Raw genomic sequence first — 54141 nt, 5'->3', positions numbered from 1 at the left:
CATCGTTCCTGCCAGCAAAGAAACCCGCATTCAAAGATCAATCTTTGAAGCTATTCAGACGGTTAATCGTAACCTGGTCTGCATGCTTGAGCTGCAAATCAATGCGCTCTGGGCCAGCCGTACAAGCCACTTTGTTATGTTGAATGCGCATACTTTGCGTGAAACACAGCTCAGGACACAACAGGCGCTACTGACGATAACCCACGCATTGTATGAAGGTAATCCACAACCGGTGCTTGCCAATACGGAAAAACTCAATGACACCGTGGTGGAGTTACGTCAGCTTATTGCTGAGCATAAGGGCGATAATGTCGCTGAAACGCCCATTCACGGCTACGTTTGGCTAAATATGGAAATGGCGCGACAGCTGGAGTTGCTCTCTCATTTGATCTGTCGCGCGCTGCGCAAATAAAGAGCAGATGAGGGGATTGGTTCTACTGCTGCTTCGATTCAGCAACGAATAGAGGTATGATACTGAAAAAGGCTAAAACCATTGGTAACTGCAATGGCTTTACCCTCGATAATTCAGGTTTCAACCATGCATGGTCGATGCAGATGCAACTTGAAGTATGGCGGGCATGAAAGTAATGTTGACCCACTTTAGCCGTTGTTTTAACGAATCCGAATCTCACATTATCAGGGGTGTAAAAATGGAAACTACCAAGCCTTCTTTCCAGGACGTGCTGGAATTTGTTCGTCTGTTCCGTCGTAAAAACAAACTGCAACGTGAAATCCAGGACGTTGAGAAAAAGATCCGTGACAACCAGAAACGTGTTCTGCTGCTGGACAACCTGAGCGACTACATCAAGCCTGGAATGAGCGTGGAAGCGATTCAGGGCATTATCGCCAGCATGAAAAGCGATTATGAAGATCGTGTTGATGATTACATCATCAAAAACGCTGAGATCTCTAAAGAGCGCCGCGACATCTCTAAAAAGCTGAAAGCGATGGGCGAAGTGAAAAACGGCGAAGCGAAAGCCGAGTAACGATTTTATGCTTGTCCGGGTCGCTGCTTAGCGGCGGCCCTTATTGCAGTTCGACCCCGCCAGTTACCATCCGCAACAAATGCTGTTCCGGCCAGTGTTCCGTCAATTTTTTCTGCTTCAGCATCCATTTAATGTAGTCCACATCATGACGCTTTCTGTCGAGCATCAGACCGACTACGCTGCCACTGTGCGCAACGTTGACACCGTATAAATCACATTCTTCTACCAGCGCTAAAAGTGAATCAAAATTTGGTTTAGGTAACAGCAACTGGCTGGCGATCGCGCTCAGCGTGGCGGCTTCACCCATCCGATAAGGATTTTGACTGATACAGGCTTCCTGTACCTTTTCCCATGCGCGTTTCAGCGCTGGAGCGCCTGCCAGTAACCCTGACTGGCGTGGAGTACGGTGATAATCAGCAGTAAGCAAGGTTTCCGGACTTTCGAGAACCAGCAGATCGAGTTGAGGCTGGGCTTCACAGGCAATTTGCGTGGAGGCGTCGTTATGATCGAACAGCGTAAGCTGGCGGAAAACGGTGCTGTCGGTAGGTTCCAGCGAAACGCAAAGCTGCGCCAGAGTGGATTCGTCTAGCTGATGACCCAGATACTGCGCCGTGGCGATTGCCGTGGCGGCGATATCCGCTGTGCTGCTGGCCATCCCTTTAGCGACAGGAATGGTTGACTGGACATCAATTCGAATATCCTGACTCATTTGTGCCGGGTATTGCCAGTGCAGCAATAACCTCTCAACCATCGCCCGCGAAAGTGGACGTTCATCTGTCAGCGGTGAACCTGAAGTGACCTCAACGGTGCTATACCATTCAACCGGGCAGGAGACCAATTTCTCACTGCCCAGAATCCAGCCCTGGATAAGTTCTCCGCACGATGCGGGACATTGCGCAACAGCCACGTCTTCACCTATGTGATCAGAAATCTTCGGCGCATAGTGTCATGGCGATCGCGCTATTACCATGATTTGCCGCAATTTGCGGTGCGGCAGTATTATGCAGGAATGCCCAATGTCACAGTTTCAGATATCGCTAAACGCATAACGTCTTGCGCAATCATCAGCTCTTCATTGGTATTAATCACCGCCACTTTGACCATCGCATTTTCCGTCTGAATGAAGGTGGCATTACGCTGATTTTTTTCCTCATCAACGGCCAGCCCCAGGAAATTCAGATTACGACAAATCGCAGCGCGCGCCCGTGCGGAGTTTTCGCCAATACCACCGGTAAACACCAGGGCATCCAGACCGCCCATCTGCATAATATAGCTACCAATGGTGGCACGAATGCGCTCAGCAAAAAGCGTCAACGCCAGCGCCGCCTGGTGATTGCCCGTATCTGCGGCATGTTCAACGTCGCGGTAGTCAGGGGAGATGCCAGAAACACCGAGCAATCCGGACTCATTGTTGAGCAATTGGTTGAGCTGCTGCGGTGTTTTGCCTTCTCGCAGGGCAATCCACGGTAAAATGGACGGATCGATATCGCCACTTCGCGTGCCCATCATCACGCCAGACTGCGGCGTAAAGCCCATTGACGTATTCACCGATTGTCCGCCTTTGATGGCGCAGATGCTGCTGCCGTTGCCCAGATGACAACAAACAACGCGCAGGGCGCTGAGTGGTACACCCAGTTTTTCAGCAAGCTGTGAGCTAACGTATTTGTGGCTGGTACCATGAAAACCATAGCGACGAATACCCAACTCTGCATAGTAACGCCAGGGCAGGGGATAGATGAAAGAAGGCTCATCAAGCGTTTGATGAAAGGCGGTGTCGAACACCGCAACGGCTGGTGTTTTGGGCAATAGCTGGCGGAATACCGCGATCCCCAACGCATTTACCGGGTTATGCAGAGGGGCCAGTTCCGCGAGTCGCTCGATTTCTGCGAGCGTTTCATCAGTTACCAGCGCAGAGTCTTTAAAGGATTCCCCGCCGTGCGCGACGCGATGGCCCACGCCGTCGATCTCTTCCAGACTGCTGATAATGTGGTGGTTGAGCAGTTTTTCCAGGAGCAACGTTACGGCTTCACGGTGATCGGCTACGGGCAAAGTCTCCTGCCATTTCTGCGCTGGTGTTTTTAGGGTGACCTGCGCATCAGACAAACCGATACGTTCAATCAACCCCTGACAGATCATTTCACCCTGCGGCATCGCAAGTAGTTGAAATTTAAGCGAGGAACTACCTGCATTAATGGCCATTATTTTGTGAGACATGAAGGTTCCTTTGCATTCAGAAAAATGAACATCTCATCGACCCCAGTATTCTCCAGCGCGCTGGTGACAAATACTTTTTGCGCACCAGCCTGAACTAACCAACTCTCCACAAGAGAAATACGCTGCGGATTGGCTAAATCGGCTTTGGTAACGAGGCCAATAACGGGTCGGTTCATTGGTCCGGTAAAACCGGGAGAAAATGGTGACCACGGCGCGTCAGCATTGAGTACCAGCGCAATAATGTCTGCTTCACAGGCGCTGACCAGCAGCGCACTGTACAGGCAGCGGTTCTCAAGATATTCACCCGGTGTGTCTATTGTCGTAGGAGACCAGACTATGGCCTGAGTTTTCTGGTAGTGAAGCGCTTCTCCCCGCATGCACTGTGTGAGCGATGTTTTACCGCACTGGCTGGGGCCAATTAGCATGATACGTTTCATGAGATTACGTCCGAGTGATGGGACACGCGGTAAAACGCATCATTTCGCCCAGCGTTCGGGTTACCTGTTTCAGCGCGTACTCAACGGCGGAAACATCACCCGTCAGAACCACCGCACCGGTAAACCTGTCGAGAAAACCAATCTCTACCGCCCCGGATTTCGTGGCGATATCGCAGGCGATAATTGAGGCTTCGCTGGGGGTTATCGTCAAAATCCCGATTGCGGATACTGAATCCTGTAATCCCAGCTTCTTGAACAAATCTTTACCTGGATTAGCAATAAGATGCGCCAGCGTGACCTGTTTGCCAGGTACATATTCCTGAATCATTCGATCCGTGGTGGGTTGTCTTTCCATTATCCCTCCACCATTTGTCGCCACATGCTTTCATGCGGGCGAGGTATGACCGAGCGGTAAACCAGCAGGCCTTTTTCACCCGCACTTTCACTGGCAACCGTCACTGCGTTATTCACATCGGATACATCGCCAGCAACGACCATGTAGCACTTGCCGCCAATACCAAATGCCATATGGACGCGTACCAGCGTGACGTTGGAGGCTTTAACCGCCCGGTCGGCGGCGCAGATGCAGGCAGCAACGCTCCATGTTTCGACAATACCAACAGCCTGACGCTTATCCACGCTGTTTAGTCCGCTGATTGCGGGGAGTACGCTGGCATGAATGTTGGGGAGTACCAGACTGTCAACGAGCATATCGCCAGCAAGAGATGTTCCAGTGGCAATCGCCTGTTGTACGGCACCTACGTCACCACCGAGCATGAGTAGAAATTTTCCCGGGCAGATGGTCTTGCTGACCAGTAAATTCACATTCGCGCTTTTTAACATGGCATCACCAGCTTCCATCCCTTTGGCAATGCTGGTGAGTTCTAAAATCCCTATAGCCTGAGACATGATTAACCTCTAATTACCGTGATAGATTGCTCAGTGATTTCGCTGACAATACCGTCAATGCTGGCGTGAACAGGCGCACCTAATGCACCGGACGGCACATCGGCAACGCATTGACCGCGAACAACGCGTTCGCCTTGTTCTACACATGGGATGGCGCTGGCACCAATATGCTGGCGTAACAACAGCGTCGTTTTATCTGTGGAATAATCATTCTCAGCCAGTGGCGCATCGTGATACCAGTCGCTAAGACCCAGTTTGGTAATAAGGCGCTTAACCGGGATCAACCGGTATTTCGCCATTTCATCCTCAGGATTTAGCGGCCCTTCATAACGATGGTTGAGCGCCCGCAGCTCGCGTTTCAGCATACGGTTGATGCGCATCGGTGAAATCCCAACCGGGCAGGCTACGCTTTCACACACATTGCATTCTGAACAGGTCAGGGCGGTGAGCAGCAGCTGTGGTGTGGCCGCCTGCTGATAATTAACCGCACGAACCAACAGGTGCGGGGATAATTCATGGCCGATCAAATGCCTTGGGCACAAATCCGTACACAAACGGCACTGCTCGCAAACGGTTTTTGCTACAGAAAGCACGGTGCGTTCATCCTGCATCCGCCGCTGAATTAACGCATGAGACTTAGGCAAAACCAGCAGGCCCCCGGTGGTCTTGCTTACGGGGGTATCCAGTGAAGTAATCAGGCCGCCCATCATCGGACCACCGTTAATAAAGCCGGGATCGTCAACGGTTGCGCCACCGGTCAGCGCCAGAACGTCACGTAAAGACATTCCGATAGGGACAGTGAGTGTGATGGGACTGGCGACTGCACCGTTAACGGTCAGGGTGCGACGCGTAACGGGGTACTGCTGCTCAACTGCTCTGGCGATGTTGAGCACGGTCTGAACGTTATTGACCACCACACCGACGCTGACCGGCAGCGCGGCAGGCGGAACTCTCCGACCTGTTGCCATCCAGATGGTCAGAACCTCGTCACCAGCCGGGTAGACATCAGGCAAAATATGTAAGCGGATCCCGGCAGGTAGAAGGGGGGTTAATGCATTGATAGCACCTTGGTATTTCTCCTTGAGCGCAATAATTCCGGCACTGGCTCCCGTCGCCGTCATGGCATATTGAACGCCGCGGATAAGTCGCTCAGCCTGGACGGCCATCAACTGCTGGTCAACTTTCAGCATTGGCTCACATTCAGCCGCATTGACCAGAAAGGTATCGACCTGCGCCTGTAATTTTACGTGAGTAGGAAAGCCTGCGCCTCCGGCTCCGACAACACCCGCTGCGCGAACGCGTTCGCGAATGGTCTGTGCATCATAAAGCGTGGACTCTGCCGTCATGGCTGTCTTCATAATAATTCCTCAAGCAGTTCCTGCATGGCACTGGCATCGGCAACACGAGGATTGGTTTGCAGCGTGACGTCAGCCAGCGCGGCCTGAACCATCGATGGGATACGTTGTGACCAGACTTGCTTTCCGTCTTTAAGCGCGTCAACGAAAGAAGGTAACGCACACTGTTTTTTGAGAAGCTCAATTTGATGAATGAGCGCATTCAGCGCAGCCGTATCGTTCGCATTATCCGGGCATAAATGGCAGGCTTTAGCAAAACGGGCATAGCGCTTCGCAGCTCGCGGATCGCGGGCATTAAAATAAATGACATGGGTCAGCAGCAGCGCATTGGCAAGTCCATGCGGCAGATGAAACTGACCACCCAATTGATGGGCAATCGCATGATTGATCCCCAGTCCAGCCTGACTAAATGCCATTCCCGCGAGCGTTGATGCATTGTGCATTTTCCCCCGCGTTGCCAGACAGTCGCCTTTGCTGACGGCGACAGGCAGGTACTGGAAGACGATTTGAGCCGCTTTTTCAGCCAGTGCGTCTGTGAAGTCGCTGGCCTTCGTGGACACGTAAGCCTCCAGTGCATGCGTTAACACGTCCATGCCGGTATTCGCGGTGATGGCAGGTGGTACGCTGACAACCAACGTTGGATCAAGGATGGCCATGTCCGGGTAAAGTGCATTATTAAACAATGGATATTTAATGCCTTTATCCGGATCGCTAATCACGCAGGCACTGGTTACCTCGGAGCCTGTGCCGCTGGTGGTGGGAATTGCGACACAGGTTTCAATTTCAATACCGAACTGTCGGCTGAACCAGGCGATGGCTTTTGCGGCGTCCAGTGCTGAGCCGCCACCAAAACCCATCACGACGTCTGGTTGTAGGGACTGCATTTGTGCAATCCCTTGAACTACCGTGCCGATGGTGGGATCGGGGGTGATATCGCTGAAAATGCTGATGCGGTTATCCGCTGGCAGAGCGTTGCGCAGCTTTTCAATCAGGGGAGAACGCGCGAGAAAACCATCGCAGATAATCCAGATATGCTTATTCGTGAAGCGCTTGAGCACATCCAGACTTCCCTGGCCGCTGTACAATCGAGTTTGCAGTGAAAAGCTTTTCATAACGGCCCCATTAGCGAATAGAAAAACCGTTTGTCAGCACGCAACGACGAGAGCGTGCGAAAGTGCGCGCAGATGTTGTTCCTTCACCGGTTGGCGTCGCAATAGTGAAGGTTGTAAAACCTTCACCACCAACGCCGATCCCGGCGTAAGAGGGGCCATTTTTCACAAAGATGGAGGTCTGAAGCGTGCGCGCGGCAAGGTTCAAACGTGACACATTTTGCGAATGCATAATGGCGGTGTGATGCAATCCCTCTTCAACTTTCAGGGCCAACGTTAATGCACTGTCAAAATCGCTCACCGTTACGACGGGGAGCATTGGCATCAATTGCTCGCTGGTAACCCACGGGTCGTCAGCCTTGACGATGCCTGTCAGTAATCGAGGTACTTTTGCCGGAACCGGTATTCCTGCTGCTTCCAGTAAGGTTGCCGGGCTTTTACCCACCAGTTTTTTATTGGCTATGCCTTCTGGTAGACAGACAGCGCGCAGTTTGTCTACCTCTTCGCTATTGAGAAGCATCGCACCAAAAGACTGCATCTGTTGAACCAGTCGTTCGGCAACGGCATCAACAACAATCAGGCTCTTCTCAGCGATGCAGGGGAGGTTGTAATCAAAGGATGCGCCATTGATGATATCCTCTGCCGCCTTAACCAGGTCGGCCGTTTCATCAACAATGCAGGGTGGATTTCCTGCGCCTGCGCCGATGACTTTTTTCCCGCTTTTCATGCCCATAGCAACAATGCCTGGGCCACCGGTAATCGCGAGAACTGCGATTTTAGGGTGCGCCATCATCTGCTGGGTAGCCTCAAAGGTGGGTTCTGTGACCGTAACGACAAGATTACGAATTCCGCAGCAACGGAAAGCAATATCTTCAATCATGGCAATCAGCTTGAGTGAAACCTTTTTGGCACCCGGATGCGGACTGAAGTAAACGCTATTCCCTGCCGCCAGCATGCTGATGCTGTTGTTAATAATGGTCTCTGTCGGGTTAGTACTGGGGGCGACAGAACCAATCACGCCAAATGGGGAATACTCGAATAACACCATGCCGCCGTCACCGGTTAACGCCGTGGTAGTGAGATCTTCGATTCCTGGAGTGTTGTCCAGCGCGGCTTTATTTTTAAGGAACTTATCCTCTTTGTTGCCCATTCCTGTTTCAGCTGCGCTCTCAGCGGCCAGTGAAGCAAGATGAGGCGTCAGTTCTTCGCGTAGGGCGTTTATGATGGCGCTGCGGGTTTTCAATGGACATTGCTGGTAACGCAGAAAAGCCTGATGCGCTGCATCGATAGCTTCGCCAACGGACGGAAAAATACCGTTACCCTGAACTTCTGCTTTTGCCGGGGCGAGTTGCTCACTCAAAATGTTACGAATAAGGGTTTCAAGTTCTGAAGTATTCATTGATGTGTTCTCACGTTAATCGCCGCAATGGCCGTTTCTGCAATGTCCATATCCTGTTCAACGCTTCCTCCGCTGATGCCAAGACCCCCGAGGAGTAAACCCTCACGCCATAATGCGTATCCGCCACCGAAGGTGACGACTTTTCCCTGCATATGGCTTTCCAGACCGTAAAGCGCAGCGCCGGGTTGCACTGCCGATGTCAGCTCATGTGTGGCGGTTTTCATCGCCACGGCAGTCCAGGCTTTTTTGGGTGCCAGTTCGCTACTCACGAGTAAAGCGTCAGGCATGCGCCAGGCCACCATTTGGGTTCCGTTGGCATCAACAATGCTAATGACGACCGGAACCTGAAGTTCTTCTGCTCTCGTCACCGCAGCGCGAGTGAGTTGGTGGAGCTCCTGAAAAGACAGAGACATAGTCGGCTCCTTTATGGCTGGTGCTTGAACGGCAGCGAGATAGCGCTCAGCCACTTTCTGAATGATGTCGTTTTGATGGGCGTCATGATCTTCTGCTCGTGCAAGCGCATATAAGCAGTCGGACAGGCGATTGATATAACGCATCAGCACGTGTCTGACGGATATATCGGTGGAGAGCTCGACCAGTCGTCTCTCTGCGCGGCGTGCCAGCGTACGGGCAAAGTGCAGTCGGCTGGCGGCTTCGCTGCGGCCAGGTAGAATAAAGCTGCGCAGGGGCGGTACTCTTCCCATTGCGGTATCGATGGCAGCTTCCAGTGCCGCAATTTCTTCTGAGCTGATGTAGCGCTGCTCTGGCGTTGGTTCTTCGCTTTCGCTTGCCAGTTCGGCGCTGAACCAAAAAAGCTGCAGCTGGATATTTTCAAGTAACTGCCGGTGCTGCGGGGTTTTCGCTGCACAAACGCACAGACTTAGCGCCGCATTCAGTTCGTCCAGCGTACCGTAGGCTTCCACGCGTGGATGCGTTTTGCTCACGCGCTGTCCGGTAAAGAGGGCTGTTGTTCCGGCATCACCAGTGCGGGTATAAATCGCCATAGTTCCTCCTAACGAGAAAGCGTGTCGACAATGCCGACGATAGCCAGATCGATGGCCTCATTAGGGCCAGAAAAAACGTGTCTGGCGCTGGATCCGCTGCTGAGTAATACCAGTTCGCCGGTCCCTGCGCCGACAGAATCAACAGCGACTTCATCTCCACTCACAGGGGATGCAGGAAGCTCTCCGTCAGCACTTACCCGACGTACCAGCAACAGTTTTTTTCCCACCAGTGATGGGGATTTTTGCGTGGAAACCACAACGCCTGTAACCCGGGCCAGATGCATAGCTCACTCCTGCTTAATTAGTTGGACATTTCGCAGACTGACAGCTTCCTGAGCCAGAGCCGTCACAACACACCGACGGCGCAACACCAGTACGCCATCCCTTAATTGGGCGACGTCGGCATAGCTGAGAAGCTTCTCAGGATGCAAAAAGATGATTCGTCCCCGTTCGTCATTGAACTCCAGCGGCAGACGTGCGAGTTTTTTCACGGGGATTGCGGGTAACAATCGGTGTTGTAGTGAAATTTTCACGCGGACTCCGCATGCCAGCGCGTCGTGAATCTTTCCCACCGACATGTTGGCTGGGCAGCCTTCGGCAATTTGTTCCAGTAATGGCAGATCCACTTGCTGGAGATGGAGCGACGAGTACTGGCAGCATACTGTCCGTGAATCGATTTCCCGTAACTGCGCGACGCTAAGAGTGAGCGTGCTTTCCGCGCGTTTTTTTAATCGGGAAACAACCTCCTCGATAATGCGTTGCAGCAGTTCGTTGTTCATCGTGAGGTCACCAGTGTGGCGAATGCCTGGGGATTATCAGCGCCTGCAGCATTGGCTTCGTCTGTATCAATATGCATTTCGAGGCGCATATCCGGCGAAACGCGTACGGCGACGTTATCGAAAATCAGTCGACGTTCATCGCCATTAATGGCGACCGAGACTTTATCACCATGGGAAACCCGCAGAATCAGAGCATCGAGCGGCGACATATGGATATGCCGTTGGGCGACGATCACCCCAGATGCTAAGTCCAGTTCAGCAAATGGGCTGACGAGACGAACACCGGGTGTGCCCTGAATATTGCCCGACATCCGCAGCGGAGCAGCAATTCCCAACGTGCGGGCGTCGGTACGAGAAATTTCGACCTGGCTGGTACTGCGCAGCGGGCCGAGTAAACGCACATTTTTTAACTGGCCTTTTGGCCCCACCAGCGTGACAGTCTGCTCTGCTGCATATTGTCCTGGCTGCAACAGCCCTTTTTTCTCACTAATGGGGTGATTGGGAAACAAGCGACCGTAATCTTCAGCGCACAGATGAATATGACGATTAGAGATCCCCAGCGGAATCGGGCGCTCGCGCATTTCATCCAGAACCTTAGCGACAGTGGTCTCCAGTTGCTGTTTATCCATTACGCTTCACCTCGTTTGCCAGAGTGAAGACAAAGCGTGCGCGGCTCGCCTTTTTGGCGAGGGCAGGCAGGATCAAGACACAAATTGCAGCTAATCAACTCTGCATCTTGCGGTGCTTCGGGTACATCATGGTCTACAAATATCTCTTCATGCGCTACGGCTGGTATGGGTTCGGGCGTTGGCTCAGGCTCCAGGACAACGCTATGCGACAGGATCCCATCCCCGGGTCTGGAAATGACTTTGTGAGCCACCAGTCCATCTCGCTGGTCAGCGAAACTGACACCGGTGGAAATGGCCGCCTGGACGGAGGCCACATCCCCGATTATCTTGATCACCGTCCAGCCTGAGCCGTTGGTTTTTTCGAGGCCCACCAGCGTGATGGAGGCGGCTTTCGCCATGACGTCCGCGCAACTGATGGCTAATGCCAGACCACTAACTTCAAGTAATCCCAGTGATTGCTTCACGCTGTGCTCCTTGGTTGCAACGACTTATGCGGATTTAGGTAAAATGGCTTCAACGTCGCTGTGCGGACGCGGGATAACGTGGCAGGATTTCACCTCACCAACGGCGCTTGCGGCTGCGCTTCCAGCATCTACGGCTGCTTTCACTGCGCCGACATCACCGCGAACCATAACGGTGATAAGGCCAGAGCCGATTTTTTCGTAACCAACCAACTGCACGTTTGCGGATTTCACCATGGCATCAGCGGCTTCAATAGCGCCGACAAGCCCTTTTGTTTCAACCAGTCCCAGTGCGTTATTCATACTGCTTTTCTCCTGTGGGTTATGAGTGGCATTCCCGGAACGGAATGCCTTTAACCAGCCGCGCAGCGTTGTTACCAATGCTGCGGCGATCGTGGCTATTTTGTTGATACGTCAGCGTAAAAAGTGGTGCTGATGTGGGTAAGTTTTTGTAGTGCACGACCAGTTTTTCGCGGCTACAGCCAATACCGACCAGCAATGGAGACTGGCAGGCGGCCAACCATGCGTTGTGGATAACGTCAGTTGAGCTACTCTCCTGAATTACAAAGGGGATCCCTTCTTCTTCAATACCCAGCAGTACGTCATTCCAGACGTCAGCACAGTCAGCACTGGTAAAGATAACGATGGCTGGGGTGGTGAGATTACTTTCCATGAGCGAATGCCTTATGCCAGGAGAGAATCAGTCCTGTCGCAACCGCATTGCGCGGACCTTCGGTACCACGAATGTTGCCGCGCCCGGCAACCAGTCGATAATGCGCCAGAGCATCGGTGACCAGCTGTGGAACTTCAAAATCCAGAGATGAGCCGCCAACCAGCACCACAAAGGGAATATCCCGAATGTTCCCGGTCGGACTGACCTGACGTAGCGCTCTGAGTGCGTTAGTAACGAAAACGCGCTCCTTGGCGCTTCGACGAATGGCCCGTACTTTCTCCAGCGCCAGTTCACCAGGCAGTGGCACCAGTTCATCGGGTTTCACTACGCACACGCGCGCAAAAACCGTTGGTGGGAGTGGCGTAGGGAAGAACTGAACGCTGCCGTCTTCGTGGCGAAGGTGGAACAAGCTCTCAACTTTCGCCAACGGATACTTTTTAATCTCTTCAGCGAGGTAACGGTCATCCAGACCCAGTTCACGGGCAATGATCATCGTGACCATATCGCCTGCGCCTGCCAGGTGCGTGGCAATAATTTCGCCCTTAGGATTGATGATAGAAGCGTCGGTTGAACCCGCGCCGAGATCCAGAATAGCCAGTGGTCGTGTTGTGCCCGGAGTTGTTAAGGCTCCCAGAATGGCAGCTTCGGCTTCGGCCCCGCCAACCTGGACGTCAATGTTGAACTTTTGCTTGATCTCCTGGGCAATCATCGCCATTTGCAGGCGGTCTGATTTCACCATGGAGGCTATGCCGACAGCCTGCTCCAGCGAGAACTCACCGGCAAGTCCACCCGTCACACTGACGGGAACCGAGGTATCGACCGCCAGCAGGTCCTGAATAAAAATTTCATGACTGGGTTTGTTGGTTAATTCAGCCATCGTCTGGCGCACATGCTCCAGCATGCCGCCAATATTGGTGCCAGCTTCTCCGGTAACGTTATCCAGTTTCGGGCATTCACCAACCGCTTTCATAATCGCTTCGGCGCCCGCGGCAACGTCGACCCGTACGGTACGACCCTGAGACTGTAGCTCCAGATTTCCGGCAGGAATCGCTCGCGCTTTCACATCACCTGACGGCGTTTTCACCACCACGGCTGAACGGTTGCCGATCAGCGCCCGTGCCATCGGAACAATGTTTTTAGTCTCATCGGCATTGAGGCCAAAGACAGTTGCAATGCCGTAGGGGTTAGAAAGGGTTTCAATGACCTTTCCTGGTACAGCGACCTCAATGGCAGCCAGCATCCCCAACGGGATACGGTCGATATGAAGGACTTCATCGACGATGGGCAGGGGATGAGTCAGACGATTACTGACCAACACTCCGTCGTCCTGCTGCAAAATAACGCCAGTCAACTGGTATCCAGCACGGACGGAGGCATTAATCATCGTAGCGACATCGGCGAAATCAAATGCCGATGACACCACCAGAATATAGGGCGTATCCGCCGGGCGACTGAGAAGGTCTTCCGGCGTAATAGTGACGCCCACGCCTAACCCGACGCCGCCCGGTGTTTTAGGGTTATGGCCGATCATGGTGGATTCAGTGATGATGGTTTCGGTTATTGTTTCCATCGCCACGTCGCCAATGACCGGGGTGGCTTCGTTAATACGGATGAGCGAAATATCGCTGACATTGATACTGGCGTTTTTTGCCGCCAGCGTAAGGGCCTCCTGAATGCCAAACACATTACGTAATGTGCCCTTAATTCCGGTGGTTTCTGCCAGCGCGCTGCCGGTGATGCTCAGTACGCCAGACTCATCCAGAGTAGCCAGAGCGACCTCCGTTGATGAGTTGCCTATGTCAATGCCAGCTATATATCGCATGATCCTTTCCCTGAGTTAGTCGTCGCCTTTGAGTTTTTTACGCTCAACGTACAGCGCTGCCGCTTCACGAACGAAAGCTGCACAGATTTTTGCCTGATAACGATTTTCGAGATCGTCGGCGATAGCCATCAGCTCATCTTTTGTTGAGCGGTACGGGCGCAGCGCGTTGTAGATCTCAAGAATGCGATCGTCAGGAACAGCGGTTAGCTCGGCTGCACGCTCGAAGTTCATCGCCAGCCTGTCACGTCCGGCATCTTTGGCGATTTCCGCCTGCAGGCGCAGTGTTTCAGGGGTGATGCGCATGTCCTGCGCGGTCACTTTGTTGCTCAGAACATTTTCAAGCGTGAAGTCGTCCAGCGTTTTGTTGGTCGCAGTTTTTACCCACTCAGGATGTTTATTCGCGAGAGGGTAATCCGTGACTTTCGCGGTATGTGCTGATGAACTCGCCGCGGGCGGAGTCGCAGACTCGCCTTGCAGGCTGTTCATCCGGCTCAACACATCCCGAACCATCGATTCAATTGCGTCGGTATTCATGGAGGTATCCTTTATCAAAGCGCCACGCGCAGTTCCTGCGGGTTTTTGCCTGTCACAACGTATTTGGTCTCTTTAATGTGCAGAATGGCTGATTTCGCCTGGTACTTAGGACGGGCCATCTGGTCATTCAGAGTAGGGACCGGTTGCGGAGATTCACGCTTGGCATAACGCGCGGCGTTTTTACCGATCTGACGATAGGTTTCCAGCGTCAGAAGCGGTGCCTGAGGGAACAGCTCCAGGTTTGAAAGCGGCGGTAACCCCTGCTGGTGGATAACCGTGGTACCTTTTGACTGGATGCCGATAGAGATCCCGGAACCGCTCAGACGGTTCCCCTCAACGGCGACAAACGCCACATCGGAGGATTTAAAGCAGCGGATAACGCGCGCTTTAATGCCTTCTTCTTCAATACCGGCAATCACTTCGCGCAAGATATTCTTATGCGGGATACCTACGATATTGACGGTTTGCGAGAGCCCGAACGCCGGCCCTACGGCAATAATCACTTCGTCCTGTTGCTGGCCTTGTTTGGCTTCACCAATCTCGGTCAGAAAGCTGTCTCCCTGTGTCGCCGCAGCCTGAGGTGCGCTTGCCGCTGTAGATGCGCGGAAAGAGACGGGTTTGTCGCTGGTCTGCATTTCAGACAACACATCTTCAATTATCTGGCGCAGTAGTTTTTCATTAATTTCCATTTTTCACCCCTTAGCCAAGCTCGTTGGGATCAAGTGCGCCAGGGATGTTTTTGATTTCTTCCCAGCGTTCGCCCTGCAGGCGATAACCTGTTGCCGGACCGGCGTAGTCGTTAACATCATTGACAGCGGATAGCACCTGTCCGTCGCCAACGATAATGGCGGAGGTATGCAGGTAATCCCCGGTTAACTTGGCTTTCTGGATGTTGAGCATGTCCTGAGCGACATCGGTAAATCCGCCCTGAGCAAGGGCTTTCACCACTTCCAGACCGTTACGGTTTTTATTGATGATCTCTTGTGCAAACTTGATGTCTTCAACGATGTTACGTTCCGGCATATCTTTCGAACCGTGGGCGTAGGTCGCAGCTTCCACTTCTTCATCAGTGATTGGTGGTAATCCCATCCCGGCAAAGACGGCCTGCAGCGCACGTGCCGCTTTGTTACGAATGGCGATAACATCTTCTTCGCGAACCGGGCGCAGACCACCGTCTACTTTCAGGTCACGCTGGAGAACGTTGTAGTCGTCAAAATCTTCAGCATCTTCGTTCGAACCCGCAAACATGTTGTCGTAGTTCGGCACCGCGGAATAACCAGAAGAAATGAAGTCAGTACCCGGCAGGAACTGCATCAGCAGGCGCGCAGTACGACGCATATCCGAGTGGGTAAAGGTTTGGTCGTTGCTGGAGGCGCATTCCAGATCCAGAGAGGAACAAATCAGGTTTTCAGCCAACACTGCACGAATGCCTGACGGCACGGCGGAAGGGACACCGATGCAGCTTACTGAACCGTTTTGCAGGCCCTGTACACCCGCAGCTTTGGTGATGTAAATGCAGCGGGCTTCCAGATAAAGCATTGATTTGCCTTCGGCGTAACCCATTTGAACTTCTGAGCCAGAGCCGGAGGTAAAGCGCATTTTCAGACCACGGGAAGCATAGGACGAGGCGAGGAAGCCTTTCGACCATGGCGTGTCATCGCCGTCGGTAAAGACGGGTTCAGTACCATAGACGGAGATGGTTTCCGCGTAGCAGGTGTGGCCTAGCATGCCGAGTTTAAGTTCGGTAGCTTCTTCCAGCGAGCACTGGGTTAATACGCCCGGGCGTCCAACCTGTGAGCCGACTAACAGCGCAATGGCGTTAAATGGCGCATAACGTGCAACGGCAACGGTTGTTTCCTGTTCGTCAAACCCGCGCCATGCGCCTTCAGCGGCATCAGCGGCAATCTGCACCGGGTTATCTTTGACGTTAGTGACGTGCGCTTGTTGAGAGGGTGTACGACGAGCACGCATTTTCTGCATCGCCATCATCATCTCAACGACGTTCATATGGGACACCACTTCGACAATTTTTGCCGGCGTCATTGCGGTGGTCAGCGGCACAATGTCTTTGCGCTTCACGTTAGGGTCGCAAAGCATATTGGCCAGTTTGACCGAGTCCATCGCCATGACCTCTTCAGCGCGCGCCAGGTTAATGCCATAGCGGGCAATGAAATGGTCGATTAAGTCAAATTCACTGGCGGATTTACCGTCCAGTTCAGTGACTGTACCGTTGACGATTTTAATCGACGGTTTGGGGTCGTTCGGGCTTTCCATCGCAATGAAGCCTTCTTCGATCCACTCCTTAACGAAACCATCCTGATTCACAGGGCGCTTCGCCAGTGCTTCAAATCTTTTCGATCTCATGAATCAGCCTCACTGATATCAGATGTAGGACGGACGATCGTTTTTCGGCTCTGAGCCGAGGGTCCCGAGTACGGTTTTACCGATTTCACGGGCGGAGATAACGGCCTGACGAACAGCGCCAGAGTCACCCGAAATAACCAGAATGGCTTCGTTACTGAAGCTGGTGCCATGGGCAGGGGAGCTGTAGGCCACAACTTCCACGTTGGCGGATTTCAGGGCCGTATCGGCCATCAGGACACCAACGGATGCTGGCGCGCCGACGATAACGCCACAGGCACGGCCAATCGGTGCGCCAAAGGCTTTTTCCAGCGCGTAGCTGGCGCGTGCGGTGTACTGCATTTCGATGTGCCCGGCTTCGTTGGCATAAACATCGCCAAAGGTGCGATCCAGTTCTTTCAGTGCGACTTCAATGCCGCGTTTCACGTCGGAAACATCGTTGCCGCCAAGAATAATCAGCGAACCATGACCTGCGCCGCCTTTGGTATCACGTGGTAACTCAATACTGACGACTTCAGTATTGGTGGCTTTTACCGCTTCATCGGCGGCCATGATGTGCGGGCCTGCGCCAGTACGGGCGCCAAGGATGCCAATGGAGCGATACCGTTTTTCAAGTTTCATCGCGTCCAGTAGGGCGCTGTCTACGTTGGCGATTACCAGACCGACGGTGTCGCCAATCGCGGTACCGACAAACTCCGTTAAACTGCAGCTTTTCTCTGCCATAGCCGTTTCTCGTGTTGGAGGATTATTTTCAGGGATAGCCTGCTGTTCCGGCGTTGCCACGCGAGCAATCACCTGCGCCATGATCTGTTCAACCAGCTCATTGCTGCTCATTAGCTAATTCCCTTCGGTAAGATTTTTTCTACATCGGTATGCGGGCGTGGGATGACGTGTACGGCTTTCACTTCTCCCACATTACGGGCTGCGGCGGCACCTGCATCTGTTGCTGCTTTGACTGCGCCGACATCGCCACGGACAATGACTGTTACCAGCCCCGAACCAATTTTTTCGTAGCCGACCAGCATTACATTGGCTGACTTCACCATTGCATCTGCGGCCTCTATGGCTGCAGTTAAGCCTTTGGTTTCTACCATTCCTAACGCTTCTTGTTGCATAAAGACCTCGCCTGGGTTGTCCCGATTTTCATGACTATAAAAAGAAGCGAGGAAAAAGAATGGCTGAGTTGAAAGTAAGAGTGAAAAAATAGTGGGGTTATGGTGAGATAAAATTGCTATATGTCATCATAACAATTTGTTTTTGTTGGTTATTTTTAGTTTTGGTAATGTGACTATTTGGTTATGTTAATTCCATATTTACACTTTTCCGAGTGACAGTTTAAATATCATTTGCTATGCGAGAAAAATGAAATTGTGATGATCGTTTGAAAATAGAATTCTGCTTTTCGCAATATTTTATTATTTTGAAAATGTACTTTTAATAGGGTAAATCCTCGTTTTACCGCCTGCTTTAATAAAGGTGATAGCAAGAATTTGCTATCACAACACGATTTTTAAGGGCATGTCGCTTGCAGATTGCCAACAATTTGCCGATACAGATTTTTATAGTAAGCCTTGAAGTAATCTTCCTGCCAGCAAGGAGTCCGCTGGTAAAGACACGAACTCTGCTTAGAAGGTGTCACAATGAACGATTCACTAAGAGCGCAATGTATTGCTGAGTTTTTGGGGACCGGGCTATTTTTGTTTTTTGGTATTGGGTGCCTGAGCGCCCTGAAGGTCGCGGGTGCCAGTTTGGGATTGTGGGAGATCTGCATCATATGGGGCTTGGGGATCTCGCTTGCAGTTTACCTGACAGCCGGGATTTCTGGGGCCCATCTCAATCCCGCTATTACCATCGCACTTTGGTTGTTTGCCTGTTTTCCGGGTCGTAAGGTACTACCTTATTCTGTCGCTCAGATAGCGGGGGCCTTTGGTGGCGCTATGCTGGCCTATTTGTTGTACGGCAGCTTATTTATTGAGTATGAATCAGCCCATCAAATGGTACGCGGTAGTCTGGAAAGCCTGCAACTTGCCAGCATTTTTAGTACGTATCCTGCCGCCGCACTGAGTGTCTGGCAGGCCGCACTGGTCGAAGTGGTGATTACCTCCATTCTGATGGGGATGATTATGGCGCTAACGGACGACGGTAACGGTGTTCCCAAAGGCCCGTTAGCACCACTGCTGATTGGTATTCTGGTTGCTGTTATCGGCGCATCAACCGGTCCACTTACCGGCTTTGCGATGAACCCGGCACGTGACTTTGGTCCTAAATTGTTTGCCTGGATGGCCGGGTGGGGAGATGTTGCGATGACCGGGGGGCGCGATATCCCTTATTTCATCGTGCCGATTGTGGCACCCATCATCGGCGCCTGTGCGGGCGCAGCAATTTATCGTTATTTTATTGGCAAAAATTTACCGTGTAATTCGTGTAAGTTGGAGGAAAACGAGAGCTAGCTTCACGAAAGATGTTTATTATTGAAAGGTAAAAACTGTTTTCGTGATCCGGTTTCCTGAACGGCTTAAAAAGTCTCCCAACAATGGGAGACTTTTGTTATGTTCAATGCTGACTTTCATCAGAGCGCTGGATCGCGAGATGAAAATGAATGTGTGAATAATATGTTTTATTTATAACAATAAATTAACTGAGAGGTTTTATCATGATTTCTGCGAGTGCCCTGAACTCAGAACTCATTAATAAAATCGCACAGGATTTTGCACAGGCCACCAGTCTGGCTGTTGTGGTTGTCAATATTCACGGTGATGAAATTTCTGAGCTTTTTAATTTCACTCCTTTTTGCCAGTTGATGCGCCAGCATCCTCAGCATAGTACGCGTTGTCGTATGAGCGACCGCTGTGGAGGGTTGGAAGCCTCTAAATCCGATCAACCCTGCATTTATCGCTGCCATGCCGGGCTTACCGATTTCTCAATTCCGCTGGTCATCGCGGGACACCTGGTAGGGTTCGTGCTTTGTGGACAAGTACGCTTAAGTAACGATGTAGGCCTCGTTGATATTCTGAACGTCGATGACCGCTGGCAAGCCGATCCAGAGCTGGTCAACGAGTTCCGTAATGTACCTGAAATGGACTATTCTCGCGTCATTGCTTCAGCGGATTTACTCAAGCTCATCGTCGAAAATTGCCTTAAGAAACAACTTAATTTTGTTGTTATCAAAGATAACCCGCAGCAGTCAGAGCCGGTACGCGCTAACCGTAGTACCAACCCTCATGACAGTAAAATGAAAAAAGCCCTGCGCTATATTGATGCACATTTATCAGACGATCTACGTCTGGAAGATGTTGCCTCTCATGTTTTCCTTAGCCCGTACTATTTCAGCAAATTGTTCAAAAAATATCAGGGTATTGGTTTTAACGCATGGGTAAACCAGCAAAGAATGGCCAGTGCCAAAGAGCTGCTTTGTCACAGTGACTGGAGCATAGCCAGCATTGCGCGTAATTTAGGCTTTTCGCAAACAAGTTATTTTTGCAAAGTTTTCCGCCAGACCTATCAGGTTACGCCGCAGGCATTTCGCCAGCAAATAAATGTCATTTCACGTGGTGAATCCGCTTAAATAGCAATATTTTGCTATTGCCGATTTTTGATATCGGGCGCTATGTTAGTCATTATAAAATGAAATGTGACAACAGCAGTCAATAAATTGTCATAGCGCAACAAAATAATGGTATTAGAGGGATAAACTGCACCAGTTTTTATTTTTGTGATGAGATACAGTGTCTGTGTGAATGACTTTCTTTATTCTTAGCTGATACTTTCATTCAAAAAGTGAACGTATGAATAAGTGGGTTAAGGCCAGAAAATTGGCTGAATGAACTCGGAAAGATATTAAATTGAATTATTGTCATGAGGTCGTGAATTTACCTCATAACAGAGAGCTTAATTAACCAGGCTCTTGAACTGACAGGTTTGCCACATTTGTGGTAGGGAAGGGGGTGAGAATCCCCCGCAGCCCCCGCTGCTGTGATGCTGACGACCCCGTATGGACCACTGATCGCAAGATTGGGAAGGACGGGTGAGGATGACGCTAAGCCAGAAGACCTGCCTGTCAGTGACTACCAACAACTTCGGTGGGAAGTGGGTGGTTCAGATGCATACAGTCGAGAGACTGGGTATCTCTACACCCCTACCACCCTGAACAGGATCAGGGTATGGCGGCCAATTTTCACGCATTTGTTCTTGCAGGTACCGGAAGCGGCTGTGGTAAAACCACGGTGACGCTGGGCTTGTTGAGCTTGTTGAAAAAACGCGGTTTGCGCGTCCAGCCTTGCAAAGTGGGTCCTGATTACCTTGATACCGGCTGGCATACAGCGGTATGCGGTACCGCTTCCCGCAATCTTGATAGCTTCATGCTTCCCGTCCCCACGCTGAACGCTCTATTCAACGAGCAGATGCAACATGCGGATATCGCCGTTATTGAAGGTGTGATGGGGCTGTATGACGGCTATGGTACTGACCCAAACTACTGCAGTACCGCCGCGATGGCTAAACAGTTAGGCTGTTCGGTCATCTTACTGGTTGATGGCAAAGCCGTTTCCACTTCAATCGCCGCAACGGTAATGGGTTTTCAGCATTTTGATCCCACCCTGAACATCGCCGGGGTTATTGTTAATCGGGTTAACAGCGAAACGCATTACCAGTTACTGAAAGTCGCAATCGAACGTTACTGCGATGTACCCGTCTTGGGCTACGTACCCCGTATGGAGGGCGTTGCCCTTCCCGAACGTCATCTGGGTTTAGTAACCGCACGTGAGTCGGTTATCAATCAGCAACCGTGGCAGGCTTTTGCCGCGACACTGGAGCAAACCCTTGATATCGACGCGCTTCTGACATTAAGCCAGTCAACCAATCTTCCTGCTGGCGAATGGCCCGCGCTTCCTGCCGCAGACGCCGGAGCAGGGCTAACGGTTGCCATTGCCGATGACGAAGCCTTCAACTTCTACTACCCGGACAACATTACGCTGCTGGAACGTACGGGGCTTAAAGTTGTCCGTTTTAGCCCGTTGCACGACACCTGTTTACCGGACTGTCAGATGATCTGGTTAGGTGGCGGATATCCTGAGCTACACGCTGCGGCGCTGGCTCGCAATGTCTCGATGCTGAATCAACTGCGAGAGGCACATCAACGTGGCGTCGCGATTTATGCAGAGTGCGGCGGGCTGATGTATCTCGGCAGTTCGCTTGAGGACAGCAACGGCGATACCTGGCTGATGGCGGATATCATTCCCGGCCACAGCAAAATGGGGAAACGTCTGACCCGATTTGGCTATTGCGAAGCGCAGGCCGCGCAGCAAACATTGTTAGCTGCAGAAGGCGAAGTGCTGCGCGGACATGAATTCCACTACTCCGATTTTACCCCTGAAACGCCAGCGGTAATGAACTGTCGCAAAGTGCGCGATGGTAAAACGCTGCAAGCCTGGTCCGGCGGCTGGCAGGTCGGAAACACCTTCGCCAGCTATCTACACGTTCATTTTGCTCAACGTCCGCAGATGCTTAACCATTGGCTGGCAGCTGCGAGGAGTGCGCTATGACGATCCTTGCGTGGTGTGTTGCCTGGCTGCTTGATTTTATCATCGGCGATCCGCAGAACTGGCCGCATCCGGTGCGCTGGATTGGCAATCTGATTTCTGCCGTGCAGCGAGTTATTCGGCGTTATTGCCATAGCGACCGTGCGCTGCGCATCGGCGGCGCGGTGATGTGGATTGTGGTGGTTGGTCTGACCTGGGCGGTGTCCTGGGGCGTGCTGGCACTGGCAGAATCTATTCATCCCTGGTTGGGTTGGGTGGTAGAGGTATGGATGATCTTTACCGTGCTGGCCGGGCGCTGCCTGGCAAAGGCCGCGCAGGATGTCGAACGTCCTCTACGTGCCGGTGACCTTGCTCAGAGTCGGGAGAAATTGTCATGGATTGTGGGGCGTGATACCTCACAGCTGCAACCGCAGCAGATCAATCGCGCGGTGGTGGAAACCGTGGCTGAAAACACCGTAGACGGCATTATCGCGCCGTTGTTCTTTCTCCTCCTCGGCGGTGCGCCCCTGGCGATGGCCTACAAAGCGGTAAACACCCTTGACTCCATGGTGGGCTACAAACATGAAAAATACCGCGCTATTGGTATGGTCAGCGCGCGTCTGGACGATGTCGCGAACTTTATTCCTGCAAGACTGAGCTGGCTGTTGCTGGGCGTGGCGGCATTTTTATGTCGTAAAGACGGCTCGCGAGCTTTACAGATTGGCTGGCGCGATCGCTACAACCACAGCAGCCCAAACTGTGCATGGTCAGAGGCATCCGTAGCCGGGGCATTAGGCATTCGGCTGGGTGGTCCTAATGACTACTTTGGCGAGCGCGTTGAGAAACCGTGGATCGGTGATGCTCAACGTGACATTTCGGTAGACGACATTTCCCATACGATTCGACTGATGTGGGTGGCATCGACGCTGGCACTGGCGCTGTTTATTGCGCTGCGGTGGCTGTGGGTCGGTGTAGCCTGAGGACAACATAATGCAATACATCCAGCAACCCCAGGCGATTGAAGCCAAAAGTTTCGACATTATTGGCGAGATCATCCGTGAAACCCGTCCGGACTATCAGTTTGCCAGTCCGTTACATGAAGCCATTATCAAGCGGGTTATTCACACGACGGCAGATTTCGACTGGCTGGACATTCTGTGGTTTTCCAGTGATGTGCTGGAGCAGTTTTGTGCGGCGCTTAGCCGTTCGAGCGTGATTTATACCGATACCACGATGGCGCTTTCCGGGATCAATAAAACGCTGCTGGCAAAATTCGGCGGTGAATGCCGCTGCTACATCAGCGACCCGCGGGTTGTGCGTACGGCAAAAGAGCAGGGTATTACCCGGTCCATGGCGGCAGTCGACATTGCGGTGAAGGAAGAGGGGGAAAAGCTGTTTGTCTTTGGCAACGCGCCGACTGCGCTGTTCCGCCTGCTTGAGCATGATGTTGCCGTCAGCGGTGTGGTAGGTGTACCGGTCGGGTTCGTTGGTGCTGAAGAGTCGAAAGATGCCCTGACCCAAAGCAATTTGCCCGCCATTGCAGCGTTAGGCCGCAAAGGGGGAAGCAATGTCGCCGCCGCTATCGTCAACGCCATGCTTTATCACATGCAGGGGGCGCGATGAGCGAGGCCTTCGATACGCCGGTGTGGCACAACGGTAAAGCGCTGCGTAAAGGGTATACCACGGGATCGTGCGCCACGGCGGCGGCAAAAGTTGCCGCGTTGATGGTATTGCGCCAACACCTCATCCATCAGGTTTCCATCGTGACGCCTTCCGGGGTGACGCTGTGCCTGAACGTGGAGTCACCGCATATCGAAGGGCAGCAGGCAATAGCGGCCATCCGCAAAGACGGTGGAGATGATGTGGACGCCACCCACGGCATGCTGATTTTTGCCCGCGTGACGTTAGACGATAGTGGCGTGATTGCCTTACAGGGCGGTGAAGGGGTCGGTACGGTAACCCGCAAAGGGATTGGCCTGCCGGTGGGCAGTTCGGCGATTAACCGTACACCTCGCCAGACCATTGAATCAGCTGTCCGCGAAGCGATTGGCCCAAATCGTGGGGCGCAGATTGAAATCTTCGCGCCAGAAGGCGAAGAACGGGCGCAAAAAACCTACAACTCCCGCCTTGGCATTTTGGGCGGCATTTCGATTATTGGCACCACGGGTATTGTCACGCCGATGTCGGAAGAGAGCTGGAAGCGTTCGCTGTCGCTGGAGCTGGAAATTAAGCGGGCGGCGGGGCTGGAGCGTGTCGTACTGGTGCCGGGAAACCACGGCGAGCGTTTTGTGCGCGAGCAGATGGGTATCGACACCCAGGTTGTGGTCACCATGAGCAACTTTGTCGGTTACATGATTGAAGAAGCCGTACGTCTGGGGTTCCGACAAATCGTACTGGTGGGGCACCCCGGTAAGCTCGTCAAAATCGCGGCGGGGATCTTCCACACTCATAGCCATATTGCCGATGCCCGCATGGAAACGCTGGTGGCTCACCTCGCGCTACTTGGCGCACCGCTGGAACTGCTGACGTTGGTCAGCGAGTGCGATACCACCGAAGCGGCGATGGAACATATCGACGCGTACGGTTTCCAGCACATTTATGACCATCTGGCTCAGCGCATTTGTATGCGTGTTCTGCAAACGCTGCGCTTTACCAAAAATCCCCCGACCTGCGATGCCATCATGTTTTCTTTTGATAATCAGGTTCTTGGAAGTAATCGTCCGGTCGCAGAGATTGCTGAGGAGATGCAATGTTAACCGTTGTAGGGATGGGCCCCGCCGGTTTGCATTTGATGACGCCTGCGGCACGAGAAGCGGTCGCGACGGCGGATGTTCTGGTCGGTGGAAAGCGGCATTTGCAGCAATTCCCGGATTTTGCCGGTGAACAGTTTGCTCTTGGCGCCAATATCCCGGAACTCCTGAGCTGGATTAGCGCGCACCAGGAGAAGCATGTTGTGGTACTGGCGTCTGGCGATCCCCTGTTTTACGGCATCGGGACGCGCATGGTGGCGCATTTTGGTATTGAGAATGTGCGGATTATTCCCGGCATTAGTGCGGTGCAGTACCTGTGCGCGCAGTCCGGTATTGATATGAACGATATGTGGCTGACCAGTAGCCATGGCCGCAGCGTCTGTTTTGATGAGCTGGCGCGACATAACAAGGTGGCGATGGTGACTGATGCGCTGTGTGGCCCGCGTGAAATCGCGCAGCAGCTCATTGCCCGAGGCAAGGGGCATCGCTGGATGGTGATTGGCGAAAACCTGGCGATGGAAAACGAACAGATCCATTTCCTGCCTGTGCGTGAAGTTAACGCTGACTATGACATGAATGCAGTGGTGATCCTTGATGAAAGATGAGCTGTTTCTGCGTGGAGAGAAAGTGCCGATGACCAAAGAAGCGGTACGCGCACTTGCCCTCTCAAAACTTGAATTACACCGCGCCAGTCACCTGATTGATATTGGTGCCGGAACCGGCAGCGTGTCGATAGAAGCCGCGTTGCAATATCCCGGATTACGTGTAACGGCCATCGAACGTAACCCGACGGCGCTCAGGTTGCTGGATGAAAACCGCCAGCATTTTGCCTGCGCAAATATCGATATTTTTCCCGGCGTTGCTCCCATGACCATCGCTGAAAAAGCCGATGCCATTTTTATGGGCGGCAGCGGAGGCCATCTGACCGAACTGATTGACTGGTCGATGCGCCAATTGCATCCCGCAGGGCGTTTGGTGATGACGTTTATCCTCCAGGAAAACCTCAACACCGCGCTGGTACATCTGGATCATCTTGGCGTACAGGGAGTGGATTGCCTGCAGCTACAGGTTTCCTCGCTTACCTCGCTTGGCAATGGTCACTATTTTAAACCGAATAACCCCGTATTTGTTATCGCCTGTCAGAAGGAAGGAAACCATGTCTGAGATTTTTGATCCCCGTAGCGTGTGGTTTGTTGGCGCAGGTCCTGGCGATCGCGAGCTGATTACCCTCAAAGGTTACCGGTTGCTGCAGCAGGCGCAGGTTGTTATCTACGCCGGATCGCTGATTAACACTGAATTGCTGGAGTATTGCCCTGCCGGTGCTGAATGTCACGACAGTGCCGAACTGCATCTGGAGCAGATCCTTGATCTGATGGAGGCCGGAGTGAAAGCGGGCAAGACCGTTGTGCGCCTGCAAACCGGTGATGTCTCGTTGTACGGTTCCGTACGCGAGCAGGGTGAGGAGCTGACCAAACGCGGGATTGACTGGCAGGTGGTGCCCGGCGTCAGCGCGTTCCTCGGCGCGGCGGCGGAGCTGGGCGTGGAGTACACCGTACCTGAAGTTTCACAGAGCCTGATCATTACGCGCCTGGAAGGCCGCACCCCGGTACCAGAGCGTGAACAGCTGGAGTCTTTTGCCAGCCACCAGACATCAATGGCTATTTATCTTTCCGTCCAGCGCATTCATCGGGTGGCTGAGCGTCTGATTGAAGGCGGCTATCCGGCGACCACGCCCGTGGCGGTGATCTATAAAGCGACCTGGCCGGAAAGCCAGACCGTGCGCGGGACCCTGGCGGATATTGGCGACAAGGTTCGCGATGCGGGCATCCGTAAAACGGCCCTTATTCTGGTCGGTAATTTCCTGGGCTCGGAGTATCACTACTCCAAACTCTATGCGGCGGACTTTAGCCATGAATACCGTAAAGCCTGAGTCAATTGCGCTTTTTTGCCTGACTCCTGGCGGCGTTGTGCTGGCGAAACGTCTGGCAGCCATGCTGCCGGTTACCTGTTTTACCAGTGAAAAGCTGCTGGAGGAGGGGTTTATTCCCTTTGAAAACGGCTTTGCGAATACCGCCCGCGAAGCGTTTACGAATTACTCGGCGCTGATTTTTATCGGTGCGACCGGTATTGCGGTGCGCGTACTGGCCCCGCTGGTCAACGACAAGTTTTGCGATCCGGCGGTGGTGGTCATTGATGAACGTGCCCAGCATGTCATCAGCCTGCTCTCCGGCCACGCGGGCGGTGCCAATGCGTTGGCGCGTTATCTGGCGGGCATGTTGGGCGCTGACCCGGTTATCACTACCGCGACGGATGTGAACGATATGGCGGCACTGGATACGCTGGCATTTCAACTGAATGCCCGGATGAGTGATTTCCGTTCGGCGGTGAAGATCGTGAACCAGATGCTGGTCAGCAATAAGCGGGTTGGTTTGTGGTGGGATGACGAACTGACGCAGGATGTCAGCCATTGCGACCGGCGCGGGTTTATCACGGTTACCGATCTCAACCAGCTCCCTGAACTGGATGCGTTGGTGTGCATCACCTTACGCACCAATTTACCTGACCTGCCTGTTCCGCACTGGAAGTTGGTGCCACAGCGGGTTGTGGCCGGAATTGGCTGTCGCCGTGATACGCCGTTCCCTCTGCTGGCTGCGCTGCTTGCCCGGCAACTTGAAGCTCAACAGCTCGATCCGTTGGCGCTAAAAGCGATTGGCAGCATCACGCTGAAAAAAGATGAACAGGGACTTATCCAACTGGCTTCGTGCTGCCGCGTTCCTTTCGAAACCTTTACTGCTGACGCGCTGCGTGAGCATGAGCACCGTTTTCCAGCTTCATCGTTTGTTCGCAAAACGGTGGGTACAGGAAGCGTTTCCGGTCCTGCAGCCTGGCTGTTGAGCCACGGAAAACTGTTAGGCGAGACCCTGCGAGAACAGGGCGTCACTATCACTTTGGGAGTTTCACACTGATGTTAAGCGTAATTGGAATTGGCCCTGGCTCGCAGGCAATGATGACCATGGAAGCCGTTGAAGCACTGCAGGCAGCGGAAATCATCGTTGGCTATAAAACCTACACCCATCTGGTAAAAGCGTTCACGGGTGACAAGCAGGTGATCAAAACCGGAATGTGCAAAGAGATTGAACGCTGCCAGGCAGCGATCGAACTGGCACAGGCGGGTCACAACGTGGCGCTGATCAGTAGCGGTGACGCGGGGATTTACGGTATGGCCGGGTTGGTGCTCGAACTGGTTAGCAAGCAAAAGCTGGATGTTGAGGTCAGGCTAATACCTGGCATGACCGCTAGTATTGCCGCGGCCTCTTTGCTGGGTGCGCCGCTGATGCACGACTTCTGCCACATCAGCTTAAGCGATCTGTTAACGCCATGGCCGGTTATCGAAAAACGCATCGTTGCCGCCGGTGAGGCAGACTTTGTTATCTGTTTCTACAACCCGCGCAGTCGGGGTCGCGAAGGTCATCTGGCGCGCGCATTTGAGCTGCTTTCCGCCAGCAAAAGCGCACAAACGCCGGTGGGTATTGTGAAGTCTGCCGGACGTAAAAAGCAGGAAAAATGGTTAACCACGCTCGGTGAAATGGATTTCGAACCGGTTGATATGACCAGCCTTGTGATCGTGGGTAACAAAACAACCTATGTTCAGGACGGCCTGATGATCACGCCACGAGGTTATGTGCTGTGAATTACGGTGATGTGCTGGTCATGGGCGGTACGAGCGATGCGCGCATGCTGTGCCAGCAACTGGATGCGGCAAACGTGGCCTACACCCTGTCAGTTGCAACCCCAACAGGGAAACAACTGGCGGGAGACATCAAAGGCCAGGTGCGCTGCGGGCGTCTGGAGCGCGAACAAATGATTGCCTGGCTACAGGAAAATCGGACGCGCTGGGTGATCGATGCCTCGCATCCGTACGCCGAGGTGGTGAGCCGCAACATCATGAGCGCCTGCGAAGCGGCGGGCGTACTGCTGAGCCGCTACCAGCGCCCTGAGCAGTTGAGTGGTTTAACTCACCCGCACCTGTATACCGTACAAAGCATTCAGCAAGCCTGTGAGTTGGCGCGACGCTTCGGCGATCGTGTGCTGCTGACGACCGGCAGTAAAGATCTGGCTATCTGGCGCGAAGGGTTGCCTGAAAAAACGCTGCTGGCGCGCGTTCTGCCTGTTCCTGAGGTCATTCAGCAATGCGCGGATCTGGGATTTGGCGTCGGTGAAATCTTCGCACTGTGCGGACCGTTTAGCGCCGAGTTCAACGCCGCGTTTTATCGCCAGTGCCAGGCTGATGTGGTGATCACCAAAGCATCTGGCGCTGAAGGTGGCTATCAGGAAAAGGTTCAACCCTGTCTGGATGCCGGAATCCCCTGCATCGTGATTACACGTCCGGCACCGTTGGTGACGGGAGAAGAGTTACTGGAAAGTCAGGCCGCCTTTGGGGCGCGTTTAACGCGCTGGCTGGCCACTGCTTAAGGAGTTTGAGATGAAAAAGGCGCTTCTGGTGGTCAGTTTTGGCACCAGCTATCACGACACCTGCGAGAAAAATATTGTGGCCTGTGAGCGCGATCTTGCAGCTAGCTGCCCTGACCGCGACCTGTTCCGGGCGTTTACCTCCGGGATGATAATCCGCAAGCTCAAGCAGCGAGACGGTATTGAAATCGACACGCCGCTGCAGGCGCTGCAAAAACTGGCGGAGCAGGGGTATCAGGATGTGGCTATTCAGTCGCTGCACATTATTAATGGTGACGAATACGAAAAAATTGTCCGCGAAGTGCAAAGTATGCGTCCGCTGTTTTCACGCCTGACGCTGGGTGTACCGCTGCTGAGCAGCCATGAAGATTACGCACAGTTGATGCTGGCGCTGCAACAGCAGATGCCGGCGCTTGGCGAAAGTGAAAAAGTGGTCTTTATGGGACACGGCGCCAGCCACCATGCTTTTGCCGCCTATGCCTGTCTCGACCACATGATGACGGCGCAGCGCTTTCCGGCGCGGGTTGGGGCGGTGGAAAGCTATCCGGAAGTGGATGTGCTGATTGAAAGTTTATCTCAGGAAGGGGTGACGGCGGTGCATCTGATGCCGCTGATGTTAGTCGCTGGCGACCATGCCATCAACGATATGGCCTCCGACGAAGATGATTCCTGGAAAACGTTGTTCAATGCAGCAGGGATACCGGCTACGCCGTGGCTTAGTGGTCTGGGTGAGAACCCAGCGGTTCGCGCTATGTTCGTGGCACATTTACAGCAGGCGCTTAATGTGGCGCTGGAGGAAGCAGCATGAGCGGAAAACTGTATGCACTGAGCACCGGGCCAGGTGCTTCCGACTTGATTACCGTGCGTGCCGCACGCACGCTGGGCGCGCTGGATATTCTCTATGCGCCTGCCGGGCGTAAAGGCGGTGACAGTCTGGCATTGTCGATTGTACGTGAGTATATCGGTGAACAGACCGAAGTCCGCTGCTGCCATTTTCCTATGAGTGCCGATAGCGCTGAAAAAGAGGCCGTCTGGGATGAAGTTGCTGCCGCGCTGGTTCAGGAAGTCGAGGCCGGTAAGCAGGTGGGGTTTATCACTCTCGGCGATGCGATGCTGTTCAGCACCTGGGTCTTTTTACTTCAGCGTATTGGTTGTCCTGACTGGCTGGAAATCGTTCCTGGCGTCACGTCTTTCGCCGCGATTGCCGCGCGTTCCAAAACGCCGCTCGCTATGGAGCAGCAGTCACTGGCGGTGGTCTCCTGTACCGCGCCGGAAGTGGAAATCCAGCAAGCGTTAAAACAGCATGACAGTCTGGTGTTGATGAAAGTGTACGGTCGTTTTGCACGTATCAAAGCGCTGCTACAACAAGAGGGTTTGTTGGACTGTGCATTAATGATGTCTGAAGCCACGCTGCCAGGTGAACAGTGCTGGCGTCATCTCGATGAGGTGAGCGACGATCAGCCGCTGCCTTATTTCTCGACCATTCTGGTCAATAAACAGTGGGAGTATGCACAATGAAGCTTGAACAACAGCTAAAACAGCTGTCTTTCAGCGGGTTGGCTGCGGCGCTATTACTGATGATTGTTCCTGAACAAGCGTTCGCCATGCACATTATGGAAGGTTTCTTGCCGCCGATGTGGGCGCTGGCCTGGTGGCTGCTGTTTTTACCCTGCCTGTGGTACGGACTGGTATGTCTGCGCCAAATTGTGCAGGAGGATAACCACCAGAAGGTTTTGCTGGCCCTGTGTGGCGCTTTTATTTTTGTGCTGTCGGCGCTGAAAATTCCTTCCGTTACCGGAAGCTGCTCACATCCTACCGGTGTAGGCCTGGCGGTTATCCTGTTTGGACCGGGCGTGGTAGCCATCCTTGGGGCGATTGTCCTGCTGTTCCAGGCTCTGCTGCTGGCACACGGTGGTTTAACAACGCTCGGCGCGAACGGTATGTCGATGGCGGTAATTGGCCCGGTAGTGGGTTACATGGTGTGGAAAATGGCCTGCCGCGCAGGGCTGCGTCGTGATGTCTGCGTCTTCCTGTGTGCGATGCTGGCGGATCTCGTCACCTATTTCGTGACTTCTGTACAGCTGGGCGTTGCGTTCCCGGATCCCTCTGCTGGCGCTACCGGCTCAATCATTAAGTTCATGGGGATTTTCTGCCTGACGCAGATCCCAATTGCGATTGCGGAAGGGTTACTTACCGTGCTGATTTACGATCAGCTAACCAAACGCCAGTTGATAACCGCACAAGGGCATTAACGATGAAAAAGACGCTGATTATATTGGGCATGGTAGTGGCACTGGTGATCCTGCCGTTCTTTATCAACCACGGTGGGGAGTACGGCGGGTCAGATGGTGAGGCGGAAAGCCAGATTCAGGCTATTGCTCCGCATTATGAGCCCTGGTTCCAGCCGTTGTATGAACCCGCAAGCGGTGAAATTGAAAGTCTGCTGTTTACACTCCAGGGATCGCTGGGCGCAGCTGTGATTTTCTATATCCTGGGTTACACCAAGGGCAGGCAACGCCGTGATGACCGGGCTTGACAGGCTTAGCTATCAAAGCCGTTGGGTTCATGTCTCGCCGGTGCGGAAATTTCTGCTCTGGCTGGTGATGATGATTCTGGCGTTTACTCTGCCCCCATTGGGGCAGGGTATTGAGCTTTTACTTATTGCCGCGCTGAGCTGCTGGCTGCTGCGTATTTCCTTCTGGCGCTGGTGCCGTTGGATGGCATTGCCGTTTGGTTTTCTCACGGTTGGCGTGGTGACAATTTTGTTTAGCATCAGCCGCGATCCACAGACGCTGTTGGCCAGCATACCTGTGGGAAGTTACTGGTTGGGGATCAGCGCACCAGGTCTGGTAACTGCCAATGAAACCTTCTGGCGCAGCCTTGCCGCGCTGGCGGCAACTTTCTGGCTGGTGCTGAATCTGCCGTTTCCGCAATTAATTATCTTACTCAAACGCGCGCATGTTCCTCGCCTGCTAACTGAGCAGATCCTGCTGACCTGGCGGTTTATTTTTATCCTGTTAGACGAGGCGCTGGCTATTCATCGCGCACAAACGCTGCGTTTTGGTTATCGTAGCTTACCGTTGGGCTACCGCTCTCTGGCAATGCTGGTGGGATTGCTGTTTACCCGCGTGTTGATCCGCTACCAGCAAATGACCACCACACTAGATATCAAACTGTATCAGGGTGATTTTCACCTGTAAGGAAAAGTATGCTTGCCACCTCAGCGCTTTGGTTTCGCTATCAGGATGACCCGATCCTCAAAGGGCTAACTCTGGATTTTTCGACGCATGCCGTCACCGGACTGGTAGGCGCTAATGGCTGCGGGAAATCCACGCTGTTTATGAACCTGAGTGGCTTATTGCGCCCACAGCAAGGCGCGGTGATGTGGCAGGGCAAACCGCTGGATTACAGCAAGCGCGGCCTGCTGGCGCTGCGTCAACAGGTGGCAACGGTATTTCAGGACCCCGATCAGCAAATCTTTTATACCGATATTGACAGCGATATCGCCTTTAGCCTGCGCAATCTTGGGGTGGATGAAGCTGAAATCGCTCGGCGCGTGGAAGATGCGCTTACGCTGGTCGACGCCCAGCATTTTCGCCATCAGCCCATTCAGTGTTTAAGCCATGGGCAAAAAAAACGTGTAGCAATTGCCGGGGCGTTGGTGTTGCAGGCGCAGTATCTGCTGCTGGATGAACCTACTGCGGGCCTCGACCCGTCAGGCCGCACGCAGATGATTGAGATAATCAAACGCATCGTTGCGCAAGGAAACCACGTCGTAATTTCCAGCCATGATATCGATCTTATCTATGAAGTCAGCGATGCGGTGTACGTTTTACGCCGGGGCGAAGTGCTCACGCACGGTACGCCAGGCGACGTTTTCGCCCGTACGGATCTTATTGAACAAGCGGGATTAACTCAGCCCTGGCTGGTGAAGCTGCATACAGAGTTGGGCTTCCCGCTGTGTAAAACAGAGGCTGAATTTTTTAGCTGTATGCGAGAGAACGCACTGAAGGAGGCGTCATGACGCAGGCAATAATGTTGCAGGGAACGGCATCTGATGTGGGTAAAAGCGTATTGGTCGCCGGGCTGTGTCGTATTTTTTATCAGGATGGACTGCATACCGCGCCGTTCAAATCGCAGAACATGGCGCTGAACTCTGGCATTACGCCAGAGGGAAAAGAAATGGGCCGCGCGCAAATTTTTCAGGCCGAAGCCGCAGGCATTACGCCAGATGTGCGTATGAACCCGGTGTTGCTTAAACCGACCAGCGATCGAAAAGCACAGGTAGTGCTGATGGGTAAAGTGGCAACCGATATGGACGCGGTGAGTTACCACGAGTACAAGCCACGTCTGCGGGAACAGATCCTGTCAGTTTATAACAGCCTGGCGCAGGAGTTCGATGTGCTGGTGCTGGAAGGAGCGGGGAGCCCGGCAGAGATTAACCTGCGCGATCGCGATATCGTCAATATGGGTATGGCCGAGATGGCGCAGTGCCCTGTCGTTTTGGTGGCGGATATCGATCGTGGCGGGGTGTTCGCCTCCATTTACGGCACGCTGGCGCTGTTGCACGATCACGAGCGCGCGCGGGTAAAAGGGGTGATCATCAACAAGTTTCGCGGTGATGTGACGCTGCTGCACTCCGGTATCGAGCAAATTGAAGCGCTGACCGGCGTTCCTGTACTGGGCGTGATGCCATGGCTGGATGTTGATCTGGAAGATGAAGACGGCGTTGCGCTGCAAAAGGGCAAGTATTTGCGCACTGACAAACGCGACATCGACATCGCCGTTGTTCAAATACCGCACATTTCTAACTTTACTGATTTCAATGCGCTTGCTGCGCAGCCGGATGTGCGCGTGCGCTATGTTCGCCAGCCTGAAGAGCTGGCGGGGGCCGATCTGGTGATTTTGCCGGGCAGCAAAAATACCCTTGGCGATCTGGTATGGCTGCGTGAAAGCGGGATGGCGCATGGCGTCGTGCAATTACATCGTAATAACGTACCGGTGGTTGGGATTTGTGGCGGCTATCAAATGCTCGGCGACACCATCATTGATGAAGTAGAGTCGGGCCTCGGTACGCTGCCGGGTCTGGGCTTACTCAATACAGTCACCCATTTTGCCCAGCACAAAACCACGACCCTGGTTGAGGGACAAATGTCTTCATCGCTGCCTGACTGGCTGGCCGGCACGGCGGGGTTATCCGTTCGCGGTTATGAAATTCATATGGGCGAAACAGCATTAACCGATGAATGCCAGTCGGTGATGACGTTGCACAAAGACGGCGGCAGCGTTGTTGACGGCGCGGTCACTCCGGATGGCCTGGCGTTCGGCACCTATCTTCACGGTCTTTTCGACAGCGATGATTTCACCCGAGCCTTGGTCAATGGCTTGCGAGAACGTAAAGGGTTAGCTCCGCTGGATTCCACCTTCCATTACGCGCAATATAAATCGCAGCAGTTTGATCTGCTGGCGGATGCGATGCGGCAACACATCGATATTGAAAAAATTTATACCATCATGCAGCAACACCGGGAGCCAGTATGATGATTCTGGTTACTGGCGGCGCGCGAAGCGGCAAGAGTCGGCATGCGGAAGCGCTGATCGCTGATTCCCCAAACGTTTTGTATATTGCGACTTCGCAGATTTTTGATGAGGAGATGGCTGCGCGAATTCAGCATCATCGCGATGGACGTCCTGCGCACTGGCGTACAGCCGAACGTTGGCAACATCTTGATGAACTGATCACGGCCGCGAACGATCCTCATGAAGCCATTCTGCTGGAATGCATCACCACGATGGTGACCAACTTGCTGTTTGCGCTGGGCGGTGAAAGCGATCCGGACAGCTGGGATTACGCGGCGATGGAGCAGTCTATCGAAGGTGAAATCCGTTCGCTGATCGCAGCCTGTCAGCGCTGCCCGGCAAAGATCGTGTTGGTCACTAACGAAGTGGGAATGGGGATTGTGCCGGAGAACCGTCTGGCGCGGCATTTTCGTGATATTGCAGGACGCGTGAACCAGCGACTGGCGGCGGCAGCGGATGAGGTCTGGCTGGTGGTATCAGGAATTGGAGTCAAAATTAAATGAGTAAGTTGTTCTGGGCAATGCTCTCTTTTATCAGTCGCTTGCCCGTTCCTGCTCGCTGGTCGCAAGGACTGGATTTCGAGCACTATTCCCGCGGTATTGTAATGTTTCCCCTGATTGGCGTCGTGTTGGGAGGGCTGACGGGGCTGGTCTTTATGGCGCTCCAGCCCTGGTGCGGTATTCCGTTGGCGGCCCTTTTTGCGGTGTTGACACTGGCATTGCTGACCGGGGGATTTCATCTGGATGGTCTGGCGGATACCTGTGACGGCATTTTTTCGGCGCGCCGACGCGAGCGGATGCTGGAAATCATGCGCGACAGTCGTCTGGGCACCCACGGTGGACTGGCGTTAATTTTCGTTTTACTGGCGAAGGTGCTGGTGGTGAGTGAACTGGCTTTGCGTGGCACGCCAATGCTGGCCGCGCTGGCAGCTGCATGTGTCGCCGGGCGAGGAACGGCGGTGTTGCTGATGTATCGGCATCGCTATGCCCGCGAAGAAGGGCTGGGCAACGTTTTTATTGGCAAAGTCACCGGGCGTCAAACCTGCGTTACGTTGGGATTAGCGGCGATCCTTGCCGCCGTGCTACTTCCCGGCATGCGCGGCGTGGTAGCGCTGGTTGTCACAATAGTGGCGATTTTTATTCTTGGGCAGTTATTAAAACGCACGTTGGGTGGGCAAACCGGCGATACGCTGGGCGCTGCCATTGAACTTGGCGAGTTGATTTTCTTGCTGGCTCTGCTCTGAGTCAGCCCACATACTGGAACCCTTATGCAGACTTTAACCTCTTTACTCCGCACGATCCCATCACCCGACAGTGCCGCGATGCTGCGTGCACAGCAGCATATTGACGGCTTGCTTAAGCCGCCGGGAAGTTTAGGGCGACTCGAATCTCTCGCCGTACAATTGGCCGGGATGCCTGGCCTGAAGGGTGTGCCGCATGTGAACGGCAAAGCGATGCTGGTGATGTGCGCCGATCACGGCGTGTGGGATGAAGGGGTTGCCGTTTCGCCTAAAATTGTCACGGCTATACAGGCTGCCAATATGACGCGTGGAACGACCGGCGTCTGCGTCCTGGCCGCTCAGGCTGGGGCGAAGGTTCATGTGATAGATGTTGGGATTGATGCTGAACCTATTCCCGGTGTGGTGAATATGCGTGTGGCACGCGGCTGCGGCAATATAGCCGAAGGTCCGGCAATGAGCCGTTCGCAGGCCGAGGAGCTGTTGCTGGAAGTCATCCGCTATACCCATGAACTGGCAAAAGACGGTGTAACGCTGTTTGGCGTCGGGGAGCTTGGTATGGCAAATACCACACCTGCGGCGGCCATTGTCAGCGTGCTGACCGGCAGTGATGCTGAGGAAGTCGTGGGTATTGGCGCTAACCTTCCTCTTTCTCGGGTGGGGAATAAGGTAGACGTTGTGCGCCGGGCAATTGCCGTCAATCAACCGGATCGCCATGACGGTGTCGATGTGCTGGCTAAGGTTGGCGGGTTTGATCTTGTCGGTATGGCGGGGGTGATGCTGGGGGCGGCCTCCTGTGGCCTGCCGGTCGTGCTGGATGGTTTTCTTTCGTATTCTGCTGCTCTGGCGGCCAGCCAGATTGCGCCGCAGATTAAACCCTACCTAATCCCGTCACACTTCTCCGCTGAGAAGGGCGCCCGCACCGCGCTGGCGCATCTTGAATTGGATCCTTATCTGAATATGGGGATGCGTTTGGGTGAAGGCAGTGGGGCCGCGTTGGCGATGCCGATTATTGAAGCTGCCTGTGCGATGTACAAAAATATGGGGCAGCTCGCCGCCAGTAACATCGTGCTTCCAGATGGTAAGGAAGCGTAGTTACTGCTCAACCTGAACCTCGCCTGATGGCGAGGTTTTTTTATGCGCAAATATGTCGTAACCCACTAAAACAGATAATAAAAGCTATACTTAACGGATATCTGTTGCGACGAAGGAAAGGAAAAAGATGCGTCGTGTAAAACTGCTTTGTTCACTCATTATGCTGCTTGCGAGTCAGGGAGCGCAGGCGGTGAGTTATCCGCTGCCGCCAGAGGGGAGTCGCCTGGTGGGTAGCACTTTGACTATTACGGTTCCACAAGGAAACACCAAGCCGCTGGAGGCATTTGCCGCTCAGTACGGGCAGGGGTTGAGCAATATGCTTGAAGCCAATCCGGGCGTCGATGTTTTTCTGCCTAAATCGGGTTCAACGCTGGTTGTGCCGCAGCAACTGATACTTCCGGATACCGTGCGTGAGGGGATTGTCATCAACGTCGCCGAGATGCGGCTTTACTATTATCCTGCTGGCAGCAATACGGTTGAGGTTTTACCCATTGGCATTGGTCAGGCGGGTAGAGAAACGCCGCGTAACTGGGTGACAGCGGTAGAACGTAAGCAGGAAGCACCAAGCTGGACGCCGACGCCAAATACCCGACGTGAATACGCCGCTCGCGGGGAAAGCTTGCCGGCATTTGTTCCTGCCGGACCAGAAAATCCGATGGGCCTGTATGCAATTTATATTGGCAGACTTTATGCCATTCACGGGACAAATGCCAATTTCGGTATTGGTCTGCGGGTAAGCCAGGGGTGCATCCGTTTGCGGAATGATGACATCAAGTACCTGTTTGATACGGTGCCTGTAGGGACGCGTGTACAATTAATTGACCGACCGGTGAAATACAGCGAAGAGCCGGACGGTAGTCGCTGGGTGGAAGTACATGAGCCGCTGTCACGAAACCGTTCGGAATACGAGTCTGACAGAAAGGTACCTTTGCCAGTCACTCCCGCTTTGCGCACCTTTATCAGCGGGAATGACGTGGATGTGAGCCGCGGGAGCCAGGCGTTGGAAAGACGTTCCGGTATGCCAGTGAACATTAGCCTGGTACAGAAGCATTATTAATTTTCAGGGCGACCCTGTTGACCTTCAGGTCGGATGGGTCGCTTTTTTAATTTGATACTGCCCCATTTTTACCACGCCAATATGGTCAGCCATTAGCTGGGCTTCGTGTTCACTGTGGGTAACCAACAGCGCCGTTTGCCCGGCGGCGCGCAAAATATCCCGTACCTCGTTGCCAAGACGCTCACGCGTGCGCTTATCCAGGCTGGAGAAGGGTTCATCGAGCAACAGGATTTCCGGATGTGGCGCCAACGCGCGCGCAAGGGCGATACGCTGTTGTTGCCCGCCGGAAAGCTCATGCGGATAGCGGTTGGCATGGCTGTGTAACTCCACCATTTTCAACAACTCAGTCACTCTGGCCTGTTGTTCCTCACGCGGCATGCGACGCAATCCAAAGGCCACATTTTGCTGCGCGGTCAGATGGGGGAATAATGCATATTCCTGGAAGACCATGCCGACATGACGTTTTTCCGGTGGCAGATGAACGCCGGGACCGGCAACACGTCGCTGTGACACATAGATCTCTCCGTTTTGCAGGCGTTCAAATCCGGCAACTGCGCGTAGCACCGTGGTTTTTCCGCAGCCTGAAGCGCCCAGCAGACAGGCAATTTCACCTTTACGTACCGACATTGAAAATCCGCTCAGTACCGATTGCTGGCTGTTGCCATAAGCAACGTGTACATCCTGGAGTCGTAATGCAATTTCTGACATTGTTGCTCTCTTAACCACGGCGAGTCATTTGGTGACGCACCAACAAAATAACCGGTAGCGTGCCAGCTAAAACAATCATTAGCGCGGCGATAGCACCTTCTTCATAGGTTCCACGGGCGGCTTCCGCATACAGCAACGTTGCCAGCGTTTCAAAATTGACCGGGCGCAAAAGCAACGTTGTTGGCAGCTCTTTCATGGCATCAGCAAAAACCAGCAGGGCACTGCTGACTAACGCCGGGCGCAGCAGGGGAAAATGGACTCGTGCAAACGTCCCCGCACCATTCTCACCCAACAGACGAGACGCCTGTTCCAGCGAAGGTGGAATGCGGCCCAGACCAGAATCCAGTGCGCCAATGGCAATCGCCTGGAATCGCATGGCACAACAAATTACCAGCAGGATCCCGGCGGACATCAGCGGCAGGCCGCGAACATCCAGTAAATCTGCCAGCCAGCGGTCGACAGCCATGGCGGGGGGTAAAAAGCCAATCGCCAGAATTGTGCCGGGAACCGCATAGCCTAAAGAGGCCAGACGCATCACGCCGCGACGAAATCCCGGCATGGCGTTGTCTGCGGCGCTATGACGCGCGCTCCAGGCCACCAGCATACTGACGCAAACCACCACTAGCGTAGTTCCCGCTGCCAGCGATAGCGTATTTTGCAATGCTGACAGTAACGAAGAGGAAAGGGGGTTCTCATCACCTATACGTTTGGCGCTTTCCCACATTAAAAACAGTACCGGAGCCAGAAAACCCAGCACAACCGGCAGTGAAATAACGCCACCGAGCAGCCAACCACGCCAGCCCTGCACGCGCGTTGGTTGAATTTCCCGCAGGCTGCGGCTGCTGAATCCTTGTTTTCTGCGACCATAAAATTCCAGCGTCAGAATAAGGAATATAAACATCAGCATCATGCAGGCAATTTGTGCCGCGGCAGATAAATCAGAACGCGAGATCCAGGTGGTGTATACGGTAACGGTTAACGTCTGTACCCCGAGAAACTCCGATGCGCCAATATCGTTGAGCGTTTCCAGCAGTGCCAGGCTGATCCCAACGGCCAGTGCCGGACGTGCCATGGGCAAAGCAACTCGAAAAAAGGTTCCGGTCGCGCTGCATCCCAGCGTGCGTGCGGCTTCCAGTAAATGAGCCGGTTGGCTAATAAACATGGCGCGGGTTGTCAGATACACGTATGGGTACAGCACTAATCCGAGCAGGATGATTGCGCCGGAAAGTGAGCGTAAATCAGGCAGTCGGAACTGTCTTGGGCTGTCAAAACCCAATAAAAAACGGATAAACGTTTGCAGAGGGCCAATCGGATGCAGCAGATCGAGCCACGCAAAGGCCACAATGTAGGTCGGCATCGCCAGCGGCAACAGTAACGCCCAGCTAAGAATTTTACGTCCAGGAAAATCCCATGCCGTTACCGCCCATGCGCTGCCTACGCCAATCACGCCGACCATCACCGCGACACCGGCTAATAACAGCACGGTATTTTTTAGTGCGGCAGGCAGTACATACGTCAGGAGATTATCCCAGTGAGATAAATCGGCCTGGGTAGCCTGCCAAATCAGCGCAATGATCGGTGTCAGAACGCCAAGCGCTACGCACAGCGCGCCAAGATGTAGCGGCGTTAATAATGACTGCGGCCCGGAAACCAGGCCGCGTAACGTCGGATACTGCAGAGGTTTATTGATCGAATCCAACTTTATCTACCAGCAGACTAGCTTGTTTACGATATTTAACGATTTCGGTTAACGGCGTTTTATCGACGTCGATTTCACCAATAGTTGCACTGATAACCGGATCAAGCGTCACGCCTTTCAGTACCGGGTATTCGAAGTTCGCTTTCGCATACTGCTGCTGGGCAGGTGCGGAAACCAGATATTCCATCAGCTTAACGGCATCGGCTTTATTTGGTGCATAGCGGGCTACAGCTGCGCCACTGATATTGACGTGTGTACCGCCATTTTCAAAGGTGGGTTTAACGACTTTAATCGCATCGCCCCACTGACGTGCATCACTGCCTTCTTTGGCGTTTTTCATATGGCCGACGTAATAGGAGTTGGCGAGACCAATATCGCAAATGCCACCGAGAATATCGCGAGCTACATCGCGGTCGCCACCGGTAGCTTTACGCGCCAGGTTAGCTTTCACACCGCGCAGCCATTCTTCGGTCTTTGCTTCACCGTGATGAGCAATCATTGCGGCGATCAGCGCCGTGTTATACGGGTGCTGTCCGGAACGAATACAGACTTTACCTTTGTACTCAGGGCTGGCGAGCTGTTCGTAATGCCAGTTATCGATTGGCAGTGACTTCTCGGCATACAGCACGCGGGCACGCATCGACAGCGCAAACCACTGATTATCTGCGCCGCGTAGATTAGCCGGAATAGCGGTTTTCAGTGCTTCTGACTCTACTGGCTGAGTTACACCCGCTTCCACTAAATCAATGAGATTACCGGCATCGACGGTCATCAGCAGGTCGGCAGGTGAATTTTTACCTTCAGCTTTAACGCGCTCAAGCATACCGTCCTTGATATAGACCGTACTGACTTTGATGCCGCTGGTTTTGGTCCAGCTATCAAGCAAAGGCTGGATCAGACCCGGTTCACGGGTGGTATAGAGCGTTAACGTTTCCTGAGCGAAAGCCGGTAGGCTAACTGAGAAGACCAGGGCAGAGGCAAGGGTGATACGGCGCAGTCCGGCGCGAGGCAGAGAATTCATCGTTTATATCCCAGAGTAATTGGAACGTACAGTGAACCGAGCGGGGGGCTCGTTCCTTTGGCTCGCGTACAATAAATGATAATCAGTAGCACTTACAATAATTGCAAAGTTTAAACGATTTACATTTACATAACTTTAATCAACGTTGTGATGCGGCATGTAACAGCGGTGCAGAGCAGGCAGGGGGCTTATGAGAGGGGATTTTATAGCGACCTGAAAAGCAAAAAGCCTGCTTAGTTTCCTAAGCAGGCTTCTTAAATATGGCTCCTCTGACTGGACTCGAACCAGTGACATACGGATTAACAGTCCGCCGTTCTACCGACTGAACTACAGAGGAATCGTGTGAACGAGGCGCATATTACTGACCTGACCATGAGGTGTCAACAGTAAAATTAGCGCGTCATTTCAATTGGTTAATTAATCTTCAAATTCAGCGTTAATGCACATTTGGTGAGCGACAATGGCCACCTTAGCGGGTATCGCGTAACCGCTCCATGGGGTTCTGGCGGTAAAACTGAATGAAACGTTGCCATAAGGCCGGAAAACGTGGTGCAAATAATTCAGGGGCACTGAAGAAATATTCCGATAGAACGGCAAAGCATTCGGCAGGATCGGTCGCTGCGTAGGCATCTATACTGCACGCGGTTTCACCGACCAGATCAATTTCATCCTGAATGTTATTCATTGCGGCATGCAGGTCGTGCTCCCAACTGGCAATATCTCGCAGAGGGATCGCCGGAATACCGCTGGCGCGGTCGCCATTACGCATATCAAGCTTATGTGCCACTTCATGGATGATCAGATTGAAGCCGGAGGCATCAAAAGAATCCTGAATGTCGAGCCAGTTGAGGATTATTGGACCTTGCTGCCAGCTTTGCCCGGACTGTACAACACGTTGGTTATGTACCAGCCCAATATCGTCTTCCCATTCATCGTCCACGACAAACGGGGCAGGGTAGATGAGAACTTCATGAAACCCGTCGAGCCACTCGATCCCCAATTCCAGAACAGGCAAACAGAAAAGCAGCGCAATGCGCGCACTTTTTAGTGGATCCAGTTCAAACCCCTGAAGCGCTACCAATCTTTTTTGCTGTAAAAAGCGCTCGGCCAGGGCGATAAGCCTGGCTTGTTCTTGCTCGGTGAGATTCACCAGAAGAGGAATAGCCAGGGCGTCGTCCCACGGCCAGTCGTCACTCCGGGTTGTTTCTTGCTCTTTCCAGGGCCACTTAATCATCGTTTTGCTCGCAAACTCGTCACTTGAACGAAATTGACGGAACGGGGTCTGTTAAAATGCCAAATTACCTGGCATCATGGCAACCGCCAAAACGGAGAGATGCCAGAGCGGCTGAATGGACCGGTCTCGAAAACCGGAGTAGGGGCAACTCTACCGGGGGTTCAAATCCCCCTCTCTCCGCCACTATTCAAACACTTAGCTCAATTCCTTTCAACGACTCATGTCACACTTGGTATAGTGTTGGTATACTTTCTTGGTATATTCCTTTAGCTTTTTGAATTCAATACACATCTTTCATACCCACATTTCCCGCAAGAGTAAATTTCTTGATACAATGTTCTTCGTTTAGAATATCCCAATGATCTAAACGCAACTAGCTTAAGCCTGTATCCGTTCTGATGCTTATGCTGTGGTGTGAAGGGACAACTTAACCATCTTGATTCTAAAACCTGCGTTGTGTTTGTTGCATTTGGTGATCGCATTTATTCAATACATAAAATGTGATGACTCATAAGGGGATTTTCCTATACAATCACTTGCAACTGAATTTTAGTTGCAAACATGCTCTTGATGGATATACTTGATGAGTAAAAGCAAGAAACTAAGGGAGCGGCTTGGAGCGCTGCCAAAGGATTTTACCTGGGAAGAGCTTGTTACACTTCTTGGTCAGTATGGTTTTAAAGTTTTAAACGGTTCTGGTTCAAAGAGAAAGTTTGCTAATGATCACGGTAGGTTAGTGTCATTTCATTGCCCACACCCCGGCAATATAGTGAAAGGGTACATACTCAAGGAAGTAAAAACTCTTTTAGATGAGCTAGATAATTATGAGTAATATGCTGAAATATAAAGGTTATTTTGGAAGTGTTGAGTTTTCTTTAGAAGATAGAGTTCTTCATGGAAAAATTCAATGCGTCAATGACCTTGTTACTTACGAAGCTGAGAATCTAGATGGCCTACAACTTGCTTTTGAAGAAGCTGTTGATGATTATTTGGATACATGCAAGGCCTTGAACAAAGAGCCAGAAAAACCAATGAGCGGTACTTTTAATGTCCGTATCGGCTCAGAACTCCATAAAAAGGTCTATTTAGCAGCTTGTGCTGAAGGTAAGAGCCTTAATGATTATGTAAAAACGGCGATCGAAGAGAAAGTCGCTGGTAAAAAAGAATTCCATTTCCACTTCGAAAAACGCGAAAGAACAGAAGTTTTCACTCATGAATACGTCTCAAGGTCAGAGCGTGAAACCAAGTGGAGAGGAGATATTGAAAAAGGGACTCGCCACTGATGTTGGAAAAAATCAAATACCAGGGTTTTACAATCTCTGCGTCTCAATTTATTGAGCACAAGGATAGTGAAGGTGGGCGCTTTAAACTGCTTGTCAGCGACAGTGAGTTTGCTTCTGGATATGACGAGGAACAAAAAAAATGCTGGGCACAACTGGCAATAGAAGCCTCGATCAAGGGATATGACGACGATGCATTAATCGATCCGGACGAACCTGACGAAGAAGGTTTGGCTTTCGAAGTTAATCTGAAAATTGACGTTTTCTATGATATTGACGGAGATAAGCCAATTGAGGAAGAATTTTATGAGTCAAACTTATGGTTCTTCGAAAATTTCACGTCCATCACACTGAAGCTGGCATTTGAGTCAATATTAGAACGTACTCCAATGCGAACCATCAAGCTTCCATGGTCAGTTCCATTGGTTGCTGTAGAAGAATAAAGATTAAGCCCTGCTGAGAACAGGGCTTAGGGGGCGGAAAGTCTGAGAAACTTTCCGGTGTGTATGGAGGTAACCCAGCCGCTACACTTATGTTGACAAACGGAGTTTAGCTGCTCTCCTGACAATACGCAACCTGTATGGGTTTACAGGTCTGCAGGGAAAGATAGCTAATGGCTACTACGACCTGTACTAAATGCGGGAATACTTGCGAAGTCATCTTCCGCTACACCGTATGTGTAGATGGAGTTGTTAGGCACGCAAAAAAAGGAAAACCTTTTCCTATTCCTCTATGCAACTGTTCTGAAAAGAAAGCTGCGTGATCTTTAGTCCAATTTAACCCGCTCAGGCGGGTTTTTTATTGCAGGTAAATCAAGAGTTGGTGTGACTTTCACTTTTCTGTCATAAACCACAACTTGGCTTTCAGTTTTGTGACCTGAGAATAGTTGTTTGTCCTTACTCGAGCCTTCGTAATCAGATATTCCCTTGGCTTTGAGATCATGAAATGTACACGGCAGTTTTCTATCTAGTTTTTTTCCTGCTGCTTCCCTTGCGGTTTCCCACAGATCGTTAAATCCACTTTTCGAATATTTAGTTTTTTTGCTGCTACATATAACCGTTTCCCGCCCACCCAGGGTTTTTGCAAGTTCGATGGCGTTATGAAGCCGTTCAGTCCAGACTTTTATTTGTTTAGTGCCGGTCTTTCCCTGCTGGATAAAAATGCCTTCCTCGCTTACTTGCGACCATTTGAGAGAAAGAACATCCGAAACGCGAGCCGCACATAAGTAAGATATCTCCATGCCAACCCGGAGAGCTGGTGCCGCCTCTTCATAAATTGCCTGATATTCTTCGTCTGTCACGTACACGTCACGGGCTTTTAAAGAGAACTTGCGCACTCCTTTGCATGGATTTCCTTTCACGTACCCTCGTTCATATCCCCATGAGAAAACACGCGACATCCCGCCGAGTTCCTGGTTTGCCTGGTTAATACTGCGTTGGCCACGTTTATCCATATAGATTCTGACCATCTCAATTTTTATGTCATCTGCTCGCATATTCCCGAACACTGGGACCAGGTTTTTTTCATATGACCTGTAATCAGTCTGTGTTCGCGGAGCCAGTTCAGCAAAAGCTGGGCTGCTGGTGAATAACTTCCATAATTTAGAAAATGTCATTACGTCTGAACGCTTGGCTTTTTCTTCCTCATAGCGCGCCCATAACCGGGACATACTTGTCCCGATAATAGGTGCAAGAGTTACGCTTTGTTTTGTTCCTTTTGGCTTCCACACATAGCTATAACGGTTTTTAGTTACGCGTGGTGGGAGGTGCTTGTCTTTAGGATCTTTTCTTGGTCTGCCCATTGATTGCGTCGTAATTTGGCTCAAGTGCAACATATTCATCGACCTTAGGTAATTCAGAAACTCCGGGATCAATACTTCTGCGCAATACAATTGGGCGGTTCCGCCCATCAGTGGTGAACGGTATGCCGTGACACCGCAGCTGTCGCTGCTGGTGGGTGTAGCGCTGATAGCCAGTAATTTCTGCAATTTCCTGAGGAGACAGTGTAAGTTCGTGCATAGCTCATCTCTCTGATGGCCTGCCTGTAAAAACATACCAGGCAGGATCCATAAATTGTGAAATTAGAAAATCAGTTTGTGGTCAAGCGTTGCCAGATTGCAGAGACGTATTTGACCTGATGTCGGGCGTCAGAAAGCGCATTGTGCATGTCACCTTCAAACGGGATGTCGAAGCGTGGATTGATACCGACAGATTTACCCAGTTCGACCATGGTCCTTACGTCCCTGTCATTCCAGAACGGAACAGCGAAGGGGGTATCTGTTAACGTGTATGCGCGGCGAAGAATGACGTTATCAAACGAGCATCCATTACCCCACACCTGAACGGTGTGACTACCGTTAGCAGCATTTTCAGCAATAAAGTCAGCCAGAAGTTCGAGAGTCTCAAGCAGCCCCATGGCTTCATCAACAAGAATGGCTGAGCGTGCTTCAGATGATTGTTTCAGCCACCACTGAATTGTAGAGGCATCCGGTTTCATGCCAAACGACATCGATGACTCCAGACTGACAACCTGGTAAAACTCGGCACCAGTGTTACCAGTTGAAGGATCAAAAAATACAGCGCCAATAGAGACTATTGGGGCATCAGGACTGTTGCCCATAGTTTCCATATCAACCATCAGGTGAGTATAGAAAGCGTTCAGGGGATCCGTTTCAATATGGTGAACGGGTTTCCGCGTAGCAGCCGAACGCGGCGAACTCATTCGTTACGGTCGTCTAGGTTTGTTCAGGGACCCAAAGGCTGTAATTGATTTCGATCTCCAACGATTCTCATACGGTTCGAGTAAGCCTCTGATTGAGTTACCAGCAGATTTTCGGGGAAGTGCGGTTATGCGTCGGGTTATAGATATCGTGGGGAGGATGCCAGCATGACAACCGAAAAACTGGCGTTGAATTATGACCCAGCCGATCCCGACAAGATGCGATTACCGGCTGGCATAACATGTGGTAATTGCCACCATATCCATCGTTGTAAAGCAATTTTTGGACACACGGAGTCGAACACATATTGCGATTGGTCACCGTCGCGATTTACTGCTGGCATTGGCGTGAAGGGGGTGTGAGTCAGTGGAAAAATGTAATCGCTGTATTGTCGGCCTGATTGGGTCGCAGCCAGTTCTTTCCAGTGACTGGGCTAATGCGGTCGTAAATTTTGAAATCGTAATTGCTGACTGGAACGAGAAAACCAAACGCTTTGCCGTTCCGCATCCTGGATTCGCCCATAAGTTCAATTACTGCCCGCATTGCGGAAACAAGGTAGAGGACTAACCCATGACAACTAACAACCACCCGGCGCACGGTCCTGTATCACTCGATCGCTTGCACCAGATACGCGAAATACTCAGCAAAGCAGCAGCACAAAGCGACGGCGGTAATCTCGGCTAAGCAATGGCTGATGCAGTGAAGGTGATTGATGGGGTTCTGGAGTCGATAGCCCGTGAGCAGGTACGCTGTGAACATGCAGCATGGTCAGATGAAACATTCGGCGATGTCGGTCCAGTTGGTCCGCTGAAGCACCTTTCCAAAGAAGCTATCGAGGCTGCTGCGGAACCAGACGAGATGAGCGAATGGGCTGACATGCAATTCCTGTTATGGGATGCGCAACGTCGTGCTGGTATCAGTGATAAGCAGATTACCCTGGCGATGGTAGAAAAGCTGGCGGTTAACAAAAACCGCCAGTGGTCAGAGCCGAAAGACGGTGAACCGCGACTGTATATCAAAGCGCAGTCAGAATCGGTGCTTCCTGGAATTGAATGCGATATCTGCGGACATGTATCTACTGACCCAGAGGGACGGCACTACTACTGCGAGGATAACAGTAATGATTGATAAATACCGTTTGGAGAATATGCGACGCGAAAGCGGCGAAAAGGGAGAACTCGGGACATGCCGTTTGAAGGTGACATGCATAATGCCCTAGTCGATGCGAAACATCAGGCTATGTATGTCTCAGCCATCTGGAAGCTGCTAATCATCACCCCAGATAACAGCGAGGCATAACATGACTGAGCAACCTGATGATCTCCTCACTCCGGGCGAGGTATGCCAGAAGCTGGGAATTACGCAAAAAACATTATGTAAATGGAATACAGAACACCGACACCGGTCTACATTGGCCCCGTGTAAAGTTCAGCGCTAAGGTTGTTCGCTATGAGCGCCGTAGCATAGAAGCTTTTATCCAGAAATGCCGGAGCCAATATTGATCTAAAGTGGGGCTATTGTTTTTTAACAAATGCCCCTCATTTAACTTTTTTGTGTGTTAAGTCCAATTCTGACCCCACACATAAAATCACCAATACCTGCGCCAACACTGTTCCCATCAGCAACATAATCACCTTTGAAAGCTAATTTCCCATCCATATAGAAGAATCTTATCTCCCCATATCCACTATCACAGTCGGCATCTTTAATACTAACTTTGTAGTACTCTACTTTTTTATTTTTTGTTTGATACATGAACAAGGCAGATGAATCACCTTTTACATTTCTAAATGTGCCTTTTTTTGCTGAAAAAATGCCATCATCAGCTGTAGTAACCTCAACCCAGTTACTTGTCGTTTCAGCAAAAGCAACACTTGCAACAAAAAGAGCAGAAAAGCCCAGTAATGCGATTTTCTTAGCCATAAACAATATTCCATTTATTTAGGATTTTTCTTGATTCTATCTGTGTTTTAAATAACGTTCAACTACACACCGCATGCCTTCTTAAATGGGCATGGAGAGCCATTCAACCCCGTAGCCTTAGCAACGCAACTTGCGCGAGAATGTTCCGCTTTTAAGTCGCAGCGAGACAAGACTCATGAGTAACATAAAGTTAACCCGCTACGTCGGTTTTTCACTCTCTATTGTATATGCTATTTTTTATGCAATAAGAGCGATTCGTAGGACTCTTCTGGGGAAGGTATGGATTCAACAATCGACGAAGAAAAACGCATAGAATTTGAAAAATTCATCATTGAAAGGTTTGGTGATGCAGTTAATCTCCGCAGAGCGAAAAATGGCGGTAATGGATATATATCATGGGAGGCGGCTGTAGCATGGATTGTCTGGAGGGAGCGCTCATCCCATCATGAAGCAACGCCTACCTCTGACGGGAACTGAATTAGTATGGTGCTGCCCGGAGCATCATGTCATTCACTATGTACTCCCGCTTAGCCACGTCATTTTAGATTTGATTTTGGTCCACCATGAGCGAGAAGCGGACCTGGAGAGGCGTTGGTACCGCGAACATGGTCACAGCAAAGCCAGAGCTATTTGGTTGCTCCGAACAGAATATTTTAGTTAGGGCTCGAAACGAGACTGTCGTGAAAACCTTATGTCTCTTCTATCCTGCATCTTCTTCGACATTGTATTTTCGTTGCTCAATATCCCATGGAAGCGCAGGTTGTTTGCGAACTAGTTTTCTTTTGCCGTTTGAGAAAAAATAAGTTCTGAGTTCTAAAAAATGGCGGCGTTTTTTCGTTTGAGGCTCATAGGTGATAAGAAAAAAAATCAAAGGCCTGCTTGCTTCACTCCATATTCTACTTGCTTTTTCAATAACAATATTGATGTTTTCATGCTGACAATATGAGATGAATGTGGAGAAATAGCACTTGTCGTTTTTTTCAAGCAGTTTGTCTAACTCGTTAACGCTATCTCTGTCTGCCTGATTATACTCCCACTCAACATAGGTTAAAATTTGATTGTCTGGATATTGTAGGACCGCATCGGTACGCCCGCCTTGTTCAAAAAATGTTCTTGCGCCCATTAACTTTGCACACTCGCGCATGACCAGGCCAACATGAATGGTCCAGTTGGAACGGTTGATATATTCACCTTTGAACACAGGGAAATCTTGATACCACACACAATTAAACAGACAGATAAAATCGCGCTCTACTCGCTTCAACGCCTCCCCCCCATTTTTTCAATAGATGATTTTTAAACTGATAAGCAATATCTCATATCGGCTATTTGTTACTAGACTTTAGGATTTTAATATCTGTGTTCCGATTCATGTGCTTCAGGTTGTTAATTCGGATTGATTTCACCTCTTATCACTTATCCATAGCTGATTTATCTACCATGAAGTGAACAAAGCCCACTCACAGCACTAACCACTCCTTTGCTGATTGAAAAAGATGAATGCAAGTTGGATAACGCTTTGCCTCATGGTCATACAGGTGCTCATTGATGATGCGATACAGAGGGCGAATCCCTCGGGATTGTGCCGGCAGAAAGAAATTGCCGCTTAATATAACACTGCTAATTCAACCCACTACGTCGGGTTTTCTTTTTTTACTACTGACAGGAAATTAACAATTTGTGCTCTTAAATCGTTGATCATTTCCGCGCATAGGTATACTGTATAAAAACACAGTATATGCAATGGGGGCCATTATGAAAGTTGAATTAACCATTGATCGCATGAAAGAACTTCCTAAAGGCGCGGTACCAGCACTGGAGAAAGAATTGCTTAAGCGTCTGAATGATCACTATGACAATTGCAGGCTCACAATCCGCCGTGCCGGTTCAGATGGGTTAAGTGTTTTTGGCGGTGACAAGGACGACAAAAAGAAAATTGAATCAATCCTCCAGGATACCTGGGAAAGCGCTGACGACTGGTTTTATTAATTATTTTGGGTGTTACTTTGATCCCGTTTGCATGGGGGAGTTTAAGTGAAAGAAAAAGTAGAATTGCCCAAAAAAGGCTACGCAGTCATCAGATGTCACGATGGAGTCATCGTTGCCAGACTGCAATCATTTCCTGAGTGTGAGCGCGCACTGATGTACCGTCGCGGTAGCATGGTGTCTTTCATGCCTCTTCAGGATAATGAAATTATTGGTACACCTACGTTATTTACTCAGATGCTGGAAAGGGCTGGTTATCGCGTTACCCAGAATTCTGTTACACTCCCGTCATAGGCCTGAACAACCTATACCTGCTGCGCCACAGGAGAAAAGCCCCATGGCGCAAGAACAATTCAAGCAATCCCACATACTGACGTTAACCAACGCCAGCGATTTTCTTTTTGCCGCATCCAGAGGTGCGTTATGAAGAAAGGCTGGTTTCAACATACCCAACTCACCACTGAGCAGGCTGACGAACTGGAAGCCCGCTATCACGCAAAGCAGATTAAGACCGAGCGTAGTCTGGATAATGACTTCGTTCATTGGACGATCAGCGCGTTCTTGCCAGAAGTATCTAAGCCTCCGCGTCAGGACAGAACCTGGCAACAACGGATCTGGAGGTGAATGTGAAAATCTACGATATCACCCCAATGGGCAAGCCCAGAATGACGCGCGCTGACAAATGGAAAAAGCGCCCCGAGGTTCTGCGTTACCGGGCTTTCTGTGATGAAGTTCGTCTGCAGGGTGTTGAGCTGCCGGAAAGCGGTTCACATGTCACCTTCATTATTCCGATGCCAGCGAGCTGGGGCAAAAAGAAACGAGCAGAGTTCAACGGTAAACCACACCAGGCTAAACCCGATTTCGACAACATGATGAAAGCCCTGATGGATGCCATTTACGAAGATGACGCTCATATCTGGGATTCACGCGTAACTAAATTATGGGGAGAGAAGGGACAAATAATTATCGGGGAGATAGCAGAATGAGGGCGCTGCTGAAGCCGGTTGTTGCGCGTGAGCTTGGAATTGTGCTGCTCAAACCGGGCAGCGAGCTGATGTCATTATTCAGTTGTGAACGTGTGCTTGTGGAAAGCCAGCCGGCAGGCATGGACCGGTTGCCTGCTGGCCGTGTTCCTGATGTTCGTCAGCCGCTTGCCAGTGACGACTCCCTGAGGCCGTTCTTCCTGGATGAAAAAGTTATTAAGGCTGCTGGCGGTTTGAGTGGCCTTGATTACTGGCTTATGCGTTATGGCGGTCATTGCTGTCAGTGGCCACACAGCGATTACCATTATCACGAGTTAACTCTTCTGCGCCATGACCCCGGATCGGTTCTTCTGTGCGGACATTGTGATAACCATTTGCGCGACCACTACAGCGTACAACTTGCAGAGCTGGCGAGACGTAATGTTATTAACTGGATTATCAACAGCATCATGGTGGCGCTGAATCAGGATCCGTCCAGAGAACTGTCGCTGGCGGAGCTTTGCTGGTGGGGGGTACGTATGGGGGTTACCGACGCAATTCCCGAATCAGTAGCCAGCCGGGCGCTTCGTATTCCTTCAGAAGAGCATCTGTCAGTCATGCGTGAATGCGATATCGAACCGGGGGTAACCGCCACCAGCATCATTACAGCCAAAGCCAGCACGTTAACCGTATACATGCCATCAGCGCAGGTTCCTGCGCTCAAGCCTGTAGTTGGTGTTCTGGTCGATCCAGAGTCCCCGCAAACCTATATAAAACGTCCAAAGCGGATCCGATGGACGGCCCCCGGGTATCTGGAATGGATTAAAACACAGCCCTGCGAATGCTGCGGCAAACCATCAGATGACCCACACCATTTAATCGGCTGGGGGCAGGGAGGGATGGCAACGAAGGCGCATGATATTTTCGCGATCCCCTTGTGTCGTCAGTGCCATACAGAACTACATAACGACCCGGTGAAGTTTGAGCGAAAGCATGTGCCTCAGCCGGTAATGATTATCAGAGTGCTGGACCGGGCTTATGGGCTCGGCGTTCTGGCGTAAGGAGAAGAACAGGATGACACCACGTCAACGCCGCAATCATCTGGAAGCGCTGGGTAAAGCGGCTTCTGCTCCACGCAAAAGCTGGCTGGGTAAATGTATTCTCCTTACAGGGATCCAGTCCGGATGGATTAAATCCCTGCTCACTATATGGGGCGAGGGTGTGGGAGGAAAAACTGCACCCCGTTTGCTGCGAAGTCATGCATGCTGGAATGTTATTAAAGGACGGATTTGGTCAGATAAGGCGTTAGAGCGATTCACTGTTGCGTTAAATCAGGCGAGAGAAGAGGGATTCCGTGGACAGCAGGCAATGAACAGGGCACATAGCATTCTCTGGCCGCAGTCATCCGCTAGTGTGATTGATGAAGCCCTGCATAATGATGATGTCGATTTTGTTGAGCAATGCGTACTGCAGGCGCTGGATATTAATGATCCGGTTTATGTGGTCGGTCTTCAGTATTACACCACCCGAAAAAAAATCTCAGACATAACCCGGGAGTTGCAGGCGATTGCGCCATGGTTAACTGATGGGGAGGCAAGAAAGCGCGTGCGCTGGTGCCTGGAAATATTCAGAGCAAAGGTCTTTTTGGAAGCACGCAAACTGTTATCTGAATAGACTCACTGAAATCATTTTTTAGCTATTGATGCTATTTTTTGATAATGGTGTTGAAAACGGGCCAGAAAATCAGATAATTTATTCATGCTTGGCAGAGCTGCTGCCACTATGGCAGCGACAAAAAGCGAACAATTTGAACATAACGAGAACCCCGCCACAGCGGGGTTTTTGGTTTCCGGCGATACGACAGGGGTATTCGCGAGGTGCATAGCACCAGTACCCCTGTCATATCGCCGATCTGAAATCGTTAACTCGAAAACAAGTTCTCACAATCCTTTTTCGTTTCTAACTCAGAGGAAAAATGATAGGGGGTCACTGCTAAACGTAGACATCAATATTTTTAGTATTATTCCCTGCAACGTTCGAACTTGATTTGTCACTTACCGTAGGTAATGCACCCGATGCCATTTGGTTTTTTTCTGCTTCTTGTTTTTGTAATTGAGCAATTTTTGCGTACATAGACTCGATTTGCCTTTGAATCATCTCCATCTGCTGTTTAAGCAGTTTTGCCTCATCTTCGGAGGTTACTTCATTTATTTTTGAACCCATGGCGCTGAG

Annotated in this window: 67 protein-coding genes, 2 tRNA genes, 2 pseudogenes and 1 riboswitch (1 of these 72 only partly in view); of the genes and pseudogenes, 39 read left to right on the top strand and 32 right to left on the bottom strand. The window is 51.7% G+C overall.

What is annotated here, in order from left to right:
- Window positions 1–412 carry the 3' end of an FUSC family protein gene (locus OGX97_RS20530; protein ID WP_204192300.1) on the top strand. It extends 647 nt beyond the left edge of the window, so the window shows 412 of its 1059 coding nt (coding positions 648–1059); its start codon lies off the left edge, out of view; the stop codon is at window positions 410–412.
- 238 nt (window positions 413–650) lie between these two features.
- The gene (locus OGX97_RS20525) at window positions 651–986 is read left to right on the top strand and encodes a DUF496 family protein (protein WP_003834176.1); all 336 of its coding nucleotides are present in this window, start codon (window positions 651–653) and stop codon (window positions 984–986) included.
- Window positions 987–1026: 40 nt separating this feature from the next.
- Here the strand turns inward: OGX97_RS20525 and OGX97_RS20520 are convergent, their stop codons facing one another.
- The 21 genes from OGX97_RS20520 to pduA all read right to left on the bottom strand — a co-directional run bounded on the left by OGX97_RS20520 (window position 1027) and on the right by pduA (window position 17787).
- Window positions 1027–1893 carry a GHMP family kinase ATP-binding protein gene (locus OGX97_RS20520; RefSeq protein WP_032943903.1) on the bottom strand — a complete coding sequence of 289 codons (867 nt, stop codon included), beginning with the start codon at window positions 1891–1893 and terminating at the stop codon, window positions 1027–1029.
- 92 nt (window positions 1894–1985) lie between these two features.
- Entirely contained in the window at window positions 1986–3200 is a 1215-nt protein-coding gene (locus OGX97_RS20515) for an acetate/propionate family kinase (protein ID WP_192465669.1), read from the bottom strand.
- A complete protein-coding gene (gene pduV / locus OGX97_RS20510; protein WP_125363437.1) occupies window positions 3185–3637 on the bottom strand; it encodes a propanediol utilization protein PduV in 453 nt (150 codons plus the stop codon). The genes OGX97_RS20515 and pduV overlap by 16 nt, the downstream gene beginning before the upstream one ends.
- 4 nt (window positions 3638–3641) lie before the next feature.
- Complete coding sequence (pduU, locus tag OGX97_RS20505; protein ID WP_032939586.1) at window positions 3642–3992, bottom strand: propanediol utilization microcompartment protein PduU; 351 nt, start codon at window positions 3990–3992, stop codon at window positions 3642–3644.
- Entirely contained in the window at window positions 3992–4546 is a 555-nt protein-coding gene (pduT, locus tag OGX97_RS20500) for a propanediol utilization microcompartment protein PduT (protein ID WP_003030201.1), read from the bottom strand. Before pduT ends, pduU begins: the two co-directional genes overlap by 1 nt.
- A gap of 2 nt (window positions 4547–4548) precedes the next feature.
- Entirely contained in the window at window positions 4549–5904 is a 1356-nt protein-coding gene (gene pduS, locus OGX97_RS20495) for a cobalamin reductase PduS (protein WP_279850761.1), read from the bottom strand.
- Window positions 5901–7013 (bottom strand): 1-propanol dehydrogenase PduQ, encoded by a 1113-nt coding sequence (locus OGX97_RS20490; RefSeq protein ID WP_279850762.1) that lies wholly within the window; start codon window positions 7011–7013, stop codon window positions 5901–5903. The genes pduS and OGX97_RS20490 overlap by 4 nt, the downstream gene beginning before the upstream one ends.
- A gap of 10 nt (window positions 7014–7023) precedes the next feature.
- Window positions 7024–8409, bottom strand: a complete 1386-nt coding sequence (pduP, locus tag OGX97_RS20485; RefSeq protein WP_008785148.1) for a CoA-acylating propionaldehyde dehydrogenase PduP — start codon at window positions 8407–8409, stop codon at window positions 7024–7026.
- Window positions 8406–9413 carry a two-domain cob(I)yrinic acid a,c-diamide adenosyltransferase PduO gene (pduO, locus tag OGX97_RS20480; RefSeq protein WP_057067510.1) on the bottom strand — a complete coding sequence of 336 codons (1008 nt, stop codon included), beginning with the start codon at window positions 9411–9413 and terminating at the stop codon, window positions 8406–8408. Before pduO ends, pduP begins: the two co-directional genes overlap by 4 nt.
- 8 nt (window positions 9414–9421) lie before the next feature.
- Window positions 9422–9697, bottom strand: a complete 276-nt coding sequence (locus tag OGX97_RS20475) for a EutN/CcmL family microcompartment protein (protein WP_003030211.1) — start codon at window positions 9695–9697, stop codon at window positions 9422–9424.
- Window positions 9698–9700: 3 nt separating this feature from the next.
- Window positions 9701–10192: a microcompartment protein PduM gene (gene pduM / locus OGX97_RS20470; protein ID WP_008785146.1), complete on the bottom strand. Its 492-nt coding sequence runs from the start codon at window positions 10190–10192 to the stop codon at window positions 9701–9703.
- The gene (locus OGX97_RS20465) at window positions 10189–10821 is read right to left on the bottom strand and encodes a phosphate propanoyltransferase (protein WP_008785145.1); all 633 of its coding nucleotides are present in this window, start codon (window positions 10819–10821) and stop codon (window positions 10189–10191) included. The genes pduM and OGX97_RS20465 overlap by 4 nt, the downstream gene beginning before the upstream one ends.
- Window positions 10821–11285 carry a BMC domain-containing protein gene (locus tag OGX97_RS20460; RefSeq protein ID WP_048235096.1) on the bottom strand — a complete coding sequence of 155 codons (465 nt, stop codon included), beginning with the start codon at window positions 11283–11285 and terminating at the stop codon, window positions 10821–10823. The genes OGX97_RS20465 and OGX97_RS20460 overlap by 1 nt, the downstream gene beginning before the upstream one ends.
- Window positions 11286–11309: 24 nt before the next feature.
- Window positions 11310–11585, bottom strand: coding sequence for a propanediol utilization microcompartment protein PduJ (pduJ, locus tag OGX97_RS20455; protein ID WP_001057752.1), 276 nt, complete (start codon window positions 11583–11585; stop codon window positions 11310–11312).
- Between the two features lie 19 nt (window positions 11586–11604).
- The gene (locus OGX97_RS20450) at window positions 11605–11955 is read right to left on the bottom strand and encodes a glycerol dehydratase reactivase beta/small subunit family protein (RefSeq protein WP_003834139.1); all 351 of its coding nucleotides are present in this window, start codon (window positions 11953–11955) and stop codon (window positions 11605–11607) included.
- Entirely contained in the window at window positions 11945–13777 is a 1833-nt protein-coding gene (locus tag OGX97_RS20445) for a diol dehydratase reactivase subunit alpha (protein WP_057067511.1), read from the bottom strand. Before OGX97_RS20445 ends, OGX97_RS20450 begins: the two co-directional genes overlap by 11 nt.
- Window positions 13778–13792: 15 nt before the next feature.
- Window positions 13793–14311, bottom strand: coding sequence for a propanediol dehydratase small subunit PduE (pduE, locus tag OGX97_RS20440; RefSeq protein ID WP_003030243.1), 519 nt, complete (start codon window positions 14309–14311; stop codon window positions 13793–13795).
- A gap of 14 nt (window positions 14312–14325) precedes the next feature.
- On the bottom strand, window positions 14326–15000 hold the full coding sequence (pduD, locus tag OGX97_RS20435) for a propanediol dehydratase medium subunit PduD (protein WP_003834131.1): 675 nt from the start codon (window positions 14998–15000) through the stop codon (window positions 14326–14328).
- A 10-nt stretch (window positions 15001–15010) separates the two neighbouring features.
- Window positions 15011–16675 (bottom strand): propanediol dehydratase large subunit PduC, encoded by a 1665-nt coding sequence (pduC, locus tag OGX97_RS20430; protein WP_003030249.1) that lies wholly within the window; start codon window positions 16673–16675, stop codon window positions 15011–15013.
- A gap of 18 nt (window positions 16676–16693) precedes the next feature.
- Entirely contained in the window at window positions 16694–17506 is an 813-nt protein-coding gene (pduB, locus tag OGX97_RS20425; RefSeq protein WP_003834129.1) for a propanediol utilization microcompartment protein PduB, read from the bottom strand.
- A complete protein-coding gene (pduA, locus tag OGX97_RS20420) occupies window positions 17506–17787 on the bottom strand; it encodes a propanediol utilization microcompartment protein PduA (RefSeq protein WP_003030255.1) in 282 nt (93 codons plus the stop codon). Before pduA ends, pduB begins: the two co-directional genes overlap by 1 nt.
- 525 nt (window positions 17788–18312) lie before the next feature.
- On the opposite strand from pduA, the gene pduF reads away from it, so the two are divergent.
- The 23 genes from pduF (at window position 18313) to ldtA (ending at window position 38377) form a co-directional block, all read left to right on the top strand.
- Window positions 18313–19122, top strand: a complete 810-nt coding sequence (pduF, locus tag OGX97_RS20415; RefSeq protein ID WP_003030258.1) for a propanediol diffusion facilitator PduF — start codon at window positions 18313–18315, stop codon at window positions 19120–19122.
- A 203-nt stretch (window positions 19123–19325) separates the two neighbouring features.
- Window positions 19326–20237 carry a transcriptional regulator PocR gene (gene pocR, locus OGX97_RS20410; protein WP_003834122.1) on the top strand — a complete coding sequence of 304 codons (912 nt, stop codon included), beginning with the start codon at window positions 19326–19328 and terminating at the stop codon, window positions 20235–20237.
- A gap of 332 nt (window positions 20238–20569) precedes the next feature.
- Window positions 20570–20744: riboswitch (cobalamin riboswitch) on the top strand.
- Between the two features lie 88 nt (window positions 20745–20832).
- Window positions 20833–22212: a cobyrinate a,c-diamide synthase gene (locus OGX97_RS20405; protein WP_279850763.1), complete on the top strand. Its 1380-nt coding sequence runs from the start codon at window positions 20833–20835 to the stop codon at window positions 22210–22212.
- Window positions 22209–23168, top strand: coding sequence for an adenosylcobinamide-phosphate synthase CbiB (gene cbiB / locus OGX97_RS20400; protein ID WP_048216004.1), 960 nt, complete (start codon window positions 22209–22211; stop codon window positions 23166–23168). Before OGX97_RS20405 ends, cbiB begins: the two co-directional genes overlap by 4 nt.
- Window positions 23169–23178: 10 nt before the next feature.
- The gene (locus OGX97_RS20395; protein WP_008785140.1) at window positions 23179–23811 is read left to right on the top strand and encodes a cobalt-precorrin-8 methylmutase; all 633 of its coding nucleotides are present in this window, start codon (window positions 23179–23181) and stop codon (window positions 23809–23811) included.
- The gene (gene cbiD / locus OGX97_RS20390) at window positions 23808–24944 is read left to right on the top strand and encodes a cobalt-precorrin-5B (C(1))-methyltransferase CbiD (protein WP_003030269.1); all 1137 of its coding nucleotides are present in this window, start codon (window positions 23808–23810) and stop codon (window positions 24942–24944) included. The genes OGX97_RS20395 and cbiD overlap by 4 nt, the downstream gene beginning before the upstream one ends.
- On the top strand, window positions 24938–25543 hold the full coding sequence (locus tag OGX97_RS20385; RefSeq protein ID WP_003834111.1) for a cobalt-precorrin-7 (C(5))-methyltransferase: 606 nt from the start codon (window positions 24938–24940) through the stop codon (window positions 25541–25543). Before cbiD ends, OGX97_RS20385 begins: the two co-directional genes overlap by 7 nt.
- On the top strand, window positions 25533–26102 hold the full coding sequence (locus OGX97_RS20380; protein WP_279850764.1) for a decarboxylating cobalt-precorrin-6B (C(15))-methyltransferase: 570 nt from the start codon (window positions 25533–25535) through the stop codon (window positions 26100–26102). Before OGX97_RS20385 ends, OGX97_RS20380 begins: the two co-directional genes overlap by 11 nt.
- Window positions 26095–26868: a cobalt-precorrin-4 methyltransferase gene (locus tag OGX97_RS20375; RefSeq protein ID WP_003030275.1), complete on the top strand. Its 774-nt coding sequence runs from the start codon at window positions 26095–26097 to the stop codon at window positions 26866–26868. Before OGX97_RS20380 ends, OGX97_RS20375 begins: the two co-directional genes overlap by 8 nt.
- Window positions 26849–27904 carry a cobalt-precorrin 5A hydrolase gene (gene cbiG / locus OGX97_RS20370; protein WP_003834107.1) on the top strand — a complete coding sequence of 352 codons (1056 nt, stop codon included), beginning with the start codon at window positions 26849–26851 and terminating at the stop codon, window positions 27902–27904. The genes OGX97_RS20375 and cbiG overlap by 20 nt, the downstream gene beginning before the upstream one ends.
- Window positions 27904–28629 carry a precorrin-3B C(17)-methyltransferase gene (locus OGX97_RS20365; protein WP_003030278.1) on the top strand — a complete coding sequence of 242 codons (726 nt, stop codon included), beginning with the start codon at window positions 27904–27906 and terminating at the stop codon, window positions 28627–28629. The genes cbiG and OGX97_RS20365 overlap by 1 nt, the downstream gene beginning before the upstream one ends.
- Window positions 28626–29411, top strand: coding sequence for a cobalt-precorrin-6A reductase (locus OGX97_RS20360; RefSeq protein WP_008785136.1), 786 nt, complete (start codon window positions 28626–28628; stop codon window positions 29409–29411). Before OGX97_RS20365 ends, OGX97_RS20360 begins: the two co-directional genes overlap by 4 nt.
- Before the next feature lie 10 nt (window positions 29412–29421).
- On the top strand, window positions 29422–30216 hold the full coding sequence (gene cbiK, locus OGX97_RS20355) for a sirohydrochlorin cobaltochelatase (RefSeq protein WP_008785135.1): 795 nt from the start codon (window positions 29422–29424) through the stop codon (window positions 30214–30216).
- Window positions 30213–30926, top strand: a complete 714-nt coding sequence (locus tag OGX97_RS20350; RefSeq protein WP_111465413.1) for a cobalt-factor II C(20)-methyltransferase — start codon at window positions 30213–30215, stop codon at window positions 30924–30926. Before cbiK ends, OGX97_RS20350 begins: the two co-directional genes overlap by 4 nt.
- Window positions 30923–31660: a cobalt ECF transporter S component CbiM gene (gene cbiM, locus OGX97_RS20345; protein WP_286592720.1), complete on the top strand. Its 738-nt coding sequence runs from the start codon at window positions 30923–30925 to the stop codon at window positions 31658–31660. The genes OGX97_RS20350 and cbiM overlap by 4 nt, the downstream gene beginning before the upstream one ends.
- A gap of 2 nt (window positions 31661–31662) precedes the next feature.
- A complete protein-coding gene (locus OGX97_RS20340; RefSeq protein WP_003030289.1) occupies window positions 31663–31944 on the top strand; it encodes an energy-coupling factor ABC transporter substrate-binding protein in 282 nt (93 codons plus the stop codon).
- Window positions 31931–32608 (top strand): energy-coupling factor ABC transporter transmembrane protein, encoded by a 678-nt coding sequence (locus OGX97_RS20335; protein ID WP_003834087.1) that lies wholly within the window; start codon window positions 31931–31933, stop codon window positions 32606–32608. Before OGX97_RS20340 ends, OGX97_RS20335 begins: the two co-directional genes overlap by 14 nt.
- Window positions 32609–32616: 8 nt before the next feature.
- A complete protein-coding gene (locus tag OGX97_RS20330) occupies window positions 32617–33432 on the top strand; it encodes an energy-coupling factor ABC transporter ATP-binding protein (protein WP_003839037.1) in 816 nt (271 codons plus the stop codon).
- Complete coding sequence (locus OGX97_RS20325) at window positions 33429–34949, top strand: cobyric acid synthase (RefSeq protein WP_279850765.1); 1521 nt, start codon at window positions 33429–33431, stop codon at window positions 34947–34949. Before OGX97_RS20330 ends, OGX97_RS20325 begins: the two co-directional genes overlap by 4 nt.
- Window positions 34946–35491 carry a bifunctional adenosylcobinamide kinase/adenosylcobinamide-phosphate guanylyltransferase gene (gene cobU, locus OGX97_RS20320; protein WP_111465414.1) on the top strand — a complete coding sequence of 182 codons (546 nt, stop codon included), beginning with the start codon at window positions 34946–34948 and terminating at the stop codon, window positions 35489–35491. The genes OGX97_RS20325 and cobU overlap by 4 nt, the downstream gene beginning before the upstream one ends.
- Window positions 35488–36231: an adenosylcobinamide-GDP ribazoletransferase gene (gene cobS, locus OGX97_RS20315; RefSeq protein ID WP_279850766.1), complete on the top strand. Its 744-nt coding sequence runs from the start codon at window positions 35488–35490 to the stop codon at window positions 36229–36231. Before cobU ends, cobS begins: the two co-directional genes overlap by 4 nt.
- 24 nt (window positions 36232–36255) lie before the next feature.
- Window positions 36256–37320 (top strand): nicotinate-nucleotide--dimethylbenzimidazole phosphoribosyltransferase, encoded by a 1065-nt coding sequence (cobT, locus tag OGX97_RS20310; protein ID WP_153752744.1) that lies wholly within the window; start codon window positions 36256–36258, stop codon window positions 37318–37320.
- Window positions 37321–37447: 127 nt separating this feature from the next.
- Entirely contained in the window at window positions 37448–38377 is a 930-nt protein-coding gene (gene ldtA, locus OGX97_RS20305; protein ID WP_008785129.1) for a L,D-transpeptidase, read from the top strand.
- A 24-nt stretch (window positions 38378–38401) separates the two neighbouring features.
- On the opposite strand, the gene OGX97_RS20300 is transcribed toward ldtA, so the two are convergent.
- From OGX97_RS20300 to mtfA, 5 genes are all read right to left on the bottom strand, one after another.
- Window positions 38402–39085, bottom strand: coding sequence for an ABC transporter ATP-binding protein (locus OGX97_RS20300; protein ID WP_032669186.1), 684 nt, complete (start codon window positions 39083–39085; stop codon window positions 38402–38404).
- Window positions 39086–39095: 10 nt separating this feature from the next.
- Entirely contained in the window at window positions 39096–40784 is a 1689-nt protein-coding gene (locus tag OGX97_RS20295) for an ABC transporter permease (protein WP_204558155.1), read from the bottom strand.
- Window positions 40768–41805, bottom strand: a complete 1038-nt coding sequence (locus OGX97_RS20290; protein WP_003834073.1) for an extracellular solute-binding protein — start codon at window positions 41803–41805, stop codon at window positions 40768–40770. Before OGX97_RS20290 ends, OGX97_RS20295 begins: the two co-directional genes overlap by 17 nt.
- Before the next feature lie 261 nt (window positions 41806–42066).
- A tRNA-Asn gene (locus OGX97_RS20285) sits at window positions 42067–42142 on the bottom strand.
- 132 nt (window positions 42143–42274) lie between these two features.
- On the bottom strand, window positions 42275–43039 hold the full coding sequence (gene mtfA, locus OGX97_RS20280) for a DgsA anti-repressor MtfA (protein ID WP_032943883.1): 765 nt from the start codon (window positions 43037–43039) through the stop codon (window positions 42275–42277).
- Between the two features lie 93 nt (window positions 43040–43132).
- Between mtfA and OGX97_RS20275 the strand changes: the two genes are divergently transcribed.
- From OGX97_RS20275 to OGX97_RS20260, 4 genes are all read left to right on the top strand, one after another.
- Window positions 43133–43222, top strand: a tRNA-Ser gene (locus OGX97_RS20275).
- A gap of 400 nt (window positions 43223–43622) precedes the next feature.
- The gene (locus OGX97_RS20270) at window positions 43623–43871 is read left to right on the top strand and encodes a type II toxin-antitoxin system HicA family toxin (RefSeq protein ID WP_032943882.1); all 249 of its coding nucleotides are present in this window, start codon (window positions 43623–43625) and stop codon (window positions 43869–43871) included.
- On the top strand, window positions 43864–44322 hold the full coding sequence (locus tag OGX97_RS20265; protein WP_032943881.1) for a type II toxin-antitoxin system HicB family antitoxin: 459 nt from the start codon (window positions 43864–43866) through the stop codon (window positions 44320–44322). Before OGX97_RS20270 ends, OGX97_RS20265 begins: the two co-directional genes overlap by 8 nt.
- Window positions 44322–44762 (top strand): hypothetical protein, encoded by a 441-nt coding sequence (locus OGX97_RS20260; protein WP_032943880.1) that lies wholly within the window; start codon window positions 44322–44324, stop codon window positions 44760–44762. The genes OGX97_RS20265 and OGX97_RS20260 overlap by 1 nt, the downstream gene beginning before the upstream one ends.
- 323 nt (window positions 44763–45085) lie before the next feature.
- On the opposite strand, the gene OGX97_RS20255 is transcribed toward OGX97_RS20260, so the two are convergent.
- The 3 genes from OGX97_RS20255 to OGX97_RS20245 all read right to left on the bottom strand — a co-directional run bounded on the left by OGX97_RS20255 (window position 45086) and on the right by OGX97_RS20245 (window position 46956).
- Window positions 45086–46120, bottom strand: coding sequence for a tyrosine-type recombinase/integrase (locus OGX97_RS20255; RefSeq protein WP_279850767.1), 1035 nt, complete (start codon window positions 46118–46120; stop codon window positions 45086–45088).
- Window positions 46095–46337, bottom strand: a complete 243-nt coding sequence (locus OGX97_RS20250; protein ID WP_071667664.1) for a DUF4224 domain-containing protein — start codon at window positions 46335–46337, stop codon at window positions 46095–46097. Before OGX97_RS20250 ends, OGX97_RS20255 begins: the two co-directional genes overlap by 26 nt.
- Before the next feature lie 70 nt (window positions 46338–46407).
- Window positions 46408–46956, bottom strand: a complete 549-nt coding sequence (locus OGX97_RS20245; protein ID WP_341769224.1) for a 3'-5' exonuclease — start codon at window positions 46954–46956, stop codon at window positions 46408–46410.
- 249 nt (window positions 46957–47205) lie between these two features.
- Between OGX97_RS20245 and OGX97_RS20235 the strand changes: the two genes are divergently transcribed.
- The 3 genes and pseudogenes from OGX97_RS20235 to OGX97_RS20225 all read left to right on the top strand — a co-directional run.
- Complete coding sequence (locus OGX97_RS20235) at window positions 47206–47400, top strand: hypothetical protein (RefSeq protein ID WP_072144090.1); 195 nt, start codon at window positions 47206–47208, stop codon at window positions 47398–47400.
- 208 nt (window positions 47401–47608) lie between these two features.
- A pseudogene (locus OGX97_RS20230) lies at window positions 47609–48082 on the top strand (dATP/dGTP pyrophosphohydrolase domain-containing protein); the annotation flags it as partial.
- A 135-nt stretch (window positions 48083–48217) separates the two neighbouring features.
- Window positions 48218–48337: pseudogene (locus OGX97_RS20225) on the top strand (3'-5' exoribonuclease domain-containing protein); the annotation flags it as partial.
- Between the two features lie 243 nt (window positions 48338–48580).
- Here the strand turns inward: OGX97_RS20225 and OGX97_RS20220 are convergent.
- Window positions 48581–48961 carry a hypothetical protein gene (locus tag OGX97_RS20220; RefSeq protein ID WP_053271636.1) on the bottom strand — a complete coding sequence of 127 codons (381 nt, stop codon included), beginning with the start codon at window positions 48959–48961 and terminating at the stop codon, window positions 48581–48583.
- 279 nt (window positions 48962–49240) lie between these two features.
- On the opposite strand from OGX97_RS20220, the gene OGX97_RS20215 reads away from it, so the two are divergent.
- A complete protein-coding gene (locus OGX97_RS20215; protein ID WP_053271635.1) occupies window positions 49241–49438 on the top strand; it encodes a hypothetical protein in 198 nt (65 codons plus the stop codon).
- A gap of 223 nt (window positions 49439–49661) precedes the next feature.
- On the opposite strand, the gene OGX97_RS20210 is transcribed toward OGX97_RS20215, so the two are convergent.
- Window positions 49662–50162: a hypothetical protein gene (locus OGX97_RS20210; protein ID WP_196491838.1), complete on the bottom strand. Its 501-nt coding sequence runs from the start codon at window positions 50160–50162 to the stop codon at window positions 49662–49664.
- Between the two features lie 554 nt (window positions 50163–50716).
- Here OGX97_RS20210 and OGX97_RS20205 point away from each other — a divergent pair.
- The 6 genes from OGX97_RS20205 (at window position 50717) to OGX97_RS20180 (ending at window position 53583) form a co-directional block, all read left to right on the top strand.
- The gene (locus OGX97_RS20205; RefSeq protein ID WP_016236996.1) at window positions 50717–50950 is read left to right on the top strand and encodes a DinI family protein; all 234 of its coding nucleotides are present in this window, start codon (window positions 50717–50719) and stop codon (window positions 50948–50950) included.
- A gap of 45 nt (window positions 50951–50995) precedes the next feature.
- Window positions 50996–51241 (top strand): hypothetical protein, encoded by a 246-nt coding sequence (locus OGX97_RS20200; RefSeq protein ID WP_048221170.1) that lies wholly within the window; start codon window positions 50996–50998, stop codon window positions 51239–51241.
- 129 nt (window positions 51242–51370) lie between these two features.
- Entirely contained in the window at window positions 51371–51571 is a 201-nt protein-coding gene (locus OGX97_RS20195) for a hypothetical protein (protein WP_279850769.1), read from the top strand.
- Window positions 51572–51573: 2 nt separating this feature from the next.
- On the top strand, window positions 51574–51933 hold the full coding sequence (locus tag OGX97_RS20190) for a RusA family crossover junction endodeoxyribonuclease (protein ID WP_048235607.1): 360 nt from the start codon (window positions 51574–51576) through the stop codon (window positions 51931–51933).
- Window positions 51930–52970 carry a DUF968 domain-containing protein gene (locus OGX97_RS20185; RefSeq protein ID WP_048235606.1) on the top strand — a complete coding sequence of 347 codons (1041 nt, stop codon included), beginning with the start codon at window positions 51930–51932 and terminating at the stop codon, window positions 52968–52970. The genes OGX97_RS20190 and OGX97_RS20185 overlap by 4 nt, the downstream gene beginning before the upstream one ends.
- A gap of 13 nt (window positions 52971–52983) precedes the next feature.
- The gene (locus OGX97_RS20180; RefSeq protein WP_048235605.1) at window positions 52984–53583 is read left to right on the top strand and encodes a hypothetical protein; all 600 of its coding nucleotides are present in this window, start codon (window positions 52984–52986) and stop codon (window positions 53581–53583) included.
- A gap of 318 nt (window positions 53584–53901) precedes the next feature.
- On the opposite strand, the gene OGX97_RS20175 is transcribed toward OGX97_RS20180, so the two are convergent.
- Window positions 53902–54141: DUF5320 domain-containing protein (locus OGX97_RS20175; protein WP_286592446.1), on the bottom strand; the 240-nt coding region annotated here is incomplete at its 5' end.

The organism is Citrobacter sp. Cpo061 (genome assembly GCF_030332845.1).
GTDB classification, from domain to species: Bacteria; Pseudomonadota; Gammaproteobacteria; order Enterobacterales; family Enterobacteriaceae; genus Citrobacter; species Citrobacter portucalensis.
This window is presented reverse-complemented; position numbering and strand designations above follow the sequence as displayed.

Excerpts from the sequence above, each read along its gene's own strand:
- OGX97_RS20525 (WP_003834176.1), top strand. The coding sequence starts at position 651 with ATGGAAACTACCAAGCCTTCTTTCCAGGACGTGCTGGAATTTGTTCGT.
- OGX97_RS20515 (WP_192465669.1), bottom strand. The coding sequence starts at position 3,200 with ATGTCTCACAAAATAATGGCCATTAATGCAGGTAGTTCCTCGCTTAAA.
- pduV (WP_125363437.1), bottom strand. The coding sequence starts at position 3,637 with ATGAAACGTATCATGCTAATTGGCCCCAGCCAGTGCGGTAAAACATCG.
- pduU (WP_032939586.1), bottom strand. The coding sequence starts at position 3,992 with ATGGAAAGACAACCCACCACGGATCGAATGATTCAGGAATATGTACCT.
- pduT (WP_003030201.1), bottom strand. The coding sequence starts at position 4,546 with ATGTCTCAGGCTATAGGGATTTTAGAACTCACCAGCATTGCCAAAGGG.
- pduS (WP_279850761.1), bottom strand. The coding sequence starts at position 5,904 with ATGAAGACAGCCATGACGGCAGAGTCCACGCTTTATGATGCACAGACC.
- OGX97_RS20490 (WP_279850762.1), bottom strand. The coding sequence starts at position 7,013 with ATGAAAAGCTTTTCACTGCAAACTCGATTGTACAGCGGCCAGGGAAGT.
- pduP (WP_008785148.1), bottom strand. The coding sequence starts at position 8,409 with ATGAATACTTCAGAACTTGAAACCCTTATTCGTAACATTTTGAGTGAG.
- pduO (WP_057067510.1), bottom strand. The coding sequence starts at position 9,413 with ATGGCGATTTATACCCGCACTGGTGATGCCGGAACAACAGCCCTCTTT.
- OGX97_RS20475 (WP_003030211.1), bottom strand. The coding sequence starts at position 9,697 with ATGCATCTGGCCCGGGTTACAGGCGTTGTGGTTTCCACGCAAAAATCC.
- pduM (WP_008785146.1), bottom strand. The coding sequence starts at position 10,192 with ATGAACAACGAACTGCTGCAACGCATTATCGAGGAGGTTGTTTCCCGA.
- OGX97_RS20465 (WP_008785145.1), bottom strand. The coding sequence starts at position 10,821 with ATGGATAAACAGCAACTGGAGACCACTGTCGCTAAGGTTCTGGATGAA.
- pduJ (WP_001057752.1), bottom strand. The coding sequence starts at position 11,585 with ATGAATAACGCACTGGGACTGGTTGAAACAAAAGGGCTTGTCGGCGCT.
- OGX97_RS20450 (WP_003834139.1), bottom strand. The coding sequence starts at position 11,955 with ATGGAAAGTAATCTCACCACCCCAGCCATCGTTATCTTTACCAGTGCT.
- OGX97_RS20445 (WP_057067511.1), bottom strand. The coding sequence starts at position 13,777 with ATGCGATATATAGCTGGCATTGACATAGGCAACTCATCAACGGAGGTC.
- pduE (WP_003030243.1), bottom strand. The coding sequence starts at position 14,311 with ATGAATACCGACGCAATTGAATCGATGGTTCGGGATGTGTTGAGCCGG.
- pduD (WP_003834131.1), bottom strand. The coding sequence starts at position 15,000 with ATGGAAATTAATGAAAAACTACTGCGCCAGATAATTGAAGATGTGTTG.
- pduC (WP_003030249.1), bottom strand. The coding sequence starts at position 16,675 with ATGAGATCGAAAAGATTTGAAGCACTGGCGAAGCGCCCTGTGAATCAG.
- pduB (WP_003834129.1), bottom strand. The coding sequence starts at position 17,506 with ATGAGCAGCAATGAGCTGGTTGAACAGATCATGGCGCAGGTGATTGCT.
- pduA (WP_003030255.1), bottom strand. The coding sequence starts at position 17,787 with ATGCAACAAGAAGCGTTAGGAATGGTAGAAACCAAAGGCTTAACTGCA.
- pduF (WP_003030258.1), top strand. The coding sequence starts at position 18,313 with ATGAACGATTCACTAAGAGCGCAATGTATTGCTGAGTTTTTGGGGACC.
- pocR (WP_003834122.1), top strand. The coding sequence starts at position 19,326 with ATGATTTCTGCGAGTGCCCTGAACTCAGAACTCATTAATAAAATCGCA.
- OGX97_RS20405 (WP_279850763.1), top strand. The coding sequence starts at position 20,833 with ATGGCGGCCAATTTTCACGCATTTGTTCTTGCAGGTACCGGAAGCGGC.
- cbiB (WP_048216004.1), top strand. The coding sequence starts at position 22,209 with ATGACGATCCTTGCGTGGTGTGTTGCCTGGCTGCTTGATTTTATCATC.
- OGX97_RS20395 (WP_008785140.1), top strand. The coding sequence starts at position 23,179 with ATGCAATACATCCAGCAACCCCAGGCGATTGAAGCCAAAAGTTTCGAC.
- cbiD (WP_003030269.1), top strand. The coding sequence starts at position 23,808 with ATGAGCGAGGCCTTCGATACGCCGGTGTGGCACAACGGTAAAGCGCTG.
- OGX97_RS20385 (WP_003834111.1), top strand. The coding sequence starts at position 24,938 with ATGTTAACCGTTGTAGGGATGGGCCCCGCCGGTTTGCATTTGATGACG.
- OGX97_RS20380 (WP_279850764.1), top strand. The coding sequence starts at position 25,533 with ATGAAAGATGAGCTGTTTCTGCGTGGAGAGAAAGTGCCGATGACCAAA.
- OGX97_RS20375 (WP_003030275.1), top strand. The coding sequence starts at position 26,095 with ATGTCTGAGATTTTTGATCCCCGTAGCGTGTGGTTTGTTGGCGCAGGT.
- cbiG (WP_003834107.1), top strand. The coding sequence starts at position 26,849 with ATGAATACCGTAAAGCCTGAGTCAATTGCGCTTTTTTGCCTGACTCCT.
- OGX97_RS20365 (WP_003030278.1), top strand. The coding sequence starts at position 27,904 with ATGTTAAGCGTAATTGGAATTGGCCCTGGCTCGCAGGCAATGATGACC.
- cbiK (WP_008785135.1), top strand. The coding sequence starts at position 29,422 with ATGAAAAAGGCGCTTCTGGTGGTCAGTTTTGGCACCAGCTATCACGAC.
- OGX97_RS20350 (WP_111465413.1), top strand. The coding sequence starts at position 30,213 with ATGAGCGGAAAACTGTATGCACTGAGCACCGGGCCAGGTGCTTCCGAC.
- cbiM (WP_286592720.1), top strand. The coding sequence starts at position 30,923 with ATGAAGCTTGAACAACAGCTAAAACAGCTGTCTTTCAGCGGGTTGGCT.
- OGX97_RS20340 (WP_003030289.1), top strand. The coding sequence starts at position 31,663 with ATGAAAAAGACGCTGATTATATTGGGCATGGTAGTGGCACTGGTGATC.
- OGX97_RS20335 (WP_003834087.1), top strand. The coding sequence starts at position 31,931 with ATGACCGGGCTTGACAGGCTTAGCTATCAAAGCCGTTGGGTTCATGTC.
- OGX97_RS20330 (WP_003839037.1), top strand. The coding sequence starts at position 32,617 with ATGCTTGCCACCTCAGCGCTTTGGTTTCGCTATCAGGATGACCCGATC.
- OGX97_RS20325 (WP_279850765.1), top strand. The coding sequence starts at position 33,429 with ATGACGCAGGCAATAATGTTGCAGGGAACGGCATCTGATGTGGGTAAA.
- cobU (WP_111465414.1), top strand. The coding sequence starts at position 34,946 with ATGATGATTCTGGTTACTGGCGGCGCGCGAAGCGGCAAGAGTCGGCAT.
- cobS (WP_279850766.1), top strand. The coding sequence starts at position 35,488 with ATGAGTAAGTTGTTCTGGGCAATGCTCTCTTTTATCAGTCGCTTGCCC.
- cobT (WP_153752744.1), top strand. The coding sequence starts at position 36,256 with ATGCAGACTTTAACCTCTTTACTCCGCACGATCCCATCACCCGACAGT.
- ldtA (WP_008785129.1), top strand. The coding sequence starts at position 37,448 with ATGCGTCGTGTAAAACTGCTTTGTTCACTCATTATGCTGCTTGCGAGT.
- OGX97_RS20300 (WP_032669186.1), bottom strand. The coding sequence starts at position 39,085 with ATGTCAGAAATTGCATTACGACTCCAGGATGTACACGTTGCTTATGGC.
- OGX97_RS20290 (WP_003834073.1), bottom strand. The coding sequence starts at position 41,805 with ATGAATTCTCTGCCTCGCGCCGGACTGCGCCGTATCACCCTTGCCTCT.
- mtfA (WP_032943883.1), bottom strand. The coding sequence starts at position 43,039 with ATGATTAAGTGGCCCTGGAAAGAGCAAGAAACAACCCGGAGTGACGAC.
- OGX97_RS20270 (WP_032943882.1), top strand. The coding sequence starts at position 43,623 with ATGAGTAAAAGCAAGAAACTAAGGGAGCGGCTTGGAGCGCTGCCAAAG.
- OGX97_RS20265 (WP_032943881.1), top strand. The coding sequence starts at position 43,864 with ATGAGTAATATGCTGAAATATAAAGGTTATTTTGGAAGTGTTGAGTTT.
- OGX97_RS20260 (WP_032943880.1), top strand. The coding sequence starts at position 44,322 with ATGTTGGAAAAAATCAAATACCAGGGTTTTACAATCTCTGCGTCTCAA.
- OGX97_RS20255 (WP_279850767.1), bottom strand. The coding sequence starts at position 46,120 with ATGGGCAGACCAAGAAAAGATCCTAAAGACAAGCACCTCCCACCACGC.
- OGX97_RS20250 (WP_071667664.1), bottom strand. The coding sequence starts at position 46,337 with ATGCACGAACTTACACTGTCTCCTCAGGAAATTGCAGAAATTACTGGC.
- OGX97_RS20245 (WP_341769224.1), bottom strand. The coding sequence starts at position 46,956 with ATGGTTGATATGGAAACTATGGGCAACAGTCCTGATGCCCCAATAGTC.
- OGX97_RS20235 (WP_072144090.1), top strand. The coding sequence starts at position 47,206 with ATGACAACCGAAAAACTGGCGTTGAATTATGACCCAGCCGATCCCGAC.
- OGX97_RS20220 (WP_053271636.1), bottom strand. The coding sequence starts at position 48,961 with ATGGCTAAGAAAATCGCATTACTGGGCTTTTCTGCTCTTTTTGTTGCA.
- OGX97_RS20215 (WP_053271635.1), top strand. The coding sequence starts at position 49,241 with ATGGATTCAACAATCGACGAAGAAAAACGCATAGAATTTGAAAAATTC.
- OGX97_RS20205 (WP_016236996.1), top strand. The coding sequence starts at position 50,717 with ATGAAAGTTGAATTAACCATTGATCGCATGAAAGAACTTCCTAAAGGC.
- OGX97_RS20195 (WP_279850769.1), top strand. The coding sequence starts at position 51,371 with ATGAAGAAAGGCTGGTTTCAACATACCCAACTCACCACTGAGCAGGCT.
- OGX97_RS20185 (WP_048235606.1), top strand. The coding sequence starts at position 51,930 with ATGAGGGCGCTGCTGAAGCCGGTTGTTGCGCGTGAGCTTGGAATTGTG.
- OGX97_RS20180 (WP_048235605.1), top strand. The coding sequence starts at position 52,984 with ATGACACCACGTCAACGCCGCAATCATCTGGAAGCGCTGGGTAAAGCG.